Origin of the sequence: Pseudoalteromonas sp. NZS71 (assembly GCF_015864715.1) — a bacterium.
In the GTDB taxonomy this organism is placed as follows: Bacteria; Pseudomonadota; Gammaproteobacteria; order Enterobacterales; family Alteromonadaceae; genus Pseudoalteromonas; species Pseudoalteromonas arctica.
Genome location: NZ_JADYWS010000026.1, coordinates 1 through 57,671, shown reverse-complemented (window position 1 = coordinate 57,671; position 57,671 = coordinate 1). Strand labels below are relative to the sequence as shown.

The window sequence follows — 57,671 nt, the reverse complement described above, 5'->3', positions numbered from 1 at the left end:
AGATCAACAGACCCTAATGCAATTATTACTGAACAGCGGTACACTTTATTTTTAATTTTGTGCGGCAAATTATGACTCCCTCAACTTCTCTCATGCAGCCTATCGATTTAGATAATTGGCCTAGAAAGCAACACTTTGAATTATTTAAACACTTTTCTCAGCCTTATTTTAATGTGTGTGTACGTTTAGATATTCAAACACTTTACGACTATTGCAAAACCAATCAATTTTCTTTTTTTCAAGCGTATGTATATTGCACCTTAAAAGCGTGCCATGAGTACGATTCAATAATGCTACGTATAATAGATAATCAACCATGGTTACTTAATAGTGTTCGCGCAAGTGTGGTTGAGTTGTCTGAAAACGATACGTTTGTTTTTAGTTATTTTAACAGCACAGGCGAGTTTAAAGAGTTTGCAAATCATGCAAGTGACGTAAGTAAAAAAGCGAAATTACAGCCGTTATTTTCTGATGCATTTGCTCAAACAGAAGGGCAGGCAGATTTAATTCATATATCTGTTTTGCCGTGGCTGAATTTTAGTGCGTTTTCGCATGCATTTAGTGAAGGGCAGAGTTTAGGCATTCCTAAATTTGTATTTGGTCAGTTTGATAAACACACAGGCACAATGCCTTTAGCTATCGATGTACACCATTCATTAATGGATGGTTTGCACGTAGCGAAATTTATAAACACATTGCAGGGTACATTTGATACCTTTTGCAAAAATTAACTTTAAACACATCAGTAACGGCAGTGCAAAGCAGTAAACAATTTATAAGTAATCTATAAGTAATCTATAAGCAATGCGATGTGAGTTACTTTATATTCAAATACATAACCTTGTATGCTTGAAAAGCACGTGTGCTGGACATATTTATATACCATACCTTAGCTCAGGAAATCCCCATGATAAATGGACTGTTAATTGTTGTTTTAATTCTTTTTGTGGTGATTTTCTGGCGTTGGCCATCAATTCAAAACCGATTATGGCGCAGTAAATATAAAGACTTTGCTTTAAATTCGCAGCAAAAAGATATTTTACTGCGTTGCATGCCCATCTATAAAAAAATGACCGACGCCGACAGAGAAAAATTAGAGCGACATATTACGTGGTTTTTAAACGAAAAACGCTTTGTCGGTTGTGATGGCTTAAGGCTAACGTCTGCAATGAAGTTAATTGTTGCCGCCGATGCGTGTGTATTAGTACTTAATAAACCGTGGCCGTTATATAGAAATGTAAAAGAAATTTTATTATATCCAAGTGCTTATTATGCTCCGCAATCAACTCGCGATAGTGCAGGACTTGTGAGTTACCATAATACGGTAAGACTAGGCGAGTCATGGCCTGGCGGCACGCTCGTTTTAAGCTGGCATGATGTACTTGAGGGTAATCGTTTACCAAGCGATGGACATAACTTGGTATTTCATGAGTTTGCGCATCAACTCGATCAAGAAACAGGTAAAACAACGGGCACACCCATTTTAAAAAGCTCAGCAGATTACAAAGAGTGGGGCAGAGTATTTAGTCGCGCTTTCACCCAGTTAAAAAGCCATGTTGCCTATAGCATGCCGCATGTTATTCACAGCTATGGTGCGACTAACGAAGCTGAGTTTTTTGCTGTACTCACCGAAACCTTCCTCGAAAAACCCGCAGAGCTTCGCCGATACGATCCTGAAATTTACAGTATGCTAGTTAATTACTATCAATTTGACCCTATTGTTTGGCATTAAACCTACATAAACCGCGCTTTATCATATAACGCTGGCAAGTTGCGTTTGTTTTTGTTGCAATCATGTGAAATAGTTTTTACTGCAACAATAACAAGCGAGAAACGCATGAAAAAAATGCTTCATACAGTATTGGCGCTGTCGGTGTCATTAGCGATAGGGCAGGTAAATGCCGCTGAAAAAGACGAACAAAAATGGCAAGTAGATTCACCTAAGGGGCAATTTGTTGACGCTGCAATTAGCGTTGATCAGGGCACATGGATGAATATAGATATTAGCCCTGATGGTAAAACCGTGGTGTTTGACTTACTTGGCGATATTTATACTATGCCAATGAGTGGTGGTACAGCCACAAAGCTCACCTCTGATATTGCATGGCAAATGCAACCACGCTTTAGTCCTAACGGCAAAAGTATTGCGTTTACCTCCGATCAAGGTGGTGGCGATAACATTTGGATAATGGACTTAAATGGTGAAAATCAACACGCTGTTACCGATGAAACCTTTAGATTACTAAATAGTCCTGCATGGAGTCCTGATGGCGACTACTTAGTTGCGCGTAAACACTTTACAGCTAGCCGCTCATTGGGAGCAGGTGAAGTGTGGTTGTATCATAAAGCGGGTGGCAAGGGCGTGCAGCTTACAAAACGCGAGAACGATCAAAAAGATTTAGGTGAGCCAATGTTTTCACCAGATGGTCGTTATGTATACTTTTCGCATGATGCAACACCCGGTAAAACATTTCATTATTCAAAAGATTCTGTAGCGGGCATTTATAAAATTAAGCGCTACGACCGTGAAACGGGTGAAATTGAAACCATAATCGATACGATGGGCGGTGCTATTAGGCCTACACCATCACCAGATGGTAAAAAGCTTGCTTATATAAAGCGTGATGACTTTCAAACTAGCTTGTATTTATATGACTTAACTAGCGGTGAGCACACTAAGCTTTACGATAAGCTTGAGCGAGATATGCAAGAAACATGGGCTATTCATGGTGTATACCCAACTATTGCATGGACACCCGATAACGAAGAGTTAGTATTTTGGGCTGGTGGTACAATTCACAAGCTAGATGTTGCAGACAAATCTGTAAAAACCATTCCTTTTAAAGTGCAAACCACTAAAAAAATTCAAAAAGCAGTGCGCTTTACACAAAACTTAGATACTGATGAATTTGATGTAAAAATGCTGCGTAATGTGCAAGTAAGCCCCGATGGAGAAACGGCAATTTTTGAAGCGCTTGGGCATATTTATAAACGTGATTTAGAGTCGGGTAAAATTAAGCGTTTAACAAAGCAAACTGATCATTACGAATTATTTCCACAGTACTCTCGCGATGGTAAAAAAATAGTTTACACCACATGGGATGATAACAAACAAGGGTCTGTAAGAGTGGTTTCTGCGCGCAGTGGTCGTGGCGATACAATTACTAAAGAGCCCGGGAAATATGTAGAGCCTACGTTTAGTCCAGATGGGAAAACGGTTGTTTATCGAAAAGCCACGGGGGGCAGTATTTTAAACCCTAAATGGTCACTTAACCCTGGTATATATAGCGTAAGCGCAAAAGGCGGTAAAAGTGAGCTTATTTCAAAAAGTGGTTATCAACCACAATTTGGAGATGCAAACGATCGCGTTTTTATAATGAGTCCTTGGCCAAAACCAACGCTTAGCGTAGTAGAACTTGAAAGTAAAAAAGTTCGCAAACTATATGAGTCAGAGCATGCTACAGAATTTAGAGTATCACCAGATGGGCAATATCTGGCTTTTGCTGAGCGATTTAAAGTATTTGTAACACCGTTTGTTCAAAGTGGTAAAACAATTAATATTGGGCCTAAAGACAGTCAATTTCCAATAGAGCAGTTATCGGTACGTGCTGGTGAAAACATTAGTTGGAGTGCTAAGAGCAACAAACTTTACTGGACATTAGGGCCTGAGCTTTATCATGCAAGCCTTGAGGGGATGTTTGCCATTAACAAAGCCGAAGATGCCGACTTTAAAGTGAAAAGTGGCGATAATATCGGTTTCAGTAAAAAAATGGCAGAGCCTAAAGGTATGATTGCGCTCACTGGTGCAAAAATTATAACTATGGACGGCGAAAAGATTATTGAAAATGGTGTAATTATCACTGATGGCAAGCATATTAAAGCAATTGGTACAGCCAGCGATATAAGCATTCCTAAAGGTGCTGAGGTTATTGATGTAACAGGTAAAACTATTATGCCTGGTATTGTTGATGCTCATGCACATGGCTCGCAAGCAAGTGACGAAATTATACCTGAGCAAAACTGGAAAAACTTTGCAGGTTTAGCGCTAGGTGTTACTACAATTCACGATCCATCAAACGATACCTCTGAAATATTTACCGCAAGCGAAATGCAAAAGGCAGGCATGATTGTTGGCCCGCGTATTTTCTCAACCGGTACTATTTTATATGGCGCAAATATGCCAGGTTATACGTCGCATATTGACTCGTTAGACGATGCTAAATTTCATTTAGAGCGCCTTAAAAAAGTAGGGGCGTTTAGTGTTAAATCGTATAACCAGCCACGTCGTGAGCAGCGCCAACAAGTTATTGAAGCAGGCCGTGAACTTGAAATGATGGTAGTACCAGAAGGTGGCTCATTATTACAACATAACTTAAGTATGATTGTAGATGGACACACAGGTATTGAGCATTCAATCCCTGTAGAGAACATATACGACGATATAAAGCAGTTATGGTCGCAAAGTGATGTTGGCTATACACCAACACTTGTAGTGGCTTATGGTGGCATTTGGGGTGAGAACTACTGGTACGATAAAACTGATGTGTGGAATCACCCGCGTTTAAGTAAATTTGTGCCAAAAAATCAATTATTACCACGCTCTATGCGCCGCATTAAAGCGCCCGATCATCACTATAATCACTTTAATAACGCACGCGTTGCTGCTGAGCTACAAGACCTAGGTGTATTAGTTAACTTAGGTGCTCACGGTCAGCGTGAAGGCTTAGGTGCACACTGGGAGATGTGGATGTTTGCACAAGGCGGAATGACACCGCTTGAGGCTATACGTGCTTCAACACTCGATCCGGCTAAGTATTTAGGGCTTGATAAAAACGTAGGCTCGCTTGAAGTGGGCAAACTGGCAGATTTAATGGTTATAGATGGCGATCCGCTTAAAAATATTCGAGATTCGGATAAAGTAGATTACACCATGATCAATGGTCGATTATTCAATGCAGAGACAATGAGTGAAGTGGGTAAAAAAGAGCGCGAACCACTTTACTTCGAAAAGTTATAATTTATTTTGATCTTTTGAAAGCGGCTACATAGCCGCTTTTTTTAGTCTTACTCAACTTATAAGGCTCTATTTTTTTGATTAAATGGTGCAATTAAGGTTGGAAGACGATAATTAATATAATTTTTAGATATTTTTTAGCAAATCGCGCACATAAAAAAACCGCTTAACGCGGTTTCTTTTAAAAATCATAAATGTTGATTAAACAACACCGCGCGGTAAGCGACAGTCATGATCTTTACGAGCTAAAATTACAATCCAAAGTTCTTCCGCTGTGTAACCTTCTTCGTTTTCGGTAACAACAGTGAATGGCGCTTTTTTCTGTGCTTTAACAGGCGCAGCTGCTTTTGGTTTTTTCGTTTTAGTTGTTTTACCAGAGTTTAACTTTTTAGTAAGCTCTGCTACGTCAGCTAGGCGTAAATTTTTACCGCCATCAATGCTGTACCAACCAGGTTTAGTTGTGATTTCAGGTTTTTTACCATTGGCAGTTTCGTACGCTGCTTCAAAGGCAGATAACACTTCTGTTTTGTCTAGTTTGCTCATCAGAGACCCTATACGTTGTGAACACAGATAAAGAAGAGGTATTTATACCTATTTTAAAACAGTTTTTCAATTTTTTGCGATTTTCCTTCCATTTTAAGGCTATAAACGCCAAAATTTGCACAAAATTCAGTGCTAAGTAAGGTAAGTTATATGCAACGTAGAGAATTTAACCAACTCCTAAATGACATTTTAAAACCTCAATTAATTAAAGATTTTTGCCCAAATGGCTTACAGGTCGAAGGTAAAAACGAAATTAAAAAAATTGTGACGGGTGTAACCGCAAGTCAAGCTTTAATAGATGCTGCCATTGAGCAACAAGCAGATGCTATTTTAGTTCATCATGGATTTTTTTGGAAAGGGGAATCCCAACCAATAACGGGAATGAAAAAGCGTCGTATAGGTGCGTTATTAGCACACGATATTAATTTATTTGGCTATCACTTACCACTTGATATTCATCCAGCAGTTGGCAATAACGCGCAACTTGCAAAGTTATTGGATATTGAAATTGAAACAGGGCTAGAGCCAACTTCAAATAGCGTAGCAATGAAAGGGCGTTTAAAAACACCATTAAGTGGTGAGGATTTTGCAGATAAAATTGCAAAAGTGCTAAATCGAACCCCGCTCACAAGCTTAGTACGTTCAACAAAAATTGAAACCATTGCACTGTGCACCGGTGGTGGGCAAGGGTATATTGATTTAGCTGCAGAGCAAGGCATTGATGCTTATTTAACGGGTGAGGCATCGGAGCAAACAATTCATAGTTCTCGTGAGCAAAACATTGATTTTTTTGCCGCAGGGCATCATGCCACAGAGCGCTATGGTGTAAAAGCTCTGGGTGAGTTACTTGCTCAAGAGCATGGTTTTGATGTGACATTTATAGATATAGATAACCCAGTTTAACTAGGCTATCTATTAGTTAACCTGAACTCTACTTGAGATAGATTTATTATCTAGAGTTCAGGTTAGTTAGACGAAATGAGCTACAGTGCCTCTGGATCTATCCAGCGGCGCAAACTTATCCATGTGTTTCCTACTACTTCGTGACTGTATTGCGTAACCACAAGTAAGGCATGAGCATTGGGAATAAACTGTTTGCTCCATGGAAGTGCAGCAAAATTATGATAATCAGTGGCTGCGGTTATGACTTCAATACCTTGAGCATTAAATAAGTCTTTTGCGCGTGGCATGTGCAGTACAGATGTTACTAGTGCAACCTTAAAGTCGACTAATTTTGATGCCAGTAACTTAGCTTCTTCACCTGTATCCATTGCTTTTGGGTTTTGGAATATACGACTCTTATTAACACCTAAACTAATTGCCGTTTGATACATAAGCCCGCTATTAGTGGTATTTTGATAACCCCCGCCTGAAACTATAAGCTCTGCATTAGGGTAGTGCTTTGCTAGTTTTACACCTTCTACTAAGCGCGTTAGCGCACAATTACCTAATTGATTATTAGCACTGAGTGCAGGATTTGGGTTTATATCGCAACCTAGTACAACTATTTTGTCTATTTTTGGATGCTTTAGGGTATTAAATGCAAGCGACGCAGGTTCATTATTTTGGATAATTAAATTGGCGATAAAGGGTGTGCTCAATGCAAGTAATACAATTAAGCTTAAAGTAGATAAGAAGAGAGCTGATTTGCGGCCTTTAAGTGCGAGTAGGAGCATCAGGCACGCAAATAAACCAAATAGAGGCAGTGGCATAAGTAAGCCACCAATCATTTTTTTAATAACAAACATAAGAGTTAAACGCTGTAGAGTTAATTACAGCGATATTACTCATTATATTGATGATTATCGACCGTTATTTAGCTTACACGTATTTAAAAAGTGACGATAAACAGGGTTATCTTTCATGTCTTTTTTCATCGCTAAATACATAGGACGAGTAAGGCCAAGAGCGCCCAAAGGAATTGATTTAATTAAGCCTTGGCTTTCATAAGGTGTAACTAGCCAATCAGGTAAAGCGGCAACGCCCATGCCGGCACTTACTAGTTGAAAAATAAGTAATCCTTGGTCAACCGTTTTTAACGTACCGTCGAAACGTGCATTTTGAATGAAATGCTTAAATATATCTTGGCGTTCACGCGGGATAGGGTATGAAATAATAGTTTCGTTTTTTAAATCAAGCGCTGTTACATACGCTTTTTTAGCAAGTTCATGATCCGGTGCCACAATAAGCTTCAATTTAAAATCAAATAAGTGCGCGTATTCTAATGTGTCGGGTTCACGTATGTCAGATGTTAAAACTAAATCGAGCTCATCGCTTAGTAAGTCAGGAATAGCGTCGTAACTAAAGCCGCGCTCGTAATCAATTTTTATATCAGGCCAAAAGTTATTAAATTCTTTAATAGTAGGCAATAACCAATGAAAACATGCATGGCATTCCACACTTAAACGCAGTTGAGAAATAGGCTGATTTAAGCTTTCTTTCAAACGGCATTTAGTCGCTTCCATTTTTGGTAATATTTCGTGAGCCAACTCAAGTAATAGCATTCCCTGAGGGGTAAAGCGGACTGGTTGAGTTTTACGCTCAAATAATTGGCAATCTAATTTATTCTCTAAATCTTTGATTTGATGAGATAAAGCAGACTGTGTCAAAAATAACTCTCGTGCCGTATTAACCAAAGATCCTGTTTCTTTTAGGGTTGCTATGGTTTTTAAATGTTTAATACCAATCATCTTTAAAAATTCTCATGGGAAAAGTGAGTTCAGCTCAGATTAACCACATACTACGCCTATATAAAAAACGTTTCAACGTCTAGATGGCTAAAAGCTTGCGATTTATTGTGGTTTATTGCAGTTTATTGCTATGAATCGCGAAAATATTAGAATTAGTAACGATAAAAGTCATTCAAAAACTGGTTTGATGAGTTTTAGATGAGTTTGCTTCATGTTGTATTTTAAGTATATCGATTGCGGTGTGCTTCACCTCAGTGTGAATTTTGACTATATAGATAACTGTGTGGGGTGGGGGGTTGTTGAATGGTTACTTTAGGTTGTGGTTTAAAAACTAAAGTCGTTTTGCGTTTTGCTTTTTAGCTTTAGTTTAGGTCAATGAATGAGTATATACGTAATACCTAAGCCAGCGACCTACTCGCTGGCTTTTTTATAAGGGCTTATTAATAAGTAATATGGCTTCTTTGGCTGTGACCGGTTTTGACTTTAAAAAACCTTGGCCATAGTCGCACGCGGTGGATTGTAAAATGGCTAATTGTTCAAGTGTTTCTATCCCTTCAGCAACAACCTCAAGTTTTAATGATTGCGCAAGTGATAAAATGGCTTCAACAAGTGGATTGGTGGAATCTTGTAGGTGGTCAATAAAACTTTTATCTATTTTTAAAATATGAATAGGCAGTTGGTGCAAGTAGCCGAGTGCCGAGTAACCCGTTCCAAAATCGTCAAGGCACAATTTTACTTTTAAAGGTGAAAGACCTTCTATTATTTGAGTGGCGAGTTCTAGATTTTCTATTAAGCCTGATTCGGTAATTTCTAAACATAAAGAACCCAGAGGTAATTGGTATTTATTATAAATAGAATGTATTTGCGCTACAAAATCGAGGCTTGCAAAATGCCGTGACGATACATTAACCGTTACTTTCAAAAAGCGATGACCTTGCTGGTGCCAATTAGAAATCTGCTGAGCGGCTAAATCAAGTAAATGTAAATCAAGATTTATAATTTGCCCTGTAGTTTCAGCTATCGGTATAAAGTCATTAGGTGGTACAAATCCTTTTTTAGGATGATGCCAGCGCACAAGTGCTTCAAAACCAATAACCTCACTTGTGGTAATTGTAAAAATTGGCTGAAAATAGAGTTCAAATTCGTTGTGTTCTATACCGTGTTGCAAGTCGTTTTCGATATCCGCATGGGTTTTAAGTTTTTTACGCATCGTGTTATTAAAAAACTTAACTTGTCCACGCCCGGTGGATTTTGCTTCATACATAGCAGCATCAGCTTGTTGCAGTAATATATAAGCTTGATCGTTTATGTTGTCGGTATAGGCAATACCAATACTAGTAGAGGCTTGAAGTAAGTGGCTATCTACATTTAGAGGTTTTGCTAATGCGCTTTTAATTCTGTTTAAAGCTTCATTAACTTGGTTTTTATGTGTGATATTTTCCATGAAAATAGCAAATTCATCACCGCCTAAACGAGCAAATGTATCGGTGCTTCGTACTGTACTTTTAATTAAGCCGCATATTTTTATAAGAAAATGGTCTCCGACCTCATGCCCCAGCGAATCATTAATACTTTTAAAACGGTCAAAATCTAGATACAGCAGGGCATGGCTAGTACTTTTTTTAGCGCGCGTTAAACGTAAAATAGCATGCTTTATTCTCTCAATGAGTAATGAGCGGTTAGCAAGGCCGGTAAGCTCGTCATGCAATGCTTTATGCTCGAGCTCTTGTCGGGCTAGTTGTCTATCAATTGCCATACTTATTTGACGACTTACGTAAGTTAGAAGAGCGCTGTCGTGTTCGTTGTATTGCAGTGTTTTATCGTAGCTTTGTACAACAATAACACCGCTTATACGATCACTTGTTTTAAATGGAACACCCAACCAAGACTCTGATTGTCGACCTACCATTTTAAAATCACCGTTATCAATATGACTTTGAAAGGCATCTTTATTGAGTAATAAGGTTTGCTCTGTTTGCAGTAGGTAATATGAAGCAGTGTCTTTTAGCTGTTCTTTAGATATTTTTTGATGTGTTTTAGTGTTTATGCCTTCTTCGACTATATAAACAAGGTCAAGTATATCTACTTTTTTGTCATATAAAGCGATAAAAAAGTTATCAGCACGAAGTAAGTTATTGATAATTGAATGCAAGGCTTCAAAGAAGGTATCTAAGTCGTTAGCTTTGTAGGTTAGGTTAGCTATTTGTAATAAGCTATTTTCTAATTTTTGTGCGTTGTTAAGTTGCTCAACTGTTTTTTGTAAGTTATTTACCGTATTTACCTGGTTAATTTTAGCACTGAGTAAGTGGGCAACTGTTGTAAGAATTTCAAGGTGTGCGTTTGTAAAGTAGCCTTTAATAGGGTGCTCACAATCAATAACACCTAAAACTTGTTCTTTATATATAAGAGGGACGCATAGTTCTGATTGGGCAGGGCGCTCATCTGCGATATAACGGCTATCTTTTGTTACATCATCGATAACTACGGCTTTACCAGTAGTTGCAACAGCTCCAGTAATTCCTTCACTAAAACGTATTACTTTACGTTCGGCTTGATATTTGTCTCGGGCGTGAGCAATACCCATCGATGCAACTTGATTTAATGTATAAGCATTGTTATCGGCAAGGTAAATAACGCAATCAACAAATCCTAAACGGTTAACAACGTGCGTTGTAACATACTCAAATAGCTCGTCTAGTGTGTCTAGTTGCAATAAGCTTGATGAAAATTGATTAATTATACTCAGTTGATCAGTTTTTATCTCAAGTGCTCTTGAGGCATTATTTTTGTAAGACATAGGCAATTTATATTATTCTTTTTATTTTTAAATACGTAGCTAAGTTAACCTAATCTTGGATTTTGTACAAAATAAAGCGATGAGTGGTTTTAATTGGCTGTAAATTATTATGACGAATGACTTTAATTAATTGTAAGTAATAACAATAGCTAATCCCAATTGAATTGGAGTATTAAGCTTTAATTACACAACTCGGTAATGTCATCAACATATGCATTATTTTTAATAAAATCTTTACTCGAAAACATCATATGCCTATGATCGGATAAATTCAGCCTTGGAACAAAGTAATGACAAGCAATAATACAAACTCTGTAACAACCCTTACTATCACTCGCCCAGATGACTGGCATGTACATTTACGTGATGGCGACCAGCTAAAGGATACTGTACGAGACATTAGCAGATACATGGGTCGCGCTATTATTATGCCAAACCTTGTTCCGCCGGCAACATGTACTGATACCGCTCTTTCTTATCGAGAACGTATTATGGCAGCAGGCCCACAAGGTGCCTTTGAGCCATTAATGGTACTTTACCTTACTGATAAAACGACACCAGATGAAATAGAGAAAGCAAAAGCAACGGGCAAAATAGTAGCTGCAAAGCTTTATCCTGCTGGCGCTACAACCAATTCTGATTCGGGTGTTACATCAGTCAAAAATATTTACCCGGTTTTAAAAGCAATGCAAGAAGTAGGTATGTTGCTGTTAGTACACGGAGAAGTTACTGATTCATCAATTGATATTTTTGACCGTGAAAAAGTATTTTTAGAGACGATTTTAGGGGATGTGGTAAGTGACTTTCCTGAACTTAAAATTGTACTAGAGCATATTACAACTAAAGATGCAGTAGAGTTTGTAGTTAATGCACCTAGCAATGTAGCAGCAACAATTACAGCTCATCATTTACTTTATAATCGTAATCATATGTTAGCGGGTGGAATTCGCCCACATTATTACTGTTTGCCAATCCTCAAACGTAACATTCACCAGCAAGCATTAATGGCCGCAGCTATAAGTGGAAATAAAAAGTTTTTCTTAGGAACTGATTCTGCACCACATTATAAAGATAAAAAAGAAGCTGCTTGTGGTTGTGCTGGTGCATATACGGCCCATGCCGCTATTGAGTTATACGCTGAAGCATTCGAAGACGCAGGAGCTTTGGACATGCTTGAAGGATTTGCAAGCCACTTTGGTCCTGACTTTTATGAGTTGCCGCGTAATGCCGATACAATAACATTACAAAGAAAACCATGGGACGTACCTGCAAGTTATACCCTAGGCGACTCTGAAGTTGTGCCTATAAAAGCAGAAGATACTATTGATTGGTCTGTTAAATAGTTAATATTTTATATTTAAACCAAAAGCCGCTTAATTTTTAAAGCGGCTTTTTTGTTTGTATTTTTGATGTTATTGAAGCGTTGTTTGACAGTATTGCTGTTGTAGAGGGCTTTTATACGCGTTTATAGCAATATATATTACAATAATACTTTATAGTTTTTGCTTGGAAATTAGTCAGTTAAAGGCGATTTAAAACAAATTTATATTTTTAATAAATAATTCCCAATTAATAGAGCGAAAAAAAATATAATGTGTTAATCTTACCTTGCTTTGAGTTTTTATGTATTGAATTTACGGATATTGTGCTGCGTTTAAGGTTACCGGTTAGGTTATTACTTGTTCCTGTACTGTACCTCCATATTTTTGAGCATTGACTCAGGGAGGATATTGCCATAATAATATGGCTGAATTTTAATTATTGACTTACAGGAAAATTTAGTATGTCGGTTACTGGTAAAGTAAAGTTTTTCAACGAAGCTAAAGGCTTTGGTTTCATTGAACAAGAAAATGGTCCTGACGTGTTTGTACATTTCAGCGCAATCACTGGTTCTGGTTTTCGCACTCTTAGCGAAGGTCAAGCAGTGACATTCAGCATCAAACAAGGTCAAAAAGGCCCTGAAGCTGAGAACGTAGAAGCAGCATAATTTATTATGTGAACTCTAGTTCATCTTGGTGAAGCAGGTCTCTGTTTCACCATAATTCCTCTCTATGTACATAATTAATAAAATCCTTCTTTTTAAATCCTTGAACACAAATTTCATATATTCTTAAATCTTCTATTTTAATACAAACCCAAAATTCAATTATCTGAATAACTTATACAATCGAACCACTTTCTATCGCATTTAAAACATCCCTTACAATTTATCCAACTGATCCGATACTTATATACATAAAAATGATGCCAAATAACAATCTGTGTAAATTTTAGTGTAAGTCTTGCTAGTGCAATCAGGTTGAAGTTTTGTACTTTAACTATAAATGGGCAAGGGAACCTCTATAGGCCTCTGATAGCTTATTATGGAAGCGTTAGGCATCATTTATAGTCCATTATTATTAAAGTTGAGCAACTTTTTGTGATTAACTTTGTTACTAAATAAATTTAACTGTTAAATAGTATTAATGAGCACTCTAAAGCGGTAAATGTAACTCGTCTAATTATCGAAAGCTATTTGGCTATTTCAGGCCTTGCTAAAAGAAACTTATTATTACTATTTATGGGAAACACGTTTTATAAATGGCTTTAGGTATTGCGTGCATAAAGCAAGGTGGGCGGTATTAGAGATTATCCAGTGTTGTTTTTTTGTGCGACAAATGGTTTGTTTTTTCAGATGAAGTGTTATTGGGGAGATAAAATGTGCTGAAATCGTTTAAAAAATAACTTTTGTTATATCTATCTATATTTTTTTTTGTTTTTTTTCAGTGCGAATTCAGCTTTGGCTAAATGTTGCAATAATGTTGTTTTATGTCAGTACAATGCGAATAAATACACCCCTCAAAAGGCTTTAATCGAAATATTAAGCAAAAGCTTGGTTGCAATAATGTTAACAGTTGTGTGCTAGTACTTTTGTTTAAGCATTAACTTAGCTATTTATTTGCAGAGATTAGTAAACATCAAGTTGACAGCGCTAATTGCATTTAGCATTATTGGAAGGTTGATATCTATTAAAAGATATCAGGGTTGTTCTCTTCGGAGGATAATTAAATTATAAAAGTAACATTACTTAATTGGTTGGGAACTATGTCTGTTAAAATCAGAAAGAGTCTTGTAGCAACTGCGTTGGTTGGCGCATTTGCATTTGCAAGCAGCAATGTGATTGCAGATCCTTTGAATGACGTGCAAAAAGCAGGTCAACAAATTCAAAAGGCTGCGGTTAAGTCTCAAACTAAAATTGACAATGTATATGGTCAAACTCAGGAGCTAATCGCTGAGTACCGTAGCGTTGTTGATGAGACTGAACTTATGAAAGTGTATAACGATCACGTGTCGCGCTTGGTTGATAGCCAAAACGCGTCTATTGAATCGTTTGATCGTCAAATCGCTACGATTGATAACACGAAACAAAACGTTGTGCCTTTGATGTATCGCATGATCGATACGCTTGAGCAATTCATCAAAGCGGACGTTCCATTTAATCTAGAGACGCGTTTAGGACGTGTTGAAAGACTACGTGAAATCATGGTTTCTGCGTCTGTAACGACGTCTGAAAAATTCCGTCAAGTACTTGAAGCTTACACTATTGAAACAGCATACAGCTCACTTGTATCTGCTTCACAAGGTACACTAGAAGTTGATGGCAAAAGTATTAACGTTGATATCGGTCAGTTAGGTCGTATTACTTACGTTGCTCAGTCTTTTGACTTGAAACATGCTTGGGTGTGGGATAACAACACTAAACAGTGGAAAGAATTAGGTGAAGAATACCTAAAACCTGTTAAAGAAGTTATTCGTATGGCGCGTAAGCAAGCGACATTAGAACTTGTTAAACTACCTATCTTTGGCGCGGAGTAATCAATAATGAAGAAACTATTTAAAGGTTTTGCTGTTGCCGCAGTACTAACTGTTTCTGCAGGTACCGCGTTAAATGCACATGCAAATACTGGAGCTCTAGATAAAATACTTGAGCAAGTAAAGCAAGAGCGTATCTCTGAAGGTAAAATCGATAAGAAACGTGAACAAGAGTTCTTATCAGATCGTGCTGACAAGCAATCTTTACTTAATAAAGCTAAAAGCCAACTTGCTTCTGAGAAGTCTCGTGGTGAAAGCTTAACTAAGCAATATGCACAAAATGAAAACACGTTAGCTGAAAAAGAAGCAGCTCTTCAAAGTGCTCAAGGTACTTTGGGTGAGATGTTTGGTGTTGTACGTCGTGCAGCTCAAGACGCTATCGGTTCTATCGAAGCATCACTAGTTAGTGCTGAGAAACCTGGCCGTGCTGAAATCTTACGTTCATTAGCTGCTGCTAAAGAACTTCCTACAGTTCGCGAACTTGAAGAACTTTGGATTTCACTTCAAACAGAAATGACTGAATCAGCTAAAGTTTCAACTTTTGAAACTGAAGTTGCTGGTCTTGACGGTAACCCGTCAATGAAGAAAGTAACGCGTATCGGTAACTTTAACTTAGTTACAGACGATGGTTACTTAATTTATTCACCAGAAACTAAGTCTATTCAGCCTCTAGGTAAACAGCCTGATAGCTATATTTTAGACGGTATCACTGATCTTGAAAATACATCACCAGATAACTACGCTGGTGTTTATATCGATCCGACTCGTGGTGCTATCTTACGTATCAACACTCAAAAAGCGACTCTTATGGAATACTTCCATCAAGGTGGCGTAGTTGGTTATATCATTACAGCTTTACTAGCTTTAGGTATGCTAATTACTCTAATTCGCTTTGTTGACCTTACACTTACTACTAGTAAGATTAAGAGCCAGCTTAAAAATGTTGCTACACCGAATACAAATAACCCACTGGGTCGTATTCTTAAAGTGTACCATGACAACAAGAACCAAGATGTTGAAAACCTTGAGCTTAAACTTGATGAAGCGATTCTACGTGAAACGCCACGCATCGAAGCTGGTATCAACATAATTAAGATTCTTGCTGCAATCGCACCATTACTAGGTCTACTAGGTACAGTAATCGGTATGATCTTAACGTTCCAAACAATCACATTGTTCGGTACGGGTGATCCGAAGATCATGGCAGGTAACATCTCTCTAGCACTTGTAACTACAGCGCTAGGTCTAATTGCTGCATTACCACTAATTCTACTTCATGCTCTTGTAGCTGGTCGTAGTAAGTCGGTATTACACATCCTTGATGAGCAAAGCGCGGGTATCGTTGCTACTCACGCGGAGAAGGAGAAAGCCTAATGCTAGTCCTGATGGAGATATGGGAATCTATCAGGGATTTTGTTGGCACAGGCGGCCAGGTTTTATACGTGGTCGCGATAGCACTCTTTCTGATGTGGGTTTTAATGATTGAGCGCTATTGGTTTCTACTTGCAGAGTTTCCTCGCACAGCGAAAGAAATTGTAGCAAAGTGGGATGCCCGCCAAGACACTACGTCTTGGTACGCACACAGAATCCGTGAAGCATGGATTTCTGAAGCGTCTGAAAAATTAGATCAGCGTATGTTGTTGATTAAGACATTAGTAGCTGTTTGTCCTTTAATAGGCTTACTTGGTACTGTTACTGGTATGATCTCGGTTTTTGAAACCATGGCCAACCAGGGTACGGGTAATGCACGCTTAATGGCATCAGGTATTTCAATGGCAACAATCCCAACAATGGCTGGAATGGTTGCGGCACTATCTGGAGTATTTTTTAGCTCACGTCTTGAGACAAAAGCTAAAATGGTGAAAGCCAAACTTATTGATAGTATGCCTCATCACTAGAGAGAGAATTAAATATGGCACGTAAACAACGTTTTCGTGAAGAAGAAGAAGCAGCGGTTGATATGACGCCAATGCTTGACATCGTATTTATCATGCTTATTTTCTTTATCGTAACTACATCGTTCGTTAAAGAGGCTGGTATCGAGGTCAATAAACCAAAAGCTGCCCAAGCTACTAAGCAAAAAAATGCTAACATTTTTATTGCTATTCGTAGTAACGGCGAAATCTGGGTTGATAAACAACAAATTGATGTTGAACGTATTTCAGCAAAAATCGAAAGTTTATTAGCAGAACAACCTACTGAAGTTGTGATTATACAAGCTGATAAAGAAGCTAAACACGGCACAGTGGTTAAAGTTATGGACCAGATTAAAGCGACGGGTGACAACCTTAGAATTTCAATAGCTGGAGATCAGTAATGATTCGTTTTCTGTTTTCACTGATTGCAGGTGGGGCAGTTACTTTCGGCTTGTTCTACTTCATGGCCTTCCTCATCTCTGGTGGGGCTGACCGTAATACGGAACAAAAAGAGCAGATCATAGTCGAAATAATGACGAATCCGCCTGAATCTAAGGTGCAGGAGAGGAAGCGTGTACCGCCTCCTCCTCCACCACCGCCAAAGCAGCCGCCTAAACCGCAGCCGCCACAGCCGGAAAATAATAATCCAAACCCTGGTGCTATGTCATTTAACATGGGTAGCATTGATGTTGGTAGTTCAGCTGGTGGACTAAGTGGTCCTGGTGCATTTGGACGAGATGGTGATGCGACACCTATCGTTCGTATAGAACCAAAATATCCAACGCAAGCAGCACGTGATGGCAAAGAAGGTTGGGTACAACTTTCATTCACAATTGATGAGTTAGGTGGAGTAACTGACGTTGAAGTAATTGACGCAGATCCAAAACGTATCTTTGACCGTGAAGCTAAACGCGCACTGCGTAAGTGGAAGTACCGTCCTAAGATCATTGACGGAAAACCACAGAAACAACCAGGTTTACAAGTTCAATTAGACTTTAAACTTAACCAAGGCAACTAAGGAGGCGAGTAATGAGAAATTTTTCTAAAGTAACTGCTCTTGCGATTCTTATGTCTGTGTCGGGTGCTACTTTAAGTGCATCTGTTTTAGCAGCGCCAGATTACGCAAAGATTGAAGAGCGTAAAAAAGCAAAAACTAAAATCATGGGCGAGCGTACTGGTAAAAAGGTAATTAAAGCATTTGACTTGTACAACGAAGAAAAAGTTGATGAAGCAATTGTTTTGCTTAGAGAGATTGAACCTTCGAATGACTTTGATAAAGCGACCGTAAATCGTTACTTAGGTAGCATGTACGCTCAAAAAGAAAAGTATGACGAAGCGATTAAGTACTCTAAGCAAGCAGTTGCCCCTGATGTTTTAAACTTTGCTGATCAAGAACAAACTCTAAAGCTGTTAGGTGATTTATACGCTGGCACAGAAAAGTATCAAGAAGCCAAAAAAGCTTATGTTACTTGGATGGATTTTACCGGTGAAGAAGATCCTACGGTTTACACGCGTATTGCCCAAGCTAACTATCAGTTAGAGCAATTTCGTGATGTTTTTGAACCAGCAGATAAGGCAATTAAACTTCAAAAAGAACCTAATAAAGGTCCTTACCAATTAAAACTGGGTGCATACTTTGAACTTAAAGATTATGCAAACATGGTTAAGATTGGCGAAGAGATTGTTCGTGTATGGCCTGATGATAAAAAAGCTTGGGTTAGCTTAGGTAAATATTACCTACAAACCGAAGACTATCAAAAAGGTTTAGCAACGATGGAAGTTGCTTACAAGAACGGTTACTTTGAAAATGAAGTTGAGTATAAAGTCTTATCTAACTTTTACTCTCTAAACGAGATCCCTTTTAGAGCAGCTGTAACGCTAGAAAAGGCCGTTAAGAGTGAAAAAGTAAAACGTACAAAGCAGAATGTTAGCGCGATTGCTAGTAACTATCATCGCTCTAAGGATCTAGAAAAAGCTGCTAAGTACTACGAAGAAGCTGCTAAATTTGATGACGACGCTGAACTTTACCGTAAAGCTGGTTCATTACTTTTACAATCTGAAAAATTCAGTGCTGCTGTTGTTCGTTTGAACAAAGCATTAGAGCTTGGCTCTGACAAAAAAGGTACTATTTATTCAGATTTAGCTGAAGCGTATTACTATCAAGGTAAGTATAAGCAAGCATATGCTGCAATTACTAAAGCTATGGATGACCCTCGCACACGTAAGTTTGCAAAAGGTTGGTCTACATATATTAAAGATAAAGCCGCTCGCAACGGTGTTAAAATTTAATTTTAATTAGCTAAAGCAACTTATAAAAAGCCCCTCTGGGGCTTTTTTTATTGGAACTACTATGTATAAAAAGCTCTCTTTTTCATTACTACTGTGCTTATTTTTAGCTGCATGTTCAAAGCAGCCTCAACCTTATGAGTCATTTGAAGACGCACAAGTTGCTTTAAAAACTTTAAACATGGCACTTGTACAACCAGACGCTAAAAAAATCGATAGGATTACTAAAGAGCAATTGGTCTTTTCTTATGCGTATTTAGTTAAACGTCATACTATTTATCAGAACCTAATGGGTATGGAGCTTAATCTCAATCAAATTGCACAAGTAAACTACTTGGTTATTGCAGAGCGCTTTCCTGAGCGCTATTTTAATTGGCCGGCTCAAGTAGACGTATTAAAAAACATGCTTGCTTTTGAGGGTTCAAAAAGTACGCCGGATAATATTATTACTTGGCTTAAGTTAACCCAAGATACGCTAGACAGTGCTAAACAAAGCAATTTAAAGCTGAATAAAATTGAGCTCACACTACTACAAAGCTATGTATTGAGTGCGATAGGTAGTAATGACGTTCAACCAGCGCTTAAGAGTCATATAAGAGCTTTTAGCGATTATTTAGCTAGTTACAAGCCTAGAGGTAGTGTTGGTCTGAGAGGCCTGCCAAATGGGTCACAGTGGTATCAGAGCAAACTAAATTACTTTAGTGGCGAAGTACATTCACCGCTAGAGTGGGTTACTATTTTAAATGAAAATATAAAAGTATTAGATCGTGTTGCATTCGACAGTAAATTGTCTATTTCTCATAAAAAATCGTTTTTAGTGCAGTATCTATCGAATGAAAAATTAATTGAAGGGCTTGATTGGCAGGCTGATTATCAAGACTTACCTGCAATGGCGAGCAATATGAACATGTCTGATAAAGATAAAACATTGATGCTTGCAATGATGGAATCAGATATTGGCATTCATTACCATGCGTGGACTTTGCCACAGGCAAAGGTGAATCTTATGAAACGCTTAGAAATCACCCAAGAAGAGGCTCAATATTTAGTTGAAGATATAATACTCTACCCAGGGCAATCATTTAGCTTTATACAACAAATTATATAATGATTTGAAAGTGCGCTTATTGTGCGCACTTTGTACACCGTTGGGTTGCGGGATCTAGTTCAAGTGATTTGGCTGGTATTTTTTCTTCACAGTCGCAGCAGTAGCCATATTGCCCAATTTCTATTTGGCTGACCGCTGCTTCTAATTTAGTCATGCGACTGATCAAAAACGCATACTCAGGACCTAGCTTCTCTGCTGCACAGTCTAACCATTCATTGTTTGCTGTATTATCTAAAATTTGTATTAAATGCTGATGTGTAGGGTAGGCTGATTTAGAAAGCATAGTTAATATATTTAATTTAATTTGTGCTATTTCATCGTTTAGTCTTTTTTGATGATGCATTATCAGTACAACCTTATTAAATTGGCTTCACGTTATACTGATATTATCTAGAGGCTTTAGGTTAGCCGTTATGATTTGAATCAAGTTGCGGTGCTTTGGCGTATTTATTTAATACGCTTGCCACATCTTCTTTACTTTTTAAACGCCTGATTTCATCAAATAAATCGATCGCTTGCGGGTATTGGCGTTTAAGGTAACCTAGCCATTGCTTTGTACGAGAAGCAAAATACTTTTCATCTTTTGCAGGGTCTTGATGAATAGCAGAGTGGATTAAGTGATAAATAATATGCTCCCATTGAAGGCCATCATATTGTTCATTATTTACATGAGCTTTAATTTTTTTTGCTAAATCAGGGTGCGAAAGGGCGCCACGACCAAGCATCAAATCAGTACATCCACTTCGTTTTTGGCAAAGCATTGCGTCCTCAACTTGCCAAATTTCACCATTGGCAACAACGGCAATATTTTTATCTTTTATTATTGGTGGAATTTTTTCCCAATAAGCTGGCGGGTTATAACCATCACGTTTGGTTCTGGCGTGTATAGCTACACTATTTGCGCCTGCGCTTACCACAGCATCAACAATTTCTTGGCTGTTACTGTCATCATCAAAGCCTAAGCGAATTTTTGCACTTACTTCATGTTTATCATCTACAGCATCTCGGACTGCTTTAATAATCGTATACATGTGGTCAGGATCTTTAAGCAGTACAGCACCCCCTCGACTACGATTAACGGTTTTTGCTGGGCAACCAAAGTTAAGGTCGACCCCATGAGATCCTAAAGCAATTGCTCTTACTGCATTTTCGGCTAACGGATTTGCTTCTTGGCCGAGTAATTGAACACGCACAGGAGTACCTGCTCGCGTAAATCCATTATTATGTAGTTCAGGGCAAAATCGATGAAAAACTTTATCAGGTAAGCATGTTTCAACCACTCTTACAAACTCGGTAACGCACAAATCGAACCCACCAATGTCTGTGAGTAATTGGCGCATTTTAAAATCAACGACACCTTCCATAGGTGCTAAAACAAGTTTCATAAAGTGATTAATTTTGATAAAAAACTGGACGCATAGTTTACCTGTAAATCACACATTGATAAATCTGTAATTACCAACCATATTTAATGTAGAAACCGCAAAAGTAAATATTATGAAAATAAATGAAAGTTTTTATTCTTGTACAGGTCTACTTAAACATACAAGCAATTTAAAATACATTTTTATTGCTGAGATTTACAATACTTGATTAAAGAGAGTCACAAAATGAATACAGTTAAAAAAAATACAATCGCGTTAACTTTAGGTGCAGTAGTTGTTGGCTCTGCAAGCTTTGTATCTGCAGATGTACAAGCCAACCCATTTGAGTTTCAACAATTAGTGACAGGTTACCAACTAGACGCTAAAGAAGGTAAGTGTGGTGAAGGTAAATGTGGCGGCGATGCTAAAGATGCAAAAGCTAAAACAGAAGGTAAGTGCGGCGAAGGTAAATGTGGCGGCGATGCAAAAGATGCAAAAGCTAAAACAGAAGGTAAGTGCGGCGAAGGTAAATGTGGCGGCGATGCTAAAGATGCAAAAGCTAAAACAGAAGGTAAGTGCGGCGAAGGTAAATGTGGCGGCGATGCAAAAGATGCAAAAGCTAAAACAGAAGGTAAGTGCGGCGAAGGTAAATGTGGCGGCGATGCAAAAGATGCAAAAGCTAAAGCAGAAGGCAAGTGTGGCGAAGGTAAATGTGGCGGCGACGCAAAAGATGCAAAAGCTAAAACAGAAGGCAAGTGTGGTGAAGGTAAATGTGGCGGCGATGCAAAAGATGCAAAAGCTAAAATAGAAGGCAAATGTGGTGAAGGTAAATGCGGCGGCGATGCTAAAAAAACTAAAAAAGAAGGTAAGTGCGGCGAAGGTAAATGTGGCGGTCGTTAATATCTTATTCTAAATAAGTTATGCTAAAAGGGCCTTAAGGCCCTTTTTTGATAAGTTAGAGGTAGTTATGACACAAATCCAGAGTACAGATTTCGGGATGGTGGGCCTTGGCCTACGACGAGAAATGCTTGATGAACTGCTTGAACACGTACCTAATCAAGTAGATTTTTTGGAAGTTGCGCCAGAGAACTGGTTAAAACTAGGTGGACGCTTTAAAAAGCAATTTAGAACATTAACAGATGCAAATAATTTTGTGTGTCATGGATTATCACTGTCTATCGGTTCACCCGAACCACTGGATGTTGAATTTGTTAAATCTTTAAAAGTTTTTTTTGAAGAGCACAATATAAAAATTTTCAGTGAGCACTTAAGTTACTGTTCCGGTACAGGCCATATGTATGACTTAATGCCTATTCCGTTTACACAAGATGCAATAGCACATGTTGTCCCTCGTATTAAACAAGTACAAGACATACTTGAGCAGCAAATTGCGATAGAAAATGTTTCCTATTATGGCGCTCCTGGACAGCAATTATCAGAGCTGGAATTTACAAATACCATTTTAGAGCAAGCAGACTGCAAGCTTTTACTGGATGTGAATAACATTTATGTGAATTCGATTAATCATGGCTATAACGCACAAGCGTTTTTAACAGGGTTACCCTCTAATCGTATCGCCTATGGGCACGTTGCAGGCCATTATAATGAGGCTGATGACTTAATAGTTGATACACATGGTGCTGATGTCATTGATCCTGTGTGGGAGCTACTGGATAAAGCATATGAAGTGCATGGCGTATTTCCAACCTTGCTTGAGCGCGATTTTAATATCCCTACCATGAATATTTTAACCAAAGAGTTAGATATAATTCATGAGCTACAAGCTAAACACATTACTTCAATGGTTTCAAAACAACGAGCTTAATATAAGCCTTTATAAATATTAAAAGAGTGCCTGGTTATGAGCTTTATTGAAATACAAAACGAATTTATGGCGCATATTCGCGAGCCAAAAAAAAATAAAAAGCCCAGCGGTATCGAAGACAGACGTATGTCCATTTATCGCGACCTATTTTTTAATAACATTGAAGGTTTTATATCATCAGGCTTTCCGGTATTAAAAACCTTATATACAGACAAGCAATGGCTGGTTCTTGTACGCCAGTTTTTTAGCGAATATGATTGTCATTCGCCGTACTTTTTAGATATAGCAGGGGAGTTTATTAATTATTTATCAAGTGATTATAAAATAAAAAGATACGATCCCGTGTTTATGCTAGAACTTGCACATTATGAATGGGTAGAGCTAGATGTATCGATTGCACACGAAGATGAGCAAGAGCAAAAATTACAAACAACAGCGCTTACTAGTTCTGCTTTGTATTTATCGAAAACGGCAAGAAATTTAAGTTATCAATTTCCGGTTCAAAATATTAGCAATCGCTTTAAACCAAAAGAGCCATCACCTCAGCCTAATTATTTTGTTGTATATAGAGATGAAGATGATGACGTTCAATTTCTGGCTACGAATGCGATGACGGCTTTGTTACTATCAATTATTGAGGCAAGTGATGGAGCGACATTTGACGACGTTTGCCAACAGGTATTCGCTCATGCACCACAGTTTAATGCAGATCAAATTGCTCAAGGCGCATTAGTTACCCTCAATGCAATGGTTGAACGCGGTGTAATTGTGACAAAAAATCAAGATTAAGGTCTTTATTGATGATTTTACATCGTCTATTATGGCAGCCTTATTTGTCGTGCTTAATAAAAGGTTGTACCAATGTCAGATGATAAAGACTTTAAAGATCCGTTCAACGCTACTTATTTTCTTGCTTTCTTAGCTGTATTTGCAGGGATTGGTTGTTTAAATGCAATATTAGGCTGGATCACTAGCTTAACTTAAAATGCATAGCGTTTATTAAGGCTGTTGCTTACTTCAGCCTTGAACCACTTTATTTTAATTACCCCCCCATAGTTAATACTTCTTTTATAGTAACGCCAAACTCGCAATTAAAGGTTAGTTAAGGTTATAATCACCTGCTTTGTAATATAAACAATTGAGCAGTTAAAATTATGACTCAAGTAACACCAGCAATTATCAAAAACAGCATAACTACAATTGCTGATTATCCAAAGCCGGGCATCATGTTTCGCGATGTAACCACTTTAATGGCAAATCCAGAAGCCTTTAAAGCAACTATTGACGCGTTTATCGCAGAATATAAAGATCAGGGTTTTACTAAAATAATTGGCACAGAATCACGTGGCTTTATTTTTGGTGCGCCACTGTCTTACGCATTAGGCATTCCGTTTATTCCAGTTCGTAAACCAGGTAAGTTACCACGCGAAGTTATTCGTCAAGATTACTTACTTGAGTACGGTGAAGACACGCTAGAGCTGCATGTTGATGCAATTGTACCTGGCGATAAAGTATTATTAGTTGATGACTTATTAGCAACTGGCGGCACAATTGAAGCCACAGCTAAATTAGTTCATAAACTAGGTGGCGAAGCCACAGATGCTGCATTTGTTGTATCACTACCAGAACTAGGTGGCGAGCAGCGCATCAAAAAAATGGGTATTAAAATCCTAAAATTGGTTGAATTCGAAGGCGAGTAATCGATGAGTTATCAGGTTCTAGCGAGAAAATGGCGTCCTCAAACCTTTCATGAATTGGTTGGGCAGTCTCATGTTAAGCAAGCGCTTGTAAATGCGCTTACACAAAATAGACTGCATCACGCTTATTTATTCACTGGAACCCGCGGTGTAGGTAAAACTACTATTGCGCGTATTTTTGCTAAAAGCTTAAATTGCGACGAAGGTATATCTGCAAATCCGTGTGGCCAATGTAGCAGCTGTTTAGATATAGAAGCAGGGCGCTACATTGACTTACTCGAAATAGATGCGGCTTCTCGTACAAAAGTAGAAGACACCCGCGAAATACTCGATAACGTTCAATATGCACCAACACGTGGACGTTATAAAGTATACCTAATCGATGAAGTTCACATGCTTTCTAAGCACAGCTTTAATGCGCTTTTGAAAACGCTTGAAGAGCCACCAGAGCATGTGAAATTTTTATTGGCGACGACCGATCCTCAAAAACTACCAGTTACTATTTTATCTCGCTGTTTGCAATTTAACTTAAATGCGTTATCGCAAAGTGAAATTAAAACACAGCTTGAACACGTACTTACTCAAGAGCAGCTTAGCTTTGATACCGACGCACTTAGCATTATTTCAAAAGCCGCTGATGGCAGTATGCGTGATGCGCTTAGCTTAACCGACCAAGCTATTGCGCAAACAAATGGTGACATTAATAATCAAGCAGTACAAACTATGCTTGGTTTAATGGATACTCATTATAGCCAAAGCTTGCTTGCAGCATTACTTGCACAAGATGGCGCTGCGCTAATGGATGAGATTGCGCAGGTGGCAAGTCGTAATCCTAATTATGTGGCATTACTTGATGATTTAATTGCACTTACGCATTTGACTCAACTAACCCAGTTAGTGCCAGAAGCGGCAGGGCTAGATGAAAAAAATGTAGATTATATTGCTCATGTTGCACAACATACGAGCCCACAACAAATTCAAATTTATTATCAGTTACTGTTAAATGGTAAAAAAGATTTACAATGGGCACCAGAGCCTCGCTTAGGTTTTGAAATGATAATGCTAAGATTATTAGCATTTAAGCCTACAGACGCTCAACAAACTGTACACACAGTAAACGAAGAGCCGGCCCCAAATAAACAAGGCCGCGCAAATGCACTGCGAGATATATTAAATAAAAATAAAACATCGCAAAACACTGTAGCTAGCCAAAGTAGTGTCCCCGTAAATAATACTAAGCCAGTTAGCAATACAGAGCAGCCTAAATCCCTTGAGATAGAGCCTTTACCAAATGTTGCTGCTCAGACATCGAATAATGACGTCGTACAAAGTAATAATGCGCCTGCCCAAGTTGCAGTAGAGCAACCGGTTCAACAAAGTGAAAACGCTTTTGAACAACAGGCCTCAGCTAATGAACAACCACAAACCAATGTTGTTTCGGATGCTCAAGCCCAGCGCCAAAGTGAAGATGAAGCTTACATGCAACATAGTGATGCTGAGCAAACGTTAGCTTCGCAGTTTGACGATATAATGAGTAGCGCTGTAGATCAGGGTTTTAAACCTGCACCTACTGCAAACTCAGAGTCTTCACCAGAGCCCTTAGCAAATCACAATGCAAGTACGCCAATAGCTGAACAAGAAGCGCAGGCGCAATCTGCCATTGCTCGTATTTTACGTGACAGAAACATATCGGGTGCGGGTAGGTTATCAGGCAAGAGTACAAGTACATCTGCAAATAATGTAGCAGTGCAGCCAAGCCAAGCGCCTGCTAAAAAGCCAGAACAGCATCCAAGAATGCCTAAAGCCCAAAGTGTTCATCAAGGTAGTGCAGATACAAGTGCAAGTGAGCTTAATAGCCCTTCAAGTACTGGGTCTGGCGATATCCCTCCTTGGGCAACAGATAGCGAAGGTGAGAGTGAAAAAAAGTATGAGCTCCCAGTAACAGGGGGCCAAACTCAGGCACATAATCACTCCAACATAAAGCCAACTAGTAAGATTGATTTTAAAGCAAAGCACCAAACAATTACTGAAAATCTTGCGCCAGAATTACTTGAGCAAATAAACCCTCAAAAAGCGCCTGAAATAGTGCCAGAGGAAGTAAGTATTCCTGCCCCTGATGATTTTCAAAGCCCAATTAGTGAAATTAGATTTGCACATCAACAAGATGAATGGGCTTATTTAATTAAACGTATGGGACTGGGTGGTCGTATGCGCCAATTTGCATTGCATTCAATATTTACCAAGCAAGGCAACAGTTTACATATAGACGTTGATGAATCACAAAAGCATTTAGATACACCGATGCTTCGCCAAAGATTAGATGCCGCATTGTCGAGTATTTATGAGCATAACGTGTCGTTAAGTATTAATTTTGCTAAGGGAGTTATTGACTCTCCTTATCTTATTCAGCAAAAAATTGATGCAGGTCGTCATCAACAAGCAATCGATGTGATCACATCTGATGAAAACATAGTACAATTTCAGCAAGTATTTAGCGCCGAAATTGACGAAAACAGTATTCAGGCATTGTAATTACTTACAATCGCCCTTATGTTCATGTTAATTAATGTATTAAAAGAAAGAGAGAAAGTTATGTTTAAAGGTGGAATGGGCAACATGATGAAGCAAGCGCAGCAAATGCAAGATCGCATGCAAAAAGCCCAAGACGAAATCGCAACATTAGAAGTTGTTGGCGAAGCCGGTGCCGGTTTAGTGAAAGTAACCATGCTTGGTAACCACAATGTACGTCGTGTTCAGCTTGATGAAAGCCTTATGGAAGACGACAAAGACATGATTGAAGATTTACTTGCAGCAGCATGTAACGATGCTGTACGCCGTGTTGCAGAAGAAACACAAGAGCGCATGGGTAAAGTAACTGGCGGTATGCAATTACCACCAGGTATGAAAATGCCGTTTTAAGTAAATAATGCAACTTTCAGATAGTTTAAATCAGCTTATAGAAGCACTGCGCTGTCAACCGGGCATTGGTCCAAAGTCAGCGCAACGTATTGCTTTTCACTTGCTTGAGCGCGACCGAAAAGGAGGCACTCAGCTTGGCAATGCATTGACTAAAGCAATGACAGCCATAGGGCATTGTCAGTCTTGTCGTACTTTTTGCGAACAAGCTCAGTGCGATATTTGTTTAAGTACAAAACGCCAAGACAGCGGCATATTATGTGTTGTTGAATCGCCTACTGATGTGCTTGCCATTGAGCAAACAGGTCAGTATTTAGGGCTATACTTTGTTTTAATGGGTCATTTATCGCCAATTGACGGTATCGGCCCTAAAGAAATTGGCTTAGACGTTTTAGAGCAAAAACTTGCTCAAGGCGGTATTAATGAGGTTATTTTAGCGACTAACCCTACCGTTGAAGGCGATACTACAGCTCATTATATTGCTCAGCTTTGTCATAAATATAAAGTAGGTGCTTCGCGTATTGCTCACGGTATTCCTGTGGGGGGCGAGCTTGATTTAGTAGATGGTAGAACGCTTATGCATGCTTTTAGCGGCAGGCGTTTAGTTACACAAGACTAACTCTAAGTCACTATTTGAAAAGATATTATAAAAGCCTACATGATTAAATTATGTAGGCTTTTTTGTTTTTAAGGTAAGCTTAGAAGCAATCTAATACCAATCCGCAATAATACTTAATCATTTTGCGGGGCTAAACGTGTCGCTACCTGCGTTAAAAAATTCTCATTTAGAACAACTAAATAGCGAATTTTTTGCCTAGCTATCAACACGTTTTTCCGCCCTCAAAATAGATCATTTAATTAAACAAATTGGTATAATATATTTTTGGGCTATGTCTCTAATTAGTAAGGAATACAATGAAAGATAATCAACCCTACCAAGGTACATTACTGGGTAGTAAGCGTTTTTTACCGCTTTTTATTACGCAGTTTTTCTCAGCGATAAACGATAACGTGTATAAGCAATCAGTGCTTATTTTATTGATATTCCAGGCTGCAACGCTTGCTGATGGCGCACTCTATTCAAATATTGCTGCTGGGCTATTTATCCTACCTTTCTTTTTATTTTCAGGGATGGCGGGGCAGCTAGCTGAAAAAACAGAAAAATCCAAACTAATCAGAATCGTAAAGCTATGTGAAATCCCTATTATGGTTGTAGGGGCTGTCTCTATTTTAACGCAGTATGTTTGGCTGATGTTAGCCACCGTATTTTTAATGGGCGTACAAAGTACGTTTTTTGGTCCATTAAAGTACTCTATTTTACCGCAGCACGTAGCCCCTAACGAATTAACAAAAGCGAATGGCTTGGTTGAATCAGGCACGTTTGTAGCAATACTGATTGGTACAATTTTTGGCACTTACTATATTACTCAATCGGTAGGTCCTACGCTTATAAGTATAGCAGTATTAGTACTGGGTGTTATGGGTTATGTGAGCAGTCGCTTTATACCCATTAGTGAGGCAAACGAGCCTAACTTAAAATTTACCTATAATATATTTTCATCCACGAAAAACGTATTTTCAGCACTTAATTCGCAAACAGAATCGGTTGGTAAATCAGTCCTCGGGATCAGTTGGTTTTGGTTAATTGGCGCAATTATTTTAACGTCCCTACCAAATTATGTAAAACACACAATGGGCGGCGATGAACTGGTTGTAACTAGCGCGCTTGTTGTGTTTTCACTAAGTATTGCTATTGGTTCGTTATTGTGTGAAAAGCTTTCTCGCTCTCGAATAGAATTAGGAATTGTGCCTTTTGGCGCTATTTTAATTACCTTGTTTTTATACTTACTGAGCCAAGAGAGTGCTATTAGCTCTTATTTACCTCAAAACCTTGAATTATTGACGCTTGATCAGTTATTAAAAACAGGCGACATGTTGTGGCATTTTGTATGGATGGCAGGCATTGGTATTGGCTCTGGTTTTTATACTGTACCTCTGTATGCGCTTATTCAACAGCGTACTGAAGAGTCGAGTCGCTCACGAGTTATAGCGGCTAACAATGTATTAAATGCACTGTTTATGGTGGGCAGTGCTGTTTTAAGTATTGTAACGCTGTCTGTTTTTCAGTGGAGTATTTCAGAGTTGCTACTGTTACTTGCTGGGCTAAACTTGCTTATATCTGTTTATATTTATACCAAAGTACCAGAGTTCTTTTTACGATTTATTATATATATTTTAGCTATTTGTATGTACAGAGTGCGTACAAAAGGTGAAAGTAATATTCCAGATGAAGGCGCTGCCGTTATAGTGTGTAATCACGTGAGCTTTGTCGATTGGATGTTTATTTTAGCAGCATCACCAAGGCCTATCCGATTTATGGTATTTGCCCCTATTTATTATTCGCCAGCCCTACATTGGTTATTTAAAATGGCCAAAGCTATTCCCATTAACAGTGAAAAAACCAATCCAGAAGCGTTTAAAAAAGCGTTTGACGAAGTGGCTGCTGCGCTTAATAAAGGCGAACTTGTTGGTATTTTCCCTGAAGGAAAACTAACCAGTGACGGCTCTATCGATATTTTTCGCCGTGGAATCGAGCGCATTATTGGGCGCTCACCTGTGCCCGTTATTCCTGTGCATTTAGGGGGCCTGTGGGGAAGTATGTTTAGCCGAAAAGCTAAGTGGCAACTACCACGATTAAAATGGTCTTTGGTGTCGGTTGCAGTAGGTACCCCGATTGCCGCTGACAAAGTAGTAGCAGACGATTTACGTGAGCAAGTATTGGCTTTAAAAGCGCTTCATTCAAAAGATATTGACTAATTTAATGGCTAACTCAATATTGGATACACCAGTAGAGTCACAAATGATTGTTGATGACTTTGTAGCGCCTAAGTGCGACGGGATTATTGAAATATTATATCAAGATGATGATATTTTACTGATCAATAAACCCAGTGGGTTATTAAGTTTGTCTGGTAAGAATCCGCTTAACTGGGACTCAGTACATTACCGTTTAGTAAATGGTCAAAAAGAGTTAACAGCCGCATTTGCTGAGGCTAAGTTACCGCATCGGTTAGATTTGGGTACATCGGGCATTATGATTGTTGGATTAAACGCCAAAGCATCAAAGCATCTTAATAAACAGTTTCAGGCGCGCACTATCCAAAAGCGTTATGTAGCCATGTTAGAGGGTAGCTTAGCTGTTGATGAGGGGGAAATTACTGCACCAATAGCAAAAGATAAACTGCTTTTTCCGCGAGTTAAAATTTGCCAAACGACGGGCAAAGTAGCGGTGAGTGAATACAGTGTGCTTGAGCGGCTTAAACAACCGTGCAGAACCTTAGTGCAATTTACGCCCGTTACCGGACGTACCCATCAATTACGAATACACAGCCAGTTTATAGGGCACCCAATTTTAGGCTGTGATTTATATAAAAGTGCGCAAAGTGAGTACATGGCAGGACGCTTACAATTACATGCCAGCGATTTATATTTTGAACATCCAACAGCAGGTGAAAAGATTCATATTAATTGTCCGCACCCATTTTAGATAAACGAGATATTCTATTTTTTCGTTTCACCTTTTTTTGATTTTTCCCTTGAAGTTCTAACACCTCACCCCATATTAAGTGCATAACGCAGACACTTTGCAAATTGGAGATATATAAATGACTGCAGCACAAAAAGAAACATTAGGCTTTCAAACAGAAGTAAAACAATTATTAAACTTAATGATTCATTCTCTTTATTCTAATAAAGAAATATTTTTACGCGAACTTGTGTCAAACGCATCAGATGCGGCAGACAAGTTACGCTTTTTAGCGCTATCTCAAGGCGACCTTTACCAAGGTGATGCCGATTTACGTGTTCGTATTAGCGCAGATAAAGAAGCAAATACAATTACCATTTCTGATAATGGTATTGGTATGACACGTGATGAAGTAATAAGCTCATTGGGTACTATTGCAAAGTCGGGTACTGCTGAGTTTTTTAAAAACTTAACGGGTGATCAAAGTAAAGATTCACAATTAATTGGTCAATTTGGTGTTGGTTTTTACTCAGCATTTATTGTTGCCGATTTAGTAACTGTTCGTACACGTAAAGCCGGTGAAACAACCGCTTACGAGTGGGAATCTCAAGGTGAAGGCGAATACACGCTTCAAGAAATTGAAAAAGAAGGCCGTGGTACCGACATTATTTTACATCTTCGTGATGAAGAAAAAGAATTTGCTGACGATTACCGCCTGCGCGGCATTGTTACAAAATACTCAGACCATATTTCAACACCTGTACAAATGTTTAAAGCAGAAGTACCAGAGTCTGAAGGCGAAGACGGCGAAAAAATTCCAGCAGTACCAGGTGAGTGGGAAAGCATTAACCGTGCAACTGCATTGTGGACGCGTGATAAGTCAGAGCTTTCTGATGAAGAATACAAAGAGTTTTACAAGCACGTAAGCCACGACTGGGAAGATCCACTTAGCTGGGCACATAATAAGGTTGAAGGTAAAACTGAATACACGAGCCTTTTATACATCCCTAAAAAAGCACCTTTTGATTTATGGAACCGTGAACGTCAAAGTGGCTTAAAACTTTACGTACAACGTGTATTTGTAATGGATGATGCTGAGCAGTTCATGCCAAGCTACCTTCGCTTTGTAAAAGGGTTACTAGATTCAAACGATTTACCTCTAAACGTATCTCGCGAAATTCTACAAGACAACAAAGTAACGCAAGCTATCCGTAAAGGGTGTACATCGCGCATTATTAAAATGCTTGAGCGTATGGCTAAAAACAAAGCTGACGATTACCAAGTATTTTGGAATGAGTTTGGCCAAGTAATGAAAGAAGGCCCAGCTGAAGATGCGGCAAATAAAGAAGCCGTATGTAAGTTATTACGCTTTTCTTCTACTCATACTGATTCAGAAACGCAAGATGTGTCGCTTGAGCAATATGTTGAACGTATGAACGAAGGCCAAGACAAAATTTACTATGTAGTAGCTGATACATTCACTTCTGCGAAAAATTCTCCTCATTTAGAGATTTTCCGCAAAAAAGGGATTGAAGTATTGTTACTAAGTGACCGTGTTGACGAGTGGATGATGAGCCACTTAACTGAATTTGCTGATAAGCAACTACAGTCAATCACACGTGGTGATCTAGATCTAGGTAAGCTGGACGACGAAGAAACTAAAAAAGCACAAGAAGAGTCTGAAAAAGAGATGGCTGGCCTTGTTGAACGTATTAAAACAGCACTAGGTGATGACGTTAAAGAAGTGCGCTTTACGCACCGCCTAACAGATTCTCCAGCATGTGTTGTAAGTGACGACAACGACATGAGCTCACAAATGCAAAAGCTAATGGAATCTGTTGGTCAAGCAGCACCAGAAGCAAAACCTGTGTTTGAGCTAAACCCAGAGCATCAACTTGTTAAGCATTTGAATGACGAACAAGATGAAGATAAATTTTCACAGTGGTCACATGTTTTATTAGACCAAGCATTACTTGCAGAGCGCGGTACACTTAAAGATCCAACTGGGTTTGTTACTCGCCTAAACAAACTAATGCTTGAACTAAGCAAGTAGCCAGTTAACTATTTAGTTAATAAAAGTATAAATTATATACTTTAAATAAAAGGGAACGTATGTTCCCTTTTTTAATGCGCTGTAAATACATCAACAACTCATCAATTAGTATAAGTTGCTTGAGTATCGGCGGCGCTTGTGGAAGAATTCAGGCTTTAAAATAAATATCCATACTAGGGGACAATAATATGCGCATTATTCTTTTGGGCGCGCCGGGTGCAGGTAAAGGTACTCAAGCTCAGTTTTTAATGGACAAATACGGTATTCCACAAATTTCTACTGGCGACATGTTACGTGCAGCAATTAAAGAGGGCACGCCATTAGGCTTAGAAGCAAAAAAAGTAATGGATGCTGGTCAACTAATTTCTGACGATATTATTATTGGTTTAGTAAAAGAGCGTATTACTAAAGCTGATTGTGAGAAAGGTTTTTTACTTGATGGCTTCCCACGCACAATTCCTCAAGCTGATGCGATGAAAGAAAATGGCGTAGTGGTTGATCACGTTATTGAATTTGACGTGGCTGACGAAGTGATTGTTGAACGTATGGGCGGACGTCGCGTTCATCCTGGTTCTGGTCGTGTTTACCATATTGTATATAATCCACCAAAAGTGGAAGGTAAAGACAACGAAACTGGGGAAGACTTAATTGTTCGCGCTGATGATACTGAAGAAACAGTACGTAAACGTTTAGGTATTTATCACGAGCAAACTATGCCATTAGTTGATTACTACCAAGCAGAAGCTGCTGCTGGTAATACTCAATACCACAAACTAGATGGTACACAAGCTGTTGAAGCTGTAAGTTCACAACTTGGTGAGCTTTTAGGTTAATTATAAAAGCACATTAAAAAACCGCCAATTGGCGGTTTTTTGTTTTAAGGTTGTTTAGCATTGCTTAATCAGTGCTATTTAATCGGCTTTACAGCGTTTCAAGTTTCTCAATTACGCTGTTGTATTCTGGTTCAGTTGAAAGGCTACTAACTAATTGTTTATAAATGACGTTATGGCTTTCATCTAAAATAAATACAGTTCGCGTTAATAAGCCCATATCTTTAATAATCAATCCGTATTTTTGGCCAAAATCGCGCCAAACAGAATCTGATAACGTAGTGATTTTATCGATATTTTCAGCTTTGCAAAAACGCTTTTGAGCAAATGGTAAATCAGCACTAATTGTTAGCATTACAACACTTGGAAATTGCGAGGCTACTTTTTCATTAAAATGCTTAGTTTGCAGGCTACAAATACCTGTATCAAGACTTGGCACTACACTTATCAATACAGCTTGGCCTTTGTAATCCTCAAGCGTTACAGGGATGAAGTTGTCATCAACTACTTTGAAATTTGGCGCGCTATCTCCAACAGAGATCCCTTTGCCTAATAAAGTGACTGGTTTGCCTTGTGCAGATACTTTTCCTATGTCTAGCGTGTTTTCTGGGTAATCGGCTGCAATAGCCACAGAGCAAAATGCGCTCAAAGCAAAGGTAAGTGAACGTAACATAAGGTATTTCCTTTTAAATTAACGCAATGGGCGTCAGTGTATTATACTGCGCTAAAGTAACCAAGAGATTATACCGCTCTGATGAAGTTGGGATTAGTTCTGCAATATAAAAATTGTAACTGTGCTAAACTTTGATTAACATGAAGTTACAAAATATATCTTCAATAATAAAAATAAAAACCATCATAAAATGATTTTAATGCTCATTACTGGTTTAGAAACAGAGAGATAATATGTCAACATCGGTACTAATATGTGATGACTCAAAATTAGCTAGGCGTCAGCTAGCTCGTTCATTACCTGAAGATTGGGATATTAAAGTTGAATTTGCACTCGACGGCGTTGATTGCATAAAGCAAATAAAGTTAATTGAACCAGAAATACTTTTTCTCGATTTAAACATGCCCGAAATGGATGGGTATGAAGTATTAATCGCTATGAAAGAACAGGGGCTAAACATACTCACTGTTGTTGTCTCTGGTGACATACAGCCAAGTGCACATCAAAGAGTGCTTGAACTGGGTGCTATCGATTTTATTCAAAAACCATGTTCCCCCGAAAAACTAGCCAGCATAATTGAACACCATGGGATTAAAGATAAAGCCATGCGTGAGCGTCTCTCTCATTCGCTAGGAGAGCAAGTCGATCCTGATGTTCGGGATATATACCAAGAGCTAACTAACGTTGCTATGGGGCAGGCTGGGGATTTACTTGCACGTCTTCTTAATGTATTTGTAGAGCTACCAATTCCTAATGTGAATATTTTGGAAGTTAATGAACTCGATATGGCGCTGCAGTCTATAGATAATAACGCAGCTACATCGGGTGTGTGCCAGGGCTTTATTGGCGGTGGTATTTCGGGCGAGGCGCTATTACTTTTAAATGATTCAAGCTTTAAAGAAATAGCTTCTTTGATGAACTATGACGGCGAGTTAAACGATAAAGTTGAACTTGAGCTGCTTATGGATATTAGTAATATTTTGATAGGCGCTATTTTAACGGGTCTTTCAAAACAGCTCGATATGTCATTTAGTCAAGGGCACCCGATTGTACTTGGCCAACACAGAGATGTGTCTGAGCTGGTTAAATCAAACAAGTCACGTTGGCAACGCACCCTTGCTATAGAGATTAGTTACGGTATTGAAAACCATGATATAAATTGCGACCTCATGCTGTTATTTACTGAAGATTCACTTAAAACTTTGAAGTATAAAGTTGCTTACCTATTAGAAGATTAAGTTATGGCTGCAGATTTAGAAATGAATGAGATCCATTGGCTTATGGATATGTTTAATACCGTTGATGTAGGCCTTGTAGTACTTGATAGAGATTATAAGGTGTGTGTATGGAATGGTTTTATGGAAAACCATTCCGGGCTTCTACCAAGCGCAGTAAAAGATAAAGACCTATTTGATTTATTTCCAGCAATAGACGAAAAATGGTTTAGAAGTAAATCAGAATCGGTTTTTGTTTTAAAAAACCGCTCTTTTACGATTTGGGAGCAGCAGCCATACATTTTTAGGTTTAAAAATTATCGACCTATTACTGGTAAAGCTGATTACATGTATCAAAATGCGACATTTATCCCTCTTACAAATACGATGGGCGAAGTTAGCCATATTTGTATTATTTTGTATGATGTAACAGATGTCGCGGTAAATAAAAAAGAGCTTGAAGAGTTAAACAAAAAATTAGAACAAGTAAGTCAAACAGATAGCTTAACGCAGCTTGCAAACCGTGGACACTGGGAAGGTACGCTACGCCAAGAGTTTTTAAGAGTTAAGCGAAGTGGTGGCTGTAGTACATTATTAATGTTTGATATTGACCACTTTAAAAAAATAAATGATGAATATGGCCATAGTTGCGGTGATGAATCGCTTCGTCATTTATCTAACTTACTACGTACGACGCTGCGCGAAACGGATGTTGCAGGGCGCTATGGCGGTGAAGAGTTTGCAGTAACATTACTTGATACAGATAAAGAAGGCGCTTTTGTATTTGCTGAGCGTTTAAGGGTATTGATTGAAACTAACCCTGTTAAGTATAAACACTTTGAAATAACAATGACGGTAAGTATAGGGCTGGCTGGTAGCAGTAATGATTTTAAAAATCATGAGCGCTGGATAGAGGCTGCAGATAAAGCACTGTACCAATCTAAAAATACAGGGCGAAATAAAGTAATAGCCTACGAAGATATAAAAAATGACGCTTAAGCGTCATTTTTTATATCCAGAATTTAGGGTTAAATAATACCGTGTTTTTATAACCTGCTGAGCAAACCCAATCAGTATAAAAATTTTATTGCCCTTCATTATTGTGTTGTGTGTCGAGAGTCATCTATTGGGCATTGACCAATCATTGAAACCTCACCAGAATTTGACTCTTGCTCTAGTTTTACTTTAAAGCCCCATAATCTGTAAAGATGCTTAAGCACTTCTTCGTGCGAGTTTGCTAAAGGAATATTGTTATGGGGTACATAGCGTAGGGTTAGTGAACGATCACCTCTAATATCAACGTCATATACTTGAATGTTAGGCTCATGATTACTCAAGTTGTACTGCGCTGAGAGCGCTTCTCTTACAGCTTTATAGCCGTTGTCGTTATGTATTGCGCCAATTTCTAAATGGGGATTATTAGTATGATCAATAATAGTAAATAATTTAAAATCACGAATTAACTTAGGCGATAAAAACTGGCTAATAAAACTCTCATCTTTAAAGTTTTCCATTGCAAAATGCAGTGTATCTAGCCAATTACTGCCTGCATATTCAGGAAACCAACGTTTATCTTCTTCAGTTGGGTGTTCACATATTCTGCGAATATCCACCATCATATTAAAGCCTAAAGCATATGGGTTAATGCCTGAATAATACTTACTGTTATAAGGTGGCTGATAAACTACGTTGGTATGGCTTTGTAAAAATTCTAACATAAACGAGTCGGTGAGTTTTCCCTCATCATATAAGTGATTAAGGATGGTGTAGTGCCAAAATGTTGCCCAACCTTCGTTCATTACCTGAGTTTGTTTTTGTGGGTAAAAGTATTGCGAAATTTTACGAACAATACGTATCACTTCACGTTGCCAAGAATCGAGTAATGGGGCATTTTTTTCAATAAAATACAAAATATTTTCTTGGGGCTCAGAAGGAAAATGGCGTACTTTCTTTTTGGTTTCTTGCTGTTGCTCAGGAATAGTCCGCCATAATTCATTTACTTGCGATTGAAGGTAGTCTTCACGCTCTTGTTGGCGTTTTTGCTCTTCAAATAGCGATATTTGTTGTGGACGTTTGTAGCGATCCACTCCGTAATTCATTAAGGCATGACATGAGTCGAGTAGGGCTTCGACTTGTGTAATACCGTGCTTTTCTTCACAGCGACTTATGTAGTTTTTAGCAAATACCAAGTAATCAATAATTGAGCCAGCATCGGTCCAGGTTTTAAATAAGTAGTTACCTTTAAAAAATGAGTTATGTCCGTAACATGCATGTGCCATTACAAGCGCTTGCATAGGTAGGGTATTTTCTTCCATTAAGTACGCAATACAAGGGTCTGAATTTATCACTATTTCGTAAGCGAGACCCATTTGTCCGCGCTTATAATTTTGCTCTGTTTGAATGAACTTTTTACCGTACGACCAATGACTATAACCAATAGGCATACCAACGCTTGAATAAGCATCCATCATTTGCTCTGCGGTTATCACTTCAATTTGATTAGGGTATGTGTCTAACCTGTAGTGAGCTGCAACACGGGCAATTTCACCTTGATACTCATCTAATAAATCAAAGGTCCAATCTGGGCCATCACTCAATCGTTTATCATTCATAATGCTACCTCGCTTTAGGCTATGCAGAGTTTTGCTGTTGACGACCTTTTTTAAATAGCTCCCTGAAAATTGGGTAGATATCTTCAACGCTTTGAATATGCTGTATGGCGAAATTATTATGGCTGTGTGTTATAGATTCATATTCGCGCCATAGACTTTGATGAGCACGAGTGGTTATTTCAATATAAGCAAAATAACGTACTGCGCTTAAGAGCTTATTACGTAAAATTTCACCACACTGCGGGGTGTCGTCCGCCCAGTTATCGCCATCAGAGGCTTGTGCGGCGTATACATTCCACTCATTTGCGTGGTAACGCTCTTTTATTATTTCGTTCATTAATTTAAGAGCGCTTGAAACAATAGTGCCGCCAGTTTCTTGGGAATAAAAAAACTCTTGCTCGTCTACTTCTTTTGCTTGTGTGTGGTGGCGAATATAAACAACGTCTATGTCTTTATAGCTGCGCGTTAAAAATTGATAGAGCAAAATATAAAAACGCTTTGCCATGTCTTTTGTTGGCTGATCCATTGAGCCTGACACATCCATAATACAAAACATCACGGCTTTGCTGGTGGGGTGAGGGCGCTTTTCGTAATTACGAAAACGTAAATCGTAGTTATCAATAAACGGGACCGATTTAATTTGTAGTTTTAATGCTGCAATTTCTTTTTGTAATAAAGCAATTGCCGCTTTATCGTTATGTGGACCAGCAAGCAGCAGAGCAAGTTGTTCTTCGAACTCTTTTAAACGGCGTTTTTTACCTGCACTCATGGCAACACGCCGTGCAAGCGAGCCTTGTAATGAGCGGACAATATCAATATTACTTGGCATACCATCACTACAAAACCCTGCGCGATGGGTTTTCATTTGCACTAACTTATCAAGCTGGTTCTCTTGTAAGTTAGGAAGTTCTAAATCTTCAAACAGTAAATCAAGGTATTCATCTTTTGATATTGAAAATACAAACTCATCTTGCCCTTCGCCCGAATCGCTGGCGTCACCTTCACCGGCACCGCCGCTTTGTCCGCCTGTAGGGCGCTCAATTTTATCACCTGTAGAAAACTGATCGTTACCAGGGTGAATTTGTTCTCTATTCCCGCCTTGCCCTTGATGAAACGTGGGTTCGCTGATATCGCGCTGTGGAATAGAAATACTCTCACCAGAGCTTGAATCTGTAACGCTGCGTTTGTTAATCGCATCTGAAACCGCTTCTTTAATTTGCTTTTTATAGCGCCTAATAAAGCGCTGGCGATTAAGCGTACTTTTGTTTTTACCGTTTAAACGCCTATCTATAAAATGCGCCATATTGACCTCCTATATACTACGACTATGAAGGTTATTGCGATTTTCTAACCCGTAAATACCACTCAGAAAGCAAGCGAACTTGTTTTTGTGTATAGCCTTTTTCGACCATACGGTTCACAAAGTCTTCGTGCTTTTGCTGATCCTCTGCAGACGTTTTAGTATTAAACGAAATAACAGGGAGTAAATCTTCGGTATTAGAGAACATTTTTTTCTCAATCACCGTGCGTAGTTTTTCGTAGCTTGTCCATAGTGGGTTTTTACCGTTGTTATGCGCACGGGCACGCAATACAAAGTTCACTATTTCATTACGAAAATCTTTAGGGTTAGAAATACCTGCTGGCTTTTCTATTTTTTCAAGTTCGGCATTAAGTGCCTCGCGGTCAAATAGTTGTCCCGTATCAGGGTCGCGATATTCTTGGTCTTGTATCCAAAAGTCAGCATAAATAACATAACGGTCAAAAATGTTTTGTCCGTATTCTGAATACGATTCTAAATAAGCGGTTTGCAGTTCTTTACCTATAAATTCTACATATTGCGGAATTAAATAGCCTTTTAGAAAGCTTAAATAACGCTCTTCTATTTCGCTTGAAAATTGCTCACGCTCTATCTGTTGTTCAAGCACATAGAACAAGTGCACCGGATTTGCGGCAACCTCATTGGTATCAAAGTTAAACACACGGGACAAAATTTTAAACGCAAAGCGGGTAGAGAGCCCTGTCATACCTTCATCAACACCTGCGTAATCACGATACTCTTGATACGATTTTGCTTTAGGGTCGGTGTCTTTTAGGGTCTCGCCATCGTATACCCGCATTTTTGAATAGATACTTGAATTTTCGGGCTCTTTTAAACGTGATAGCGTTGTAAATTGCGCCAATGTTTTAAGTGTACCTGGTGCGCATGGCGCGTTGTATAGCTCGCTGTGCTCAAGTAATTTGTCGTAAATTTTAATTTCTTCGGTTACACGTAAGCAGTAAGGTACTTTTACAATATAAACACGGTCTAAAAATGCTTCGTTGTTTTTATTGTTTTTAAAAGTTTGCCACTCAGACTCATTAGAGTGAGCGAGGATCATGCCATTAAAGGGCAGAGCACTAATGCCTTCTGTTCCGTTATAGTTACCTTCTTGGGTTGCGGTAAGTAAAGGATGCAGCACTTTAATAGGTGCTTTAAACATTTCTACAAATTCCATCAGCCCTTGGTTAGCTAAACATAAAGAGCCAGAGTAGGCGTATGCATCAGGATCGTTTTGGGCAAAGTGCTCAAGCTGGCGAATATCGACTTTACCCACTAGCGCCGAAATATCTTGGTTGTTTTCATCTCCAGGTTCGGTTTTGGCAATGCCTATTTGGTTTAAAATTGAGGGGTAGCGCTTAACCACTCTAAACTGGCTAATATCACCATTGAATTCTTTTAAGCGTTTGCCAGCCCAAGGCGACATAATGGTTTTTAAGTAGCGCGGTTTAATACCGTATTCTTGCTTAAGTACCTCGGCGTCCTCTATTGGGTCAAATAATGCAAGAGGATGGTCGTTTACCGGAGAGCCTTTAATTGAATAAATAGGCACTTGTTGCATTAAATATTTTAGTTTTTCAGCAATGGATGATTTACCCCCACCAACAGGTCCAAGTAAATAAAGTACTTGTTTGCATTCTTCAAGCCCTTGGGCGGCGTGTTTTAAATAAGAGACTATTTGCTCAATGGCGTCTTCCATACCATAAAAATCAGCAAAGGCAGGGTAGCGTGCAACTACTCTATTAGAAAATAACCGGCTTAGTCGTGCATCCGTTGCGGTATCTACCATGTTTGGTTCGCCAATTGCCATGAGTAGGCGTTCTGGTGCGCTGGCGTAGGCAGACTTATCGGTTTTACAAATCTCAAGAAATTCAGCGATACTGTATTCTTCTTCCTGTGCCGCTTCGTATCGTGCTTGGTAATGCTCAAAAATCGTCATAATAACCTCCGAAACCCGCTGTAAAAAGGTGCTTACCTTTTAAAGTCTAGTCACGAATCTGTATTTTTGTGCAATAAAATTAAAAATTTAAGTGAAAAAAGATCATGTTACTAAAAGTGTTTTATTAAATGATGAGGCGCTTAGGTGTGATAAACAAGAAACAAAAAAAGACGCCTAAGCGTCTTTTTTACATTAGCGTTTAAAGGCTAATTAAGCGAAGTTAGCGTTCGCGAATTCCCAGTTAACAAGCGACCAAAAACCTTTAAGGTAATCTGGACGAACGTTACGGTAATCAATGTAGTAAGCGTGTTCCCATAAATCCACTGTAAGGATTGGAGTAACGCCATCATCAGTTAATGGTGTAGCAGCGTTAGATGTATTAACGATGTCTAGTGAACCATCAGCAAGCTTAACTAACCACGTCCAGCTTGAACCAAAGTTATTTACTGCTTTGTCATTTAATGCATCTTTAAACGCATCAAAAGAACCCCATTTAGCGTTGATTGCATCAGCAACTGCGCCAGTAGGCTCGCCGCCGCCGTTTGGAGATAAGCTGTTCCAGTAAAAAGTATGGTTCCAGATTTGTGCTGCGTTGTTAAATACGCCGCCTTCTGATGAACATACGATCTCTTCTAGAGATTTGTTTTCAAACTCAGTACCAGGGATTAAACCATTAAGCTTAACCACGTAAGTGTTGTGGTGTTTGCCATGGTGAAACTCTAGTGTTTCTTTTGAAATATGTGGCTCAAGTGCGTCGATTGCATATGGTAGTGACGGTAGTTCAAATGCCATTTTTTTATCTCCATCTTCTTTGGTTGATAGTCCATTTGGTAATACGTAATGCCTGTTGAAACAGAGCAGTTACCTATACCAAGCGGTAATATAGTGTTACTATAATTGTTGAGTATTTTACTCAAGTTTAAGCAAACAGCAATGCTATTGCGAAAGACTATTTCAATTGCGGCTTTATTTGCCCATTTTAAGTTATATATTTGTGGTCACGATGAGTTATTTTCAAGACCTAAATATATTTAGCTATCGTTACTTTGAGGTTGTAGATGGAAACCATTGATAAAATTAAACAGCAAATTTCAGAAAACCCAATAATCCTTTTCATGAAAGGGTCACCAAAATTACCAAATTGTGGTTTTTCTTCACAAGCATCGCAAGCGTTAATGTCATGTGGTGAACCATTTGCATACGTTGATATTTTACTTAATCCAGACATTCGTGCTGAGCTTCCAGCATACGCAAATTGGCCAACATTCCCGCAATTATGGGTAGATGGCGAATTAGTTGGTGGTTGTGACATTATTATCGAAATGTTTCAACGCGGTGAATTACAGCCGTTAATTACAGAAACTGCTGCTAAATATAAAGAAGCTGACGCAGAGTAATTTATTACTCAACCTGCTATCAGGTTATTAAGCTCTTTAAACACAAAGCCACTTTTTAAGTGGCTTTGTTGTTTTTAATTTTTGTGAATTTACGAATAAGGAAGGCTCACTTGTACGTTTAAGCCGCCCTCTATTTTGTTATGTAAACTTATATGCCCCTGGTGCGCTTCTGCTATTTCTCTGCATAAGGCTAGCCCTAAACCACTCCCCGTACTTTTTGTAGAATAAAAGGGCACTAAAGCATTTGCCATTACTTGCTCGCTCATTCCTTTGCCGCAGTCGCTTACATTTATAACACATGCTTGGGGTACAAACTCGACCTGAATATGTATTTCATTGGCGTTGGAGCCTGACTCGTGTGAATTTTTTAATAAGTTTATCAGCAGCTGCTCGAGTTGTGTTTGATCAGCTTGTAATTCATTGTGTGAATTTTTTATTTCGTAGCTAAATTGCCAATGATTTTTTAAATTATTGAGGGTGTTTTGCCAGTTAACTCGCGTTTTTTGTGGCTGAGGTAATTTAGCAAACTTGCCATAGCCTTGTACAAATTCAGTTAAATGACTAATTCGCTCATCAATAGTTGCAAATACACGGGCAAGGCGAGGCTCATCAACTTTATTTGCGAGCAATTGTGCGCTGTGTAGCATGGATGACATAGGGCCGAGTGAATTATTTAATTCGTGGCTAATAATGCGTATTACTTTTTTCCACACTGCAACTTCTTGGCGACTAAGTTCACGGGTTAACTGTTTAAATATATATAAATGATGCTTTTGATTATTAAGTAAAAACTCCCCAGTGGCTAAATGCCAAGTTTGTGAGTCTTGATTCTCTATTTCTATATTAAAGAGGCCATCAATACCGTGCTCTATAGCTGCTACTAATTGCAGAGGGGAATTTTCGAGTAATTTACTTAGCTGCATACCTTCAAGGCGGGTTGCGCTATTAAATAAACTACGGCTAATTAAATTACTAAATACCACCGTATTATTATCATTGACCAGTAATAACGCTTGCGGCGAGCTTTGCAATACTTTATCAAGCATTAACTCGCGCTGGTAAATCCATTGTTTTTCTTGGCGAAGCTGTTTAGCGGTTTGATTATAAAGTCGGCATAGTTTTCCAAGTTCATCATTACTTTTATACGCTAGCAAGCTGGAGAGCTCACCATCTTTAAAATTAAGCAACCCGGTTTCGAGCGATTGCATGCCAAGCTTTATTGGCTTGGTGAGAGCTCTTGAAAGCAAGGTGCTAAATGCAAGCGTTAGTAATATTAAAAACAGAGTGTAATACATATCAAAACCACTTAGCGCGGCAATAATAAAAACAGGCAGCGCGCTACAAAGTGCGCAAATTAACACAACCTTTTGGCTTAGGGTAAAGTGGCTAATAATGTTTGGCATTAATAATCAATACCCATTTTTTGTAATCGCCTGTAAAGTGCTTGTCGGCTTAAACCAAATTCACGGGCCACTTTGGCTATAACACCTTGATGAGCGCGCATTGCGTGTTCTATTTCCTGTTTGGTCGGTTCTGCTTTTGCTTCTTGTTGAGCAGTAACCGATGACGAAAGTGCAAAGTCATCGACTGTAAGCGCACCTGTTGGTTTTAGTACCGCTACACGTTTACAAGCATTTTCTAGCTCTCGAACGTTACCTGGCCATTTATAATGTTGAAGTGCTTGCTCTGTGTTTATAGTCAGCTCTCGGTGAGGTAAGAAGTGGCTAATGAGTGCTAAAACATCATCTTGCCTTTCGCTAAGGGCAGGCACATTGAGTTCAATTACATTAAGGCGATAATATAAGTCTTCCCTAAATCGACCTTGTTCAATTGCTTGTAGTAAGTTTTCGTTAGTAGCCGATATTACTCGCACATTTACTTTTTGTGTTTGTGTTGAGCCTAAACGTTCAAACTCGCCGGTTTGTACTACGCGTAGTAATTTTATTTGTCCTGAGAGTGGTAAATTACCAATTTCATCTAAAAATAACGTACCGCCATCAGCTGCTTCAAATCGACCAATACGTTGTTTAGTTATCCCCGTGTATGCGCCAGCTTCAGCGCCAAAAAGTTCGGCTTCTATAAGTTCTTGTGGTAGTGCGCCTGCGTTTACCTTAATAAAAGGTTGCGATACAAGTGGGGAGTTTTTTTGAATGATATGCGCAATGCACTCTTTACCACTTCCATTAGGGCCTGTAATTAATGCAGATATATCAGATTTAGCTACTTGTAGCGCCATAGTGACCAGTCGTTCCATAGCCGTGCTTTTAAATATTAGCCCGGCAAGGTCTGCATTTTTAAATGTACCTTTACGTTCTTGTTGAAGGCGATTATGTGTAGCAACTATTTTTTTAGCACTGCCTAGCTCTATTAAATTACTGATACAAACTAGTAGTTTTGCATCATCCCAGGGTTTTGGTAAGTAATCGGCAGCACCGGCTTTTACAAGCTCAATGGCGGTGGCAAGTTCGGTCCAGGCTGTAATAAGTATAATAGGGAGGTGTGGGTTTATTTCTCGTACTTCATAAAACAAGGCTTTACCTTCTTCGCCAGAGGTCGTGTCACTGGTAAAGTTCATGTCTTGAATTACAAGCTCAATTCGCTGATAGCGAACTATTTGCATAGCATCAAACGGATTTGTTGCAGTGACTACCGAAAAGTCGTGGATCTCGAGCAACAATGAAAGTGCGTCGAGTACTGCTTGGTTATCATCAACAATGAGTATTTTATGAGTCATAGGTTATTTTTATAATTTTTTAATGGCTACACTGCCTTACTAATCAGTGTAGCATAGTGATTTTTACATGATTTAGTAACCTAAACTCTGGATAATAAATCTACCTCAAGCGGATTCTAGGTTAAATTGTGCGAGTTGCGATACTGGGCGAAATATTAGCAGCGCGTTTAGCCGGCCCTAATACCGCAAGTAAGCTCATTAATAATACGACAATGGCGGTAACGGCTATATAGCTTGGCGGTAGTGCGGCTACAGAAAAATACTGCATTAACATTTTCCCAAGTAGTATTGCTGTTACCACACCTAAGGCTAAACCTAGGCTACAAATTAATGCATTTTCTACTAAAAAGTAGCTAACAATAGCTGACTTTCTTGCACCAAGTGCTCTGCGTGTGCCAATTTGCTTAGTACGTTTGCTAATATTAAATAAGGTTAAGCCAAAAATACCGAGAGCGGTTATAAGCACTAAAATAGTGATTAATACTATGAGCATGCGCATCATGAGGCGGTCTTTAGCGGTATACTCATTTTTTAATTCATCAAGTCCTTTAATGTTATTAATAACGCGTTTGCTGTAATTTTCGAGCATGGCATTTTCTATTTCTTTCATTACAGCTGCTCGCTGACCAGGCTCTGTACGAACGGCAACTTGTGCATAACTTGCTGCTTTAATATAAGGAATAAACGCAAGATTATCGGGTTTACTGTCTTTGAGCCACGGGCCTTTCATGTTTCCGATCACGCCAATAACTTTAAGTGGTAGGTCACCAAAATAAACTATTTTTCCTAAACCATCTCCATCAGGGTAGAGCTCATCAAGTAAGGCTTTAGTGACTATAGTGACGTTGGTGCGCTTTTGTGTAATTTCGTTTGTAACTAGCACTTCATCTTCGGTAAAGTTTCGCCCTGCAATTAAGTTAACGCCGTAGGTATTAATTGCGTGGTCATCTATAAAAAAATAAGCAGTTCTTACACTTAGGCCTTCTTGTGGAGCGGGTTGTAAATTAAAGCTCGAAGCGCTGCCACTGCCTGATAGCGGGATACTACTGCTTAATGCGGCATCAACTACGCCTGGCATTTTTCTAAGCATGCTTTCATCAAGCTCAAACTGCTGGCTTAAGTTAATATCAGTACCAAAGGTCATTACATTAAACTTAAATATATCTTGCTCAGGGTAGCCCGTTTCTTGGTTTAAATAGCTAATTCTGTCTTGAATGATAAATGCAGCATTACTGACTATAGCTGTGGTAATTGCAATTTGAATTAGCAGTAATACAGCGCCCACCTTTGAGCGGCATAAGGCGTTAAATATAGGTTTTATTTCTAACATTGTTAAATTCCTTATTGGCTCTTAAGATAAATAGCAGGATTGGTTTTACACACTAACCAAGCTGGGTACAAACCAGCCAAAATGCAGGTTGTAATTGCAATCAATGGGGCGCTCAATAGCATGGTCAAATCCATTGTCGCTAAGTTTTCATAGTAGTCGTAGCTTTGCACTACGCCCATTAAGCCAAGTTGTGCTAGTACAATTCCTAGCATGCCACCTATAAAGCCAAGCATGGCGACCTCAACTAAGTGCTGTAAAAATATTTGCCTTTTACTAGCACCTAATGCGCGCCTTACACCTACTTCTGGCGCTCTGCGTAAAAACTTAGCTAAAAGTAAACCTAAAATATTGGCTAAGCAGACACCTAAGAACATAAAGCTCAGGCCCACTAAAATTTTATTGTCTTCGGTGACGACGTTGTTGTATTGCATCCATTGGTTTACATCGCGAAGTTTATACTCAAGTTCTTTACGATTAAATCGACCACGTTTTTGTTGTTCTTGCATATAGGCTAATAAGTAATTTTGATAGGCTTGTTTTTGTTCAAGCGTATTTAGCTCTGCCCAAAACTGGATCCATACTTGCTCAGATTGCAGTTTATCTGCAAAGGTTGGTGTGTTTTCGTGTTTCCATCCATTGCTATTGCCCCAACTTACGAGCTCTTTTGCCTTTATTAAGCTAAAGGGCATAAATAACTCTTCTACTTGATTAAATGCACCGTTATTTAAATCATAATATTTAATATTGAGAGGCCAATGGTTAATAACACCAACTACTTGATAGCTTGCATCATCTAAGTAAATCAGTTCTCCGACGGAGTTTTGTCCTGCAAATAGTTTATCGTTTATCTCTTGGGTAATAACAACCACAGGTGCGGCTGAGTTTTCTTGCTCTTTGCTCCAAGCCCCTCCGTATAGAAATGACAAATTAAACATGCTAAAAAAGTCAGGCGTTGTCATGCGAGCATTACCTATAAAAGGTTTTATTTTGTCGGAGTCTAAATAAACTGAAAAGCCGGTACGCATCATAGCCACTTTTTTCTCTGACGTGGGTGCGTTTAATAAGTTCTCAGCATCTTGATAGGTCAGTTGCAGTGGCATGTTATCTTCTGTCCACCACGTACTACCATCGTCCATTGTTTGTAATTGCACACTGTAAAGTTGGCTGCTTTTTTCTGGGATAGGATCGGCCGACATCATGTGATAAACACTAAGGCTGGTCATTGTTATGCCTATACCTATCGCAATGGCAAGTACCATTAAAAAGCTAACCAGTGGGGTGCGCTTGAAGCTGCGCCAACTTAAATCTAAATAATGAATAAACATTAGTTAAACCCCCGATGCTGTTTTTATAGTTTGCGCGCCCTGATAAAGCGTAAAGTCGGCAAGTTGTCCATCAACTACTTGAATATTACGCGGAGCACGGCGGGCTAATTCGCTATCATGCGTTACCATGACAATAGTGGCACCGTCGCGATTGATTTGTTCAAGTAACTCCATAACTTGGCGAGCCATTAAGCTGTCAAGGTTACCTGTTGGCTCATCGGCAAGTAAAAAACGAGGTTTACCAGCTAGCGCACGGGCTATTGCCACACGTTGTTGCTGGCCACCAGAGAGTTGTTGAGGTAAGTGTTTAGCGCGAGATGCTAAACCAACTTGTTCAAGGCATTGCTCAATTCGACGTTTTCGCTCATTTGCTTTAATCCCTCTGTAGCGAAGAGGAACTTCTATGTTTTCATATAAATTTAAATCGGGGATCAAATTAAAGCCTTGGAATATAAAGCCAATTTTTTGATTACGTAAATCAGCACGTTGGTTATCGTTTAGGCTGCCAACATTAACGCCATCCAACAGGTATTCACCTTCGTTAAAAGGCTCGAGCATACCTGCAATATTTAAAAAGGTTGTTTTTCCTGAGCCGCTAGGACCAGTAACAGCAATAAATTCGCCTTCGTTTACTTGCAGATTAAAATCTCGAAGCGCATGGGTTTGTACCATTTCTGTTTGGTATACTTTACTTACATTGTTCATTTGTAACATGATTGTTCCTAATTATTTTTAGCGTTGGTTGAGAACGTCTGTTTAATTTAATAAAATCGTGTTGGCTTGCTTAAAGTCGCTGTAGCTTGAAATAATAATTTCATCGTTTTCTTTTAGTCCGCTTAAAAGCTCAACCGCATTAATGCTGGTGGCGCCTATTGTAATAGGTATACGCTTTGCAATATTGCCTTCTACCTTATAAGCTATAATTCCGCCTTGCTGCATAAATGCACCACGCTTTACTTGCATTACACCTTCTCGGTTGTCGAGTAAAATACGTGCAGTTAAGCGTTGGTTCTGACGAATGTTGTTAGTAACACCTTTAAACCGGACGCGTGCTGTTACTTCACGATTATTAACTTCTGGTGATATGGCGGATAAATTCCCCATCACTGTTTCATTGCCTAACTTAAGCTCTACTTCCATACCGAGCCCTAATTCGTTTGCGTAACTTTCAGGAACTTGGAGTTCGGCTTCAAAATTACTTAAGTCGACGAGAGTCATAAGAGGTTGGCTTTGCGTCACTGCGGCTTTTTGTTGCACTAATAGGTTACCCACGATCCCTGTAACGGTAGCCTTAATAGATAGGTTGCTTACTTTTCGGATTAAGTCATCAACAATAAGTTGTTGGCGGGTCACATCACTTTTAGCAGCTTGTAGTTCAAAAGCGAGCGTGTCTTTGGCAAGCAATACCTCTTGCTGCGCATGCTTATAGGAGAGCTTAGCTCGGGATAAATCATCAACTGCTTTTTCTAGATCAATTTGGCTAATTAAGTGCTTTTGTATTGATAACTGTGCGCGACGATTTTCGCGCTCAGCGGCGTTAAGCTCAACTTGTGCCATATCGAGTGTTTTATTTAAAGTGAGTGTTTGGCGTCTTGCTTGCAAATGCTGCCTTTGCTGTTCGCCTTCAAGTCTTTTAAGTACAGACTCCTGTTGCTTTAATTCATTAGTTAACTCAGGGCTTTGCAGCAGGGCAAGAGTGTCGCCTTGCTTTACTGTATCGCCGGCCTTTACTTTTAAATCTATAAACCCCCGTTCTGGACTGTAGATTTTAGGAGCATTAGCAGCAACAATTTTACCACTGGCGGCAATGTCTCGAATGAGCGCCTTAACATGTACTTTTGCAATCTGTACTTTTGAGCGGCTAATAGAGCTTTTAGCGCTATGGCTCGTTAAAAAAATATAAGCAATTGCAGAGACCACAATGAAAACAATCGCAGTGATTATCGCGTATTTTTTATAGCTTATAGGTGCCTTTACTTGTACGTCTTGTGCGCTGGTATCTTTAATCATTTAATTTCCCCTAAATTGCTTTTATGTATTTTTCGCACAGCAGTAATAAAGCTGCTGTGCAAATAGCGGCAATAGGAGAGAGTAAAAATAAGCTTAGAGTAAACATAGTAATTCCAATTAGCGATTATATATAAAGCTATACGATTAATATGCCAACTATTATGGCCTTGATATTTAAGTGATTTTATTTTTTTGTTATTGAAATTTATGTCCGCGGACAGTTTATGTGTCCGCATCGGACATAGTTTTAAATAAAAATTCACTATTAACGTACAAAAAATGACATGAACTTTCATAACTATACTAATGAGCAGCAATAATCGGGGATGTTAAGCCATTAAAGTAATGAAATGGCATAAAACTATCTAAATGTTAACTGAATAGCCTCTCTAGCGCTGAATACTTATTCACTTTCGGTTACCTTTACGTTTACGTAAGCTGGCACGCTGGAGGCTCGTGTTTTTTACAATATGTTAAACTTGACACCAGTGTCATGAAAAAATAGTGGTTAAAATAACGCTAAATGTTAAAAATAATGATAAAAAGAAATCTTGCTATGAAGTGAGAAATATTCAAGAATGTGAATATGTATTCAAAGTGCTATTGACTCTATTTAAGATAGAGGCTAGTTTTGTCCGTCTGTTAGCAAATCGTCGAGCAGTTCATCCACGCTAACAGTGCAGCAAGGGGAGGGGTCTATGTTATACGACTCAAAGTTAGAAAAAGAAAATTGTGGCTTTGGCTTAATAGCCCAAGTTAATGGTCAAGCTAGTCATAGGCTTATTCGTACTGCTATTACGGGGCTTGATCGCATGCAGCACCGTGGTGGTATATCTGCCGATGGTAAAACAGGTGATGGCTGTGGTTTATTATTACAAAAACCAGATAGCTTTTTCCGTGCTATTGCTAGTGAACATAACTGGCACTTAGGCAAAAACTACGCAGTGGGTATGATATTTTTAAATTCAGACCCTGTTTTAGCGCAAGCTGCAAAACAAATACTTAGCGAAGAATTAGAAAAAGAAACGTTAAATATTTTAGGTTGGCGCGTTGTGCCAACCGACCCATCTATGTTGGGTCCTATTGCTGTACAGCAATTACCAGGTTTTGAACAAATTTTTGTTAGCGCGCCAGAAGGTTGGCGTTCTAAAGACTTAGAGCGTCGCTTATATTTAGCACGCCGCCGCGCTGAAAAGCGCATTGTTGATGACGAAGCTTTCTATATTGCAAGTCTATCTGGTTTGGTAACTATCTATAAAGGTTTAATGATGCCTGCAGATTTACCAAATTTTTACCTAGATTTAGCTGATATTCGTATGACGAGTGCGATTTGTGTTTTCCATCAGCGCTTTTCTACTAATACTCAGCCGCGTTGGCCTTTAGCTCAACCTTTCCGCTATTTAGCACACAATGGTGAAATTAATACTATTGAAGGTAACCGCCAGTGGGCACGCGCACGTTCATATAAGTTTGCGTCACCGCTTATTCCTGATTTACAAAGCGCAGCGCCGTTTGTAAACGAAACCGGCTCTGACTCATCAAGCCTAGATAATATGCTTGAGCTATTTTTAGCTGGTGGCATGGATTTATTCCGCGCTATGCGTATGCTCGTACCACCTGCATGGCAGAAAAACCGTGCAATGGACGACGATTTACGTGCATTTTACGACTTTAACTCTATGCATATGGAACCATGGGATGGCCCGGCAGGTATTGTTATGTCGGATGGTCGTTTTGCGGCTTGTAACCTTGACCGTAATGGACTTCGCCCAGCGCGTTATGTAATTACACAAGATGGCTTTATTACGCTTGCATCAGAAGTGGGTATTTGGGATTACACTGCCGATGAAGTAGTTGAAAAAGGCCGTGTTGGTCCAGGTGAATTATTAGTTATTGATACTAAGCTTGGCAAAATTTGGCACTCAGATGAAATCGATCAAGATTTAAAGTCTCGCCATCCTTACAAGTCATGGCTTGAGGAGAACGTTAAGCGTTTAGTACCATTTGAAGAGCTTACTGAGCAAGACGCCGGAAATCGCTCATTTGATGACGAAACGCTAGCTAAATATCAAAAAATGTTTGGTTATACCAACGAAGAGCTTGATAGTGTTATTCGTGTAATGGGTGAAAACGGCCAAGAAGCAACCGGCTCAATGGGTGATGACACGCCATTTGCAGTGCTTAGTGAAGGGCATCGTTCGCTTTATGATTACTTCCGCCAAAAATTTGCGCAAGTAACAAACCCACCTATCGATCCACTGCGTGAAAATCATGTAATGTCACTTGCGACATGTATTGGTAGTGAGCAAAACGTATTTAACGAAACAACAGGCCACGCTAAGCGCCTACAGTTTGATACGCCAATTTTAATGTACGCAGACATGCAGCAGCTATTAAATGCTGATGAAGCGCATTACAGCTACTGTAAAATTGATATTACCTACACAGTTGAAGAAGGTTTAGAAAATGCGGTAACGCGTATTTGTGACCAAGCACAAGAAAAAGCAGCCGCTGGTTGTATCATGCTTATTTTAACTGACCGTAACTTTAATGAAGAAAATTTGCCGATTCCAGCAGCTATGGCTGTAGGTGCGGTACAAAAACGATTAGTTGATAACAATCTTCGCTGTGAATCAAACATTATCATTGAAACCGGTAGCGTGCGTGATGCGCACCAGTTTGCTGTGTTATTAGGCTTTGGTGCTACGGCAATTTATCCATATCTTGCGTATGAATCGTTAGTTGCGATGAGCGACAGCAAAATTATTAATAAGTCGTATTGCGAAGTAACTCTTGCTTACCGTAAAGCCATTAACAAGGGCTTATACAAAATCATGTCTAAAATGGGCATAAGTACGGTTGCGTCATATCGTTGCTCAATGTTGTTTGAAGCGGTTGGTTTATCTGACGCTATTGTACAAATGTGCTTTAAAGGTGTGGCAAGTCGCATACAGGGCGCATGCTTTACCGACTTTGATGACGATCAGCAAAGCTTACACAAACTCGCTCTAAGTAAGCGTAAATTATTAAGCCACGGCGGCTTGTTTAAGTACGTACATGGCGGCGAGTATCATGCTTATAATCCTGATGTAATCCAAACCCTGCAAAAAGCAGTTCGTTCTGGTGAATATAGTGATTACAGTGAATATGCAAAACTTGTTAATACGCGTCCTATTGCCACTTTACGTGACATGCTTGCGCTTAAAATTCCAGAGCAAGGCATTAGCATCGATGATGTAGAGCCTGCAGAAAACCTATACAAGCGTTTCGATTCAGCAGCAATGAGTATTGGTGCATTATCGCCAGAAGCGCATGAGGCTCTAGCAATTGCAATGAACCGCTTAGGTGGTTGTTCAAACTCTGGTGAAGGCGGTGAAGATAAGCTGCGTTATGGTACCGAGAAAAACTCGCGAATTAAACAAGTTGCTTCAGGTCGATTTGGCGTAACGCCGCATTACTTACGCAGTGCTGACGTTATTCAAATTAAAGTAGCGCAAGGTGCAAAACCAGGCGAAGGCGGTCAATTACCGGGTGAAAAAGTAACCCCATATATTGCTAAACTTCGTTATTCGGTTCCAGGTGTTACATTAATTTCGCCACCACCACATCACGATATTTACTCAATTGAAGATTTAGCACAGCTAATTTTCGATTTGAAACAAGTAAACCCTAAAGCACTTATTTCTGTAAAACTGGTTTCAGAACCAGGCGTAGGAACCATTGCAACGGGTGTTGCTAAAGCGTATGCCGATTTAATTACTATTTCTGGCTATGATGGCGGTACAGGCGCAAGCCCACTTACTTCAGTTAAATATGCAGGTAGCCCATGGGAGCTAGGACTTGCTGAAACGCAGCAAGCCCTTGTTGAAAACGGACTACGTCATCGTATTCGCTTGCAAACAGATGGTGGCTTAAAAACGGGTTTAGATATAATTAAAGCGGCAATTTTAGGTGCAGAAAGTTTTGGCTTTGGTACCGGCCCAATGGTTGCGCTTGGTTGTAAATACTTACGAATTTGCCATTTAAACAACTGTGCGACCGGTGTTGCAACACAAGACGAAACACTTCGTCAAAAGCATTACCACGGCTTACCAGAAATGGCGATGAACTACTTTAAGTTTATAGCGCAAGAAGCACGTGAAATCATGGCAAGCTTAGGTGTTGTAAACTTAACTGATTTAATCGGTCGTTTAGATTTGCTTGAAGCCATTGAAGGCAAAACAGCTAAACAGAAGAAAATTGATTTATCTTCCGTAATTGCTCAGCCTAATAACCCAACAGGTGAAACACTTTATTGTAGTGCGCCTAATAGCTCACATTATGTAGGAAAACTTAATGAGAGCCTACTTGCTAAGGCGCAAGACGCAATTGATGCTTCAAGCGGTATTTCACTAGTAAGTCGTATTTGTAATACCGACAGATCGGTAGGTGCAATGCTTTCTGGCTATATTGCTGATAAATATGGCAACCAAGGTATGGCGGCAGATCCTGTAGCAATTGAGCTACACGGTACTGCGGGTCAATCATTTGGTGTGTGGAATGCCGGTGGCCTTGAAATGACACTGGTTGGCGATGCAAACGATTACGTAGGTAAAGGCATGGCGGGCGGTAAGCTAGTTATTCGTCCACCACTTGGCTCGTCGTTCGAAAGTCACAAAGCCACAATTGCAGGCAACACATGTTTATACGGTGCAACAGGCGGCAAACTGTTTGCTGCAGGTTGTGCAGGCGAGCGCTTTGCAGTTCGTAACTCAGGTGTGCAAGCGGTTGTTGAAGGTGTAGGTGACAACTGTTGTGAATACATGACGGGCGGCGTTGTATGTGTACTGGGCAATGTAGGCGTTAACTTTGGCGCGGGTATGACAGGTGGTTTTGCTTATATTTTAGATGAGCGAAATGATTTTGAAAAACGCATTAATCCAGAGCTTGTCGAAATAGTAACACTAGACGAATTAACGTCGCATCAAGAACATTTACGCGGCTTAATTGCTGAGCATTTAGAGCTTACGGGTTCGTGCAGAGCAGAAAGTATTTTGGCTAACTTTGAATTGTACTTACCGATGTTCAAATTAGTAAAACCAATATCAAGTGACGTAAAAAGTTTACTCGGGCATCGCGCTCGCAGTAGTGCCGAACTACGTGTTCAGGCGCAATAAGGGGGCAGTATGAGCGAAAATGTATATCAATTTATAGACGTGCAGCGTGTAGACCCACGCAAAAAACCAATCTCGTCACGTAAAAAATCTTTCGTAGAAATTTACGAACCCTTTTCAGAGAATCAGGTTAACTCACAAGCTGACCGTTGTTTAGATTGTGGTAACCCGTACTGTGAGTGGAAATGTCCAGTACATAACTACATTCCACAATGGTTAAAGTTAATACGCACGGGCCGTATTATAGAGGCGGCTGAGCTTTCTCATCGTACAAATAGCTTACCAGAGGTTTGTGGGCGTGTTTGCCCACAAGACCGCTTGTGTGAAGGCTCGTGTACGCTCGATGAAGAGTTTGGTGCGGTTACAATAGGTAATATTGAAAAATACATTACTGATGAGGCATTTAAAATGGGCTGGAAGCCTGATATGTCTTATGTAACATGGACTGACAAAAAAGTAGCCATTATTGGTGCGGGCCCTGCAGGTTTAGGGTGTGCTGATATTTTGGTGCGTAACGGCGTTAAACCAGTAGTGTTTGATCGTCACCCAGAAATAGGTGGACTACTCACATTTGGTATTCCTTCTTTTAAACTTGAAAAATCAGTAATGCAAAAGCGCCGTGAAATTTTCACTGAAATGGGCGTAGAATTTAAGTTAAATGTTGAAGTAGGTGTTGATATTACACTTGATCAAATTTTAGCTGATTACGACGCTGTGTTTTTAGGGGTTGGTACGTATCAGAGTATGCGTGCAGGTCTTGAAAATGAAGATGCAGCGGGTGTTCACGATGCATTGCCGTTTTTGATTGGTAACACGAACCGTGTAATGGGCTACGATGAGACAAAACAACCGTGTATTGATATGGCTAATCAAAAAGTAGTTGTACTTGGCGGTGGTGATACAGCGATGGACTGTGTGCGTACGTCTATTCGACAAAATGCTGCAAAAGTAACGTGTGCTTATCGTCGTGATAAAGAAAATATGCCAGGCTCTAAACGTGAAGTTAAAAACGCGAAAGAAGAAGGCGTTATATTTACATATAACGTTCAGCCTAAAGGCATTGTACTGAACGATAAAGGTAAAGTGACCGGCGTTAAAATGGTTAAAACTAAATTAGGTGAACCTGACGCAAAAGGCAGAAGCCGTGCTGAAGAAGTACCTGGTTCAGAACATGTTATTGAAGCTGATCAAGTTATTATGGCGTTTGGTTTCCAGCCTCACAAAATGGATTGGTTAGAAAAATACGATGTAGAAATAAACAACTGGGGCGGTATTAACGCACCAGAACAAGGTGAGTTTACACATCAAACTACTAACCCTAAAATATTTGCTGGTGGCGACATTGTACGTGGTTCAGATTTAGTGGTAACTGCTATTTTTGAAGGACGTAACGCTGCAGAAGGTATTATGGATTACTTAAAAGTTTAATTTTTCGTGTTAAAATAACGATATTTAAAGCAAGCCAAGTGGCTTAATGCCGATCAGTTAAGAAATATTTAACGATCCATTGACCGATCTTCTGGTTAGTTTATAAAGGCTTCTGAATTTA

At 39.2% G+C, this 57,671-nt stretch carries 47 protein-coding genes; 30 read left to right on the top strand and 17 right to left on the bottom strand.

The genetic code is table 11. The features are described from left to right. Window positions 1–92: 92 nt before the first annotated feature. The 3 genes from I6E85_RS16215 (at window position 93) to I6E85_RS16205 (ending at window position 5,017) form a co-directional block, all read left to right on the top strand. Window positions 93–731: a CatA-like O-acetyltransferase gene (locus I6E85_RS16215; RefSeq protein WP_024590807.1), complete on the top strand. Its 639-nt coding sequence runs from the start codon at window positions 93–95 to the stop codon at window positions 729–731. Window positions 732–907: 176 nt separating this feature from the next. Beyond that, entirely contained in the window at window positions 908–1,732 is an 825-nt protein-coding gene (locus I6E85_RS16210) for a M90 family metallopeptidase (protein WP_002961680.1), read from the top strand. Window positions 1,733–1,837: 105 nt separating this feature from the next. Further along, entirely contained in the window at window positions 1,838–5,017 is a 3,180-nt protein-coding gene (locus I6E85_RS16205; RefSeq protein ID WP_024590808.1) for an amidohydrolase family protein, read from the top strand. Window positions 5,018–5,215: 198 nt separating this feature from the next. Here I6E85_RS16205 and I6E85_RS16200 read toward each other — a convergent pair whose 3' ends face one another. Then, window positions 5,216–5,557 (bottom strand): hypothetical protein, encoded by a 342-nt coding sequence (locus tag I6E85_RS16200; protein ID WP_002961684.1) that lies wholly within the window; start codon window positions 5,555–5,557, stop codon window positions 5,216–5,218. A gap of 150 nt (window positions 5,558–5,707) precedes the next feature. Here I6E85_RS16200 and I6E85_RS16195 point away from each other — a divergent pair, with 150 nt between their 5' ends. After that, a complete protein-coding gene (locus I6E85_RS16195) occupies window positions 5,708–6,460 on the top strand; it encodes a Nif3-like dinuclear metal center hexameric protein (protein ID WP_010555099.1) in 753 nt (250 codons plus the stop codon). A gap of 80 nt (window positions 6,461–6,540) precedes the next feature. Here I6E85_RS16195 and I6E85_RS16190 read toward each other — a convergent pair whose 3' ends face one another. The 3 genes from I6E85_RS16190 to I6E85_RS16180 all read right to left on the bottom strand — a co-directional run bounded on the left by I6E85_RS16190 (window position 6,541) and on the right by I6E85_RS16180 (window position 11,044). After that, window positions 6,541–7,305 (bottom strand): YdcF family protein, encoded by a 765-nt coding sequence (locus I6E85_RS16190; protein ID WP_197237148.1) that lies wholly within the window; start codon window positions 7,303–7,305, stop codon window positions 6,541–6,543. A gap of 54 nt (window positions 7,306–7,359) precedes the next feature. Further along, entirely contained in the window at window positions 7,360–8,247 is an 888-nt protein-coding gene (locus I6E85_RS16185; RefSeq protein ID WP_002961689.1) for a LysR family transcriptional regulator, read from the bottom strand. Window positions 8,248–8,674: 427 nt separating this feature from the next. Next, on the bottom strand, window positions 8,675–11,044 hold the full coding sequence (locus tag I6E85_RS16180; RefSeq protein ID WP_024590810.1) for an EAL domain-containing protein: 2,370 nt from the start codon (window positions 11,042–11,044) through the stop codon (window positions 8,675–8,677). A gap of 290 nt (window positions 11,045–11,334) precedes the next feature. Here I6E85_RS16180 and pyrC point away from each other — a divergent pair, with 290 nt between their 5' ends. The 9 genes from pyrC (at window position 11,335) to I6E85_RS16135 (ending at window position 20,206) form a co-directional block, all read left to right on the top strand. Then, window positions 11,335–12,387: a dihydroorotase gene (gene pyrC / locus I6E85_RS16175; RefSeq protein ID WP_024590811.1), complete on the top strand. Its 1,053-nt coding sequence runs from the start codon at window positions 11,335–11,337 to the stop codon at window positions 12,385–12,387. Window positions 12,388–12,827: 440 nt separating this feature from the next. Next, window positions 12,828–13,031, top strand: coding sequence for a cold-shock protein (locus I6E85_RS16170; RefSeq protein ID WP_002961702.1), 204 nt, complete (start codon window positions 12,828–12,830; stop codon window positions 13,029–13,031). Window positions 13,032–14,128: 1,097 nt separating this feature from the next. Beyond that, window positions 14,129–14,899 (top strand): DUF3450 domain-containing protein, encoded by a 771-nt coding sequence (locus tag I6E85_RS16165; protein ID WP_024590812.1) that lies wholly within the window; start codon window positions 14,129–14,131, stop codon window positions 14,897–14,899. A 6-nt stretch (window positions 14,900–14,905) separates the two neighbouring features. Continuing rightward, on the top strand, window positions 14,906–16,270 hold the full coding sequence (locus I6E85_RS16160; RefSeq protein WP_007583865.1) for a MotA/TolQ/ExbB proton channel family protein: 1,365 nt from the start codon (window positions 14,906–14,908) through the stop codon (window positions 16,268–16,270). Further along, complete coding sequence (locus tag I6E85_RS16155; protein ID WP_002961709.1) at window positions 16,270–16,794, top strand: MotA/TolQ/ExbB proton channel family protein; 525 nt, start codon at window positions 16,270–16,272, stop codon at window positions 16,792–16,794. Before I6E85_RS16160 ends, I6E85_RS16155 begins: the two co-directional genes overlap by 1 nt. A 14-nt stretch (window positions 16,795–16,808) precedes the next feature. After that, the gene (locus I6E85_RS16150) at window positions 16,809–17,213 is read left to right on the top strand and encodes a biopolymer transporter ExbD (RefSeq protein WP_007583867.1); all 405 of its coding nucleotides are present in this window, start codon (window positions 16,809–16,811) and stop codon (window positions 17,211–17,213) included. Beyond that, a complete protein-coding gene (locus tag I6E85_RS16145) occupies window positions 17,213–17,830 on the top strand; it encodes an energy transducer TonB (protein ID WP_007583869.1) in 618 nt (205 codons plus the stop codon). Before I6E85_RS16150 ends, I6E85_RS16145 begins: the two co-directional genes overlap by 1 nt. Before the next feature lie 11 nt (window positions 17,831–17,841). Beyond that, window positions 17,842–19,101 (top strand): tetratricopeptide repeat protein, encoded by a 1,260-nt coding sequence (locus I6E85_RS16140; RefSeq protein ID WP_010553387.1) that lies wholly within the window; start codon window positions 17,842–17,844, stop codon window positions 19,099–19,101. 61 nt (window positions 19,102–19,162) lie between these two features. Continuing rightward, the gene (locus I6E85_RS16135) at window positions 19,163–20,206 is read left to right on the top strand and encodes a hypothetical protein (RefSeq protein ID WP_101163954.1); all 1,044 of its coding nucleotides are present in this window, start codon (window positions 19,163–19,165) and stop codon (window positions 20,204–20,206) included. Between the two features lie 16 nt (window positions 20,207–20,222). Here the strand turns inward: I6E85_RS16135 and I6E85_RS16130 are convergent, their stop codons facing one another. Next, complete coding sequence (locus I6E85_RS16130) at window positions 20,223–20,549, bottom strand: TraR/DksA C4-type zinc finger protein (RefSeq protein ID WP_024590816.1); 327 nt, start codon at window positions 20,547–20,549, stop codon at window positions 20,223–20,225. Window positions 20,550–20,610: 61 nt separating this feature from the next. Next, window positions 20,611–21,591, bottom strand: coding sequence for a tRNA-dihydrouridine synthase (locus I6E85_RS16125; protein ID WP_007583877.1), 981 nt, complete (start codon window positions 21,589–21,591; stop codon window positions 20,611–20,613). 225 nt (window positions 21,592–21,816) lie between these two features. On the opposite strand from I6E85_RS16125, the gene I6E85_RS21035 reads away from it, so the two are divergent. The 12 genes from I6E85_RS21035 (at window position 21,817) to adk (ending at window position 34,420) form a co-directional block, all read left to right on the top strand. Beyond that, complete coding sequence (locus tag I6E85_RS21035) at window positions 21,817–22,470, top strand: hypothetical protein (protein WP_231621082.1); 654 nt, start codon at window positions 21,817–21,819, stop codon at window positions 22,468–22,470. 67 nt (window positions 22,471–22,537) lie between these two features. Continuing rightward, window positions 22,538–23,395, top strand: coding sequence for a DUF692 domain-containing protein (locus I6E85_RS16115; RefSeq protein WP_197237146.1), 858 nt, complete (start codon window positions 22,538–22,540; stop codon window positions 23,393–23,395). Between the two features lie 36 nt (window positions 23,396–23,431). Next, window positions 23,432–24,184, top strand: a complete 753-nt coding sequence (locus I6E85_RS16110) for a DUF2063 domain-containing protein (RefSeq protein WP_024590819.1) — start codon at window positions 23,432–23,434, stop codon at window positions 24,182–24,184. Between the two features lie 72 nt (window positions 24,185–24,256). Next, complete coding sequence (locus tag I6E85_RS21170) at window positions 24,257–24,379, top strand: hypothetical protein (protein WP_002962301.1); 123 nt, start codon at window positions 24,257–24,259, stop codon at window positions 24,377–24,379. A gap of 170 nt (window positions 24,380–24,549) precedes the next feature. After that, a complete protein-coding gene (gene apt / locus I6E85_RS16105; RefSeq protein ID WP_007584093.1) occupies window positions 24,550–25,095 on the top strand; it encodes an adenine phosphoribosyltransferase in 546 nt (181 codons plus the stop codon). Between the two features lie 3 nt (window positions 25,096–25,098). Beyond that, window positions 25,099–27,624 carry a DNA polymerase III subunit gamma/tau gene (gene dnaX / locus I6E85_RS16100; RefSeq protein WP_197237145.1) on the top strand — a complete coding sequence of 842 codons (2,526 nt, stop codon included), beginning with the start codon at window positions 25,099–25,101 and terminating at the stop codon, window positions 27,622–27,624. Between the two features lie 60 nt (window positions 27,625–27,684). Further along, window positions 27,685–28,011 (top strand): YbaB/EbfC family nucleoid-associated protein, encoded by a 327-nt coding sequence (locus tag I6E85_RS16095; protein WP_002962306.1) that lies wholly within the window; start codon window positions 27,685–27,687, stop codon window positions 28,009–28,011. A 7-nt stretch (window positions 28,012–28,018) separates the two neighbouring features. Then, window positions 28,019–28,627, top strand: coding sequence for a recombination mediator RecR (gene recR, locus I6E85_RS16090; RefSeq protein ID WP_008165968.1), 609 nt, complete (start codon window positions 28,019–28,021; stop codon window positions 28,625–28,627). A gap of 296 nt (window positions 28,628–28,923) precedes the next feature. Then, window positions 28,924–30,825 carry an MFS transporter gene (locus I6E85_RS16085; RefSeq protein ID WP_197237144.1) on the top strand — a complete coding sequence of 634 codons (1,902 nt, stop codon included), beginning with the start codon at window positions 28,924–28,926 and terminating at the stop codon, window positions 30,823–30,825. 4 nt (window positions 30,826–30,829) lie between these two features. Continuing rightward, window positions 30,830–31,555 (top strand): RluA family pseudouridine synthase, encoded by a 726-nt coding sequence (locus I6E85_RS16080; RefSeq protein ID WP_231621081.1) that lies wholly within the window; start codon window positions 30,830–30,832, stop codon window positions 31,553–31,555. Window positions 31,556–31,673: 118 nt separating this feature from the next. Continuing rightward, window positions 31,674–33,587: a molecular chaperone HtpG gene (gene htpG / locus I6E85_RS16075; RefSeq protein ID WP_007584077.1), complete on the top strand. Its 1,914-nt coding sequence runs from the start codon at window positions 31,674–31,676 to the stop codon at window positions 33,585–33,587. Window positions 33,588–33,775: 188 nt separating this feature from the next. Continuing rightward, window positions 33,776–34,420, top strand: coding sequence for an adenylate kinase (gene adk, locus I6E85_RS16070; RefSeq protein ID WP_010553395.1), 645 nt, complete (start codon window positions 33,776–33,778; stop codon window positions 34,418–34,420). 88 nt (window positions 34,421–34,508) lie between these two features. Here adk and tpx read toward each other — a convergent pair whose 3' ends face one another. Further along, window positions 34,509–35,090: a thiol peroxidase gene (gene tpx / locus I6E85_RS16065; protein WP_101216785.1), complete on the bottom strand. Its 582-nt coding sequence runs from the start codon at window positions 35,088–35,090 to the stop codon at window positions 34,509–34,511. Between the two features lie 233 nt (window positions 35,091–35,323). Between tpx and I6E85_RS16060 the strand changes: the two genes are divergently transcribed. Together I6E85_RS16060 and I6E85_RS16055 are read left to right on the top strand one after the other, a co-directional pair. After that, entirely contained in the window at window positions 35,324–36,328 is a 1,005-nt protein-coding gene (locus I6E85_RS16060; protein ID WP_024590825.1) for a response regulator, read from the top strand. Between the two features lie 3 nt (window positions 36,329–36,331). Further along, window positions 36,332–37,303 carry a diguanylate cyclase gene (locus tag I6E85_RS16055; RefSeq protein WP_024592692.1) on the top strand — a complete coding sequence of 324 codons (972 nt, stop codon included), beginning with the start codon at window positions 36,332–36,334 and terminating at the stop codon, window positions 37,301–37,303. A gap of 98 nt (window positions 37,304–37,401) precedes the next feature. On the opposite strand, the gene I6E85_RS16050 is transcribed toward I6E85_RS16055, so the two are convergent. The 4 genes from I6E85_RS16050 to I6E85_RS16035 form a co-directional block, all read right to left on the bottom strand. After that, window positions 37,402–38,916 carry a SpoVR family protein gene (locus I6E85_RS16050; protein ID WP_182671670.1) on the bottom strand — a complete coding sequence of 505 codons (1,515 nt, stop codon included), beginning with the start codon at window positions 38,914–38,916 and terminating at the stop codon, window positions 37,402–37,404. A 19-nt stretch (window positions 38,917–38,935) separates the two neighbouring features. Further along, a complete protein-coding gene (locus I6E85_RS16045) occupies window positions 38,936–40,219 on the bottom strand; it encodes a YeaH/YhbH family protein (RefSeq protein WP_197237142.1) in 1,284 nt (427 codons plus the stop codon). A gap of 31 nt (window positions 40,220–40,250) precedes the next feature. After that, a complete protein-coding gene (locus tag I6E85_RS16040; protein ID WP_197237141.1) occupies window positions 40,251–42,173 on the bottom strand; it encodes a PrkA family serine protein kinase in 1,923 nt (640 codons plus the stop codon). A gap of 210 nt (window positions 42,174–42,383) precedes the next feature. Continuing rightward, complete coding sequence (locus tag I6E85_RS16035; protein ID WP_002960323.1) at window positions 42,384–42,965, bottom strand: superoxide dismutase; 582 nt, start codon at window positions 42,963–42,965, stop codon at window positions 42,384–42,386. Window positions 42,966–43,231: 266 nt separating this feature from the next. Between I6E85_RS16035 and I6E85_RS16030 the strand changes: the two genes are divergently transcribed. Continuing rightward, window positions 43,232–43,570: a Grx4 family monothiol glutaredoxin gene (locus I6E85_RS16030; RefSeq protein ID WP_004335359.1), complete on the top strand. Its 339-nt coding sequence runs from the start codon at window positions 43,232–43,234 to the stop codon at window positions 43,568–43,570. Window positions 43,571–43,659: 89 nt separating this feature from the next. Here I6E85_RS16030 and I6E85_RS16025 read toward each other — a convergent pair whose 3' ends face one another. The 6 genes from I6E85_RS16025 to I6E85_RS16000 form a co-directional block, all read right to left on the bottom strand. Next, entirely contained in the window at window positions 43,660–44,973 is a 1,314-nt protein-coding gene (locus tag I6E85_RS16025) for a PAS domain-containing sensor histidine kinase (protein WP_197237140.1), read from the bottom strand. Next, window positions 44,973–46,304 (bottom strand): sigma-54 dependent transcriptional regulator, encoded by a 1,332-nt coding sequence (locus I6E85_RS16020; RefSeq protein ID WP_197237139.1) that lies wholly within the window; start codon window positions 46,302–46,304, stop codon window positions 44,973–44,975. Before I6E85_RS16020 ends, I6E85_RS16025 begins: the two co-directional genes overlap by 1 nt. Window positions 46,305–46,425: 121 nt before the next feature. After that, window positions 46,426–47,634: an ABC transporter permease gene (locus I6E85_RS16015; protein WP_165740305.1), complete on the bottom strand. Its 1,209-nt coding sequence runs from the start codon at window positions 47,632–47,634 to the stop codon at window positions 46,426–46,428. A gap of 11 nt (window positions 47,635–47,645) precedes the next feature. Next, on the bottom strand, window positions 47,646–48,959 hold the full coding sequence (locus tag I6E85_RS16010; protein WP_165740303.1) for an ABC transporter permease: 1,314 nt from the start codon (window positions 48,957–48,959) through the stop codon (window positions 47,646–47,648). A 3-nt stretch (window positions 48,960–48,962) separates the two neighbouring features. Then, entirely contained in the window at window positions 48,963–49,673 is a 711-nt protein-coding gene (locus I6E85_RS16005; RefSeq protein WP_024592687.1) for an ABC transporter ATP-binding protein, read from the bottom strand. 42 nt (window positions 49,674–49,715) lie between these two features. Next, window positions 49,716–50,969: an efflux RND transporter periplasmic adaptor subunit gene (locus I6E85_RS16000; RefSeq protein ID WP_121953828.1), complete on the bottom strand. Its 1,254-nt coding sequence runs from the start codon at window positions 50,967–50,969 to the stop codon at window positions 49,716–49,718. Window positions 50,970–51,667: 698 nt separating this feature from the next. On the opposite strand from I6E85_RS16000, the gene gltB reads away from it, so the two are divergent. Both gltB and I6E85_RS15990 read left to right on the top strand, forming a co-directional pair. After that, the gene (gene gltB, locus I6E85_RS15995; protein ID WP_197237138.1) at window positions 51,668–56,125 is read left to right on the top strand and encodes a glutamate synthase large subunit; all 4,458 of its coding nucleotides are present in this window, start codon (window positions 51,668–51,670) and stop codon (window positions 56,123–56,125) included. A gap of 9 nt (window positions 56,126–56,134) precedes the next feature. Further along, window positions 56,135–57,550, top strand: coding sequence for an FAD-dependent oxidoreductase (locus I6E85_RS15990; protein WP_007584567.1), 1,416 nt, complete (start codon window positions 56,135–56,137; stop codon window positions 57,548–57,550). The last annotated feature ends 121 nt before the right edge of the window (window positions 57,551–57,671 follow it).

Excerpts from the sequence above, each read along its gene's own strand:
- I6E85_RS16010 (WP_165740303.1), bottom strand. The coding sequence starts at position 48,959 with ATGTTTATTCATTATTTAGATTTAAGTTGGCGCAGCTTCAAGCGCACC.
- I6E85_RS16195 (WP_010555099.1), top strand. The coding sequence starts at position 5,708 with ATGCAACGTAGAGAATTTAACCAACTCCTAAATGACATTTTAAAACCT.
- tpx (WP_101216785.1), bottom strand. The coding sequence starts at position 35,090 with ATGTTACGTTCACTTACCTTTGCTTTGAGCGCATTTTGCTCTGTGGCT.
- I6E85_RS16025 (WP_197237140.1), bottom strand. The coding sequence starts at position 44,973 with ATGCCAAACATTATTAGCCACTTTACCCTAAGCCAAAAGGTTGTGTTA.
- I6E85_RS16020 (WP_197237139.1), bottom strand. The coding sequence starts at position 46,304 with ATGACTCATAAAATACTCATTGTTGATGATAACCAAGCAGTACTCGAC.
- I6E85_RS16050 (WP_182671670.1), bottom strand. The coding sequence starts at position 38,916 with ATGAATGATAAACGATTGAGTGATGGCCCAGATTGGACCTTTGATTTA.
- I6E85_RS16095 (WP_002962306.1), top strand. The coding sequence starts at position 27,685 with ATGTTTAAAGGTGGAATGGGCAACATGATGAAGCAAGCGCAGCAAATG.
- I6E85_RS16215 (WP_024590807.1), top strand. The coding sequence starts at position 93 with ATGCAGCCTATCGATTTAGATAATTGGCCTAGAAAGCAACACTTTGAA.
- I6E85_RS16060 (WP_024590825.1), top strand. The coding sequence starts at position 35,324 with ATGTCAACATCGGTACTAATATGTGATGACTCAAAATTAGCTAGGCGT.
- I6E85_RS16110 (WP_024590819.1), top strand. The coding sequence starts at position 23,432 with ATGAGCTTTATTGAAATACAAAACGAATTTATGGCGCATATTCGCGAG.
- apt (WP_007584093.1), top strand. The coding sequence starts at position 24,550 with ATGACTCAAGTAACACCAGCAATTATCAAAAACAGCATAACTACAATT.
- I6E85_RS16085 (WP_197237144.1), top strand. The coding sequence starts at position 28,924 with ATGAAAGATAATCAACCCTACCAAGGTACATTACTGGGTAGTAAGCGT.
- I6E85_RS16035 (WP_002960323.1), bottom strand. The coding sequence starts at position 42,965 with ATGGCATTTGAACTACCGTCACTACCATATGCAATCGACGCACTTGAG.
- I6E85_RS15990 (WP_007584567.1), top strand. The coding sequence starts at position 56,135 with ATGAGCGAAAATGTATATCAATTTATAGACGTGCAGCGTGTAGACCCA.
- I6E85_RS16015 (WP_165740305.1), bottom strand. The coding sequence starts at position 47,634 with ATGTTAGAAATAAAACCTATATTTAACGCCTTATGCCGCTCAAAGGTG.
- I6E85_RS16170 (WP_002961702.1), top strand. The coding sequence starts at position 12,828 with ATGTCGGTTACTGGTAAAGTAAAGTTTTTCAACGAAGCTAAAGGCTTT.
- I6E85_RS16150 (WP_007583867.1), top strand. The coding sequence starts at position 16,809 with ATGGCACGTAAACAACGTTTTCGTGAAGAAGAAGAAGCAGCGGTTGAT.
- I6E85_RS21035 (WP_231621082.1), top strand. The coding sequence starts at position 21,817 with ATGAATACAGTTAAAAAAAATACAATCGCGTTAACTTTAGGTGCAGTA.
- I6E85_RS16130 (WP_024590816.1), bottom strand. The coding sequence starts at position 20,549 with ATGCATCATCAAAAAAGACTAAACGATGAAATAGCACAAATTAAATTA.
- I6E85_RS16045 (WP_197237142.1), bottom strand. The coding sequence starts at position 40,219 with ATGGCGCATTTTATAGATAGGCGTTTAAACGGTAAAAACAAAAGTACG.
- I6E85_RS16205 (WP_024590808.1), top strand. The coding sequence starts at position 1,838 with ATGAAAAAAATGCTTCATACAGTATTGGCGCTGTCGGTGTCATTAGCG.
- I6E85_RS16210 (WP_002961680.1), top strand. The coding sequence starts at position 908 with ATGATAAATGGACTGTTAATTGTTGTTTTAATTCTTTTTGTGGTGATT.
- I6E85_RS16005 (WP_024592687.1), bottom strand. The coding sequence starts at position 49,673 with ATGTTACAAATGAACAATGTAAGTAAAGTATACCAAACAGAAATGGTA.
- I6E85_RS16040 (WP_197237141.1), bottom strand. The coding sequence starts at position 42,173 with ATGACGATTTTTGAGCATTACCAAGCACGATACGAAGCGGCACAGGAA.
- I6E85_RS21170 (WP_002962301.1), top strand. The coding sequence starts at position 24,257 with ATGTCAGATGATAAAGACTTTAAAGATCCGTTCAACGCTACTTATTTT.
- gltB (WP_197237138.1), top strand. The coding sequence starts at position 51,668 with ATGTTATACGACTCAAAGTTAGAAAAAGAAAATTGTGGCTTTGGCTTA.
- I6E85_RS16080 (WP_231621081.1), top strand. The coding sequence starts at position 30,830 with ATGGCTAACTCAATATTGGATACACCAGTAGAGTCACAAATGATTGTT.
- I6E85_RS16160 (WP_007583865.1), top strand. The coding sequence starts at position 14,906 with ATGAAGAAACTATTTAAAGGTTTTGCTGTTGCCGCAGTACTAACTGTT.
- I6E85_RS16125 (WP_007583877.1), bottom strand. The coding sequence starts at position 21,591 with ATGAAACTTGTTTTAGCACCTATGGAAGGTGTCGTTGATTTTAAAATG.
- I6E85_RS16055 (WP_024592692.1), top strand. The coding sequence starts at position 36,332 with ATGGCTGCAGATTTAGAAATGAATGAGATCCATTGGCTTATGGATATG.
- htpG (WP_007584077.1), top strand. The coding sequence starts at position 31,674 with ATGACTGCAGCACAAAAAGAAACATTAGGCTTTCAAACAGAAGTAAAA.
- I6E85_RS16135 (WP_101163954.1), top strand. The coding sequence starts at position 19,163 with ATGTATAAAAAGCTCTCTTTTTCATTACTACTGTGCTTATTTTTAGCT.
- I6E85_RS16000 (WP_121953828.1), bottom strand. The coding sequence starts at position 50,969 with ATGATTAAAGATACCAGCGCACAAGACGTACAAGTAAAGGCACCTATA.
- I6E85_RS16115 (WP_197237146.1), top strand. The coding sequence starts at position 22,538 with ATGACACAAATCCAGAGTACAGATTTCGGGATGGTGGGCCTTGGCCTA.
- I6E85_RS16140 (WP_010553387.1), top strand. The coding sequence starts at position 17,842 with ATGAGAAATTTTTCTAAAGTAACTGCTCTTGCGATTCTTATGTCTGTG.
- I6E85_RS16155 (WP_002961709.1), top strand. The coding sequence starts at position 16,270 with ATGCTAGTCCTGATGGAGATATGGGAATCTATCAGGGATTTTGTTGGC.
- recR (WP_008165968.1), top strand. The coding sequence starts at position 28,019 with ATGCAACTTTCAGATAGTTTAAATCAGCTTATAGAAGCACTGCGCTGT.
- I6E85_RS16190 (WP_197237148.1), bottom strand. The coding sequence starts at position 7,305 with ATGTTTGTTATTAAAAAAATGATTGGTGGCTTACTTATGCCACTGCCT.
- adk (WP_010553395.1), top strand. The coding sequence starts at position 33,776 with ATGCGCATTATTCTTTTGGGCGCGCCGGGTGCAGGTAAAGGTACTCAA.
- I6E85_RS16185 (WP_002961689.1), bottom strand. The coding sequence starts at position 8,247 with ATGATTGGTATTAAACATTTAAAAACCATAGCAACCCTAAAAGAAACA.
- I6E85_RS16030 (WP_004335359.1), top strand. The coding sequence starts at position 43,232 with ATGGAAACCATTGATAAAATTAAACAGCAAATTTCAGAAAACCCAATA.
- dnaX (WP_197237145.1), top strand. The coding sequence starts at position 25,099 with ATGAGTTATCAGGTTCTAGCGAGAAAATGGCGTCCTCAAACCTTTCAT.
- I6E85_RS16165 (WP_024590812.1), top strand. The coding sequence starts at position 14,129 with ATGTCTGTTAAAATCAGAAAGAGTCTTGTAGCAACTGCGTTGGTTGGC.
- I6E85_RS16200 (WP_002961684.1), bottom strand. The coding sequence starts at position 5,557 with ATGAGCAAACTAGACAAAACAGAAGTGTTATCTGCCTTTGAAGCAGCG.
- I6E85_RS16145 (WP_007583869.1), top strand. The coding sequence starts at position 17,213 with ATGATTCGTTTTCTGTTTTCACTGATTGCAGGTGGGGCAGTTACTTTC.
- I6E85_RS16180 (WP_024590810.1), bottom strand. The coding sequence starts at position 11,044 with ATGTCTTACAAAAATAATGCCTCAAGAGCACTTGAGATAAAAACTGAT.
- pyrC (WP_024590811.1), top strand. The coding sequence starts at position 11,335 with ATGACAAGCAATAATACAAACTCTGTAACAACCCTTACTATCACTCGC.